Annotated in this window: 62 protein-coding genes and 1 tRNA gene (1 of these 63 only partly in view); 18 read left to right on the plus strand and 45 right to left on the minus strand. The window is 64.6% G+C overall.

The window, feature by feature from the left end; all coding sequences use genetic code 11:
- The 14 genes from DN387_RS19690 to trmJ form a co-directional block, all read right to left on the minus strand.
- A partial coding sequence (locus tag DN387_RS19690; protein WP_254506259.1) for a RodZ family helix-turn-helix domain-containing protein occupies positions 1–648 on the minus strand: 648 nt, incomplete at its 3' end.
- Entirely contained in the window at positions 648–1406 is a 759-nt protein-coding gene (pilW, locus tag DN387_RS19695) for a type IV pilus biogenesis/stability protein PilW (protein ID WP_043864471.1), read from the minus strand. The genes pilW and DN387_RS19690, both read right to left, overlap by 1 nt.
- Before the next feature lie 7 nt (positions 1407–1413).
- Entirely contained in the window at positions 1414–2562 is a 1149-nt protein-coding gene (gene rlmN, locus DN387_RS19700) for a 23S rRNA (adenine(2503)-C(2))-methyltransferase RlmN (RefSeq protein ID WP_054916603.1), read from the minus strand.
- A gap of 28 nt (positions 2563–2590) precedes the next feature.
- Positions 2591–3016, minus strand: coding sequence for a nucleoside-diphosphate kinase (gene ndk, locus DN387_RS19705; RefSeq protein ID WP_043864469.1), 426 nt, complete (start codon positions 3014–3016; stop codon positions 2591–2593).
- Positions 3017–3107: 91 nt separating this feature from the next.
- Positions 3108–3308, minus strand: a complete 201-nt coding sequence (gene iscX, locus DN387_RS19710) for a Fe-S cluster assembly protein IscX (protein ID WP_054916604.1) — start codon at positions 3306–3308, stop codon at positions 3108–3110.
- A 14-nt stretch (positions 3309–3322) separates the two neighbouring features.
- Positions 3323–3664, minus strand: a complete 342-nt coding sequence (fdx, locus tag DN387_RS19715) for an ISC system 2Fe-2S type ferredoxin (RefSeq protein WP_043864467.1) — start codon at positions 3662–3664, stop codon at positions 3323–3325.
- A gap of 3 nt (positions 3665–3667) precedes the next feature.
- Positions 3668–5530: a Fe-S protein assembly chaperone HscA gene (gene hscA, locus DN387_RS19720; protein ID WP_043864466.1), complete on the minus strand. Its 1863-nt coding sequence runs from the start codon at positions 5528–5530 to the stop codon at positions 3668–3670.
- A 41-nt stretch (positions 5531–5571) separates the two neighbouring features.
- On the minus strand, positions 5572–6093 hold the full coding sequence (gene hscB, locus DN387_RS19725; RefSeq protein ID WP_043864465.1) for a co-chaperone HscB: 522 nt from the start codon (positions 6091–6093) through the stop codon (positions 5572–5574).
- An 8-nt stretch (positions 6094–6101) separates the two neighbouring features.
- Positions 6102–6425 carry an iron-sulfur cluster assembly protein IscA gene (gene iscA / locus DN387_RS19730; protein ID WP_043864464.1) on the minus strand — a complete coding sequence of 108 codons (324 nt, stop codon included), beginning with the start codon at positions 6423–6425 and terminating at the stop codon, positions 6102–6104.
- Between the two features lie 28 nt (positions 6426–6453).
- On the minus strand, positions 6454–6840 hold the full coding sequence (gene iscU / locus DN387_RS19735; protein WP_002552476.1) for a Fe-S cluster assembly scaffold IscU: 387 nt from the start codon (positions 6838–6840) through the stop codon (positions 6454–6456).
- Positions 6841–6886: 46 nt separating this feature from the next.
- Positions 6887–8101: an IscS subfamily cysteine desulfurase gene (locus tag DN387_RS19740; protein ID WP_043864463.1), complete on the minus strand. Its 1215-nt coding sequence runs from the start codon at positions 8099–8101 to the stop codon at positions 6887–6889.
- 43 nt (positions 8102–8144) lie between these two features.
- Positions 8145–8636, minus strand: a complete 492-nt coding sequence (iscR, locus tag DN387_RS19745; RefSeq protein WP_043864462.1) for a Fe-S cluster assembly transcriptional regulator IscR — start codon at positions 8634–8636, stop codon at positions 8145–8147.
- Between the two features lie 154 nt (positions 8637–8790).
- Entirely contained in the window at positions 8791–9573 is a 783-nt protein-coding gene (gene cysE / locus DN387_RS19750; RefSeq protein WP_054916605.1) for a serine O-acetyltransferase, read from the minus strand.
- A complete protein-coding gene (gene trmJ, locus DN387_RS19755; protein ID WP_043864460.1) occupies positions 9574–10347 on the minus strand; it encodes a tRNA (cytosine(32)/uridine(32)-2'-O)-methyltransferase TrmJ in 774 nt (257 codons plus the stop codon). It abuts the gene before it with no gap.
- Positions 10348–10492: 145 nt separating this feature from the next.
- Between trmJ and suhB the strand changes: the two genes are divergently transcribed.
- Entirely contained in the window at positions 10493–11311 is an 819-nt protein-coding gene (gene suhB / locus DN387_RS19760) for an inositol-phosphate phosphatase (protein ID WP_043864459.1), read from the plus strand.
- Between the two features lie 136 nt (positions 11312–11447).
- Here suhB and DN387_RS19765 read toward each other — a convergent pair whose 3' ends face one another.
- From DN387_RS19765 to queA, 6 genes are all read right to left on the minus strand, one after another.
- Positions 11448–11996: a glycine zipper 2TM domain-containing protein gene (locus DN387_RS19765; RefSeq protein ID WP_043864458.1), complete on the minus strand. Its 549-nt coding sequence runs from the start codon at positions 11994–11996 to the stop codon at positions 11448–11450.
- Positions 11997–12117: 121 nt separating this feature from the next.
- Positions 12118–13029: a protein translocase subunit SecF gene (gene secF / locus DN387_RS19770; RefSeq protein WP_043864457.1), complete on the minus strand. Its 912-nt coding sequence runs from the start codon at positions 13027–13029 to the stop codon at positions 12118–12120.
- Between the two features lie 9 nt (positions 13030–13038).
- Positions 13039–14907 carry a protein translocase subunit SecD gene (gene secD, locus DN387_RS19775; RefSeq protein ID WP_054916607.1) on the minus strand — a complete coding sequence of 623 codons (1869 nt, stop codon included), beginning with the start codon at positions 14905–14907 and terminating at the stop codon, positions 13039–13041.
- Positions 14908–14970: 63 nt separating this feature from the next.
- Positions 14971–15312 (minus strand): preprotein translocase subunit YajC, encoded by a 342-nt coding sequence (gene yajC, locus DN387_RS19780; RefSeq protein WP_043864455.1) that lies wholly within the window; start codon positions 15310–15312, stop codon positions 14971–14973.
- A 51-nt stretch (positions 15313–15363) separates the two neighbouring features.
- Entirely contained in the window at positions 15364–16479 is a 1116-nt protein-coding gene (gene tgt / locus DN387_RS19785; RefSeq protein ID WP_162484886.1) for a tRNA guanosine(34) transglycosylase Tgt, read from the minus strand.
- A 14-nt stretch (positions 16480–16493) separates the two neighbouring features.
- Positions 16494–17543 carry a tRNA preQ1(34) S-adenosylmethionine ribosyltransferase-isomerase QueA gene (queA, locus tag DN387_RS19790; RefSeq protein WP_043864453.1) on the minus strand — a complete coding sequence of 350 codons (1050 nt, stop codon included), beginning with the start codon at positions 17541–17543 and terminating at the stop codon, positions 16494–16496.
- Between the two features lie 108 nt (positions 17544–17651).
- On the opposite strand from queA, the gene DN387_RS19795 reads away from it, so the two are divergent.
- A tRNA-Leu gene (locus DN387_RS19795) sits at positions 17652–17736 on the plus strand.
- Between the two features lie 578 nt (positions 17737–18314).
- On the opposite strand, the gene DN387_RS19800 is transcribed toward DN387_RS19795, so the two are convergent.
- Positions 18315–18875 carry a hypothetical protein gene (locus DN387_RS19800; RefSeq protein ID WP_156326243.1) on the minus strand — a complete coding sequence of 187 codons (561 nt, stop codon included), beginning with the start codon at positions 18873–18875 and terminating at the stop codon, positions 18315–18317.
- Positions 18876–19330: 455 nt separating this feature from the next.
- On the minus strand, positions 19331–20236 hold the full coding sequence (locus DN387_RS19805; protein ID WP_054916327.1) for a LysR family transcriptional regulator: 906 nt from the start codon (positions 20234–20236) through the stop codon (positions 19331–19333).
- 62 nt (positions 20237–20298) lie between these two features.
- Here DN387_RS19805 and DN387_RS19810 point away from each other — a divergent pair, with 62 nt between their 5' ends.
- The 3 genes from DN387_RS19810 to DN387_RS19820 are packed head-to-tail and all read left to right on the plus strand — an operon-like array spanning position 20299 to position 22894.
- A complete protein-coding gene (locus DN387_RS19810; protein WP_256213636.1) occupies positions 20299–21585 on the plus strand; it encodes a D-amino acid dehydrogenase in 1287 nt (428 codons plus the stop codon).
- A 25-nt stretch (positions 21586–21610) separates the two neighbouring features.
- The gene (locus tag DN387_RS19815; RefSeq protein ID WP_054916325.1) at positions 21611–21961 is read left to right on the plus strand and encodes a RidA family protein; all 351 of its coding nucleotides are present in this window, start codon (positions 21611–21613) and stop codon (positions 21959–21961) included.
- A gap of 30 nt (positions 21962–21991) precedes the next feature.
- Positions 21992–22894, plus strand: coding sequence for a transporter substrate-binding domain-containing protein (locus DN387_RS19820; RefSeq protein WP_054916324.1), 903 nt, complete (start codon positions 21992–21994; stop codon positions 22892–22894).
- Between the two features lie 218 nt (positions 22895–23112).
- Here DN387_RS19820 and DN387_RS19825 read toward each other — a convergent pair whose 3' ends face one another.
- The 3 genes from DN387_RS19825 to DN387_RS19835 all read right to left on the minus strand — a co-directional run bounded on the left by DN387_RS19825 (position 23113) and on the right by DN387_RS19835 (position 24860).
- On the minus strand, positions 23113–23412 hold the full coding sequence (locus DN387_RS19825) for an addiction module antidote protein (RefSeq protein ID WP_054916323.1): 300 nt from the start codon (positions 23410–23412) through the stop codon (positions 23113–23115).
- Between the two features lie 2 nt (positions 23413–23414).
- Entirely contained in the window at positions 23415–23708 is a 294-nt protein-coding gene (locus DN387_RS19830; RefSeq protein ID WP_054916322.1) for a type II toxin-antitoxin system RelE/ParE family toxin, read from the minus strand.
- 243 nt (positions 23709–23951) lie between these two features.
- Positions 23952–24860, minus strand: a complete 909-nt coding sequence (locus DN387_RS19835; protein ID WP_236171870.1) for an EamA family transporter — start codon at positions 24858–24860, stop codon at positions 23952–23954.
- A gap of 93 nt (positions 24861–24953) precedes the next feature.
- Here DN387_RS19835 and DN387_RS19840 point away from each other — a divergent pair, with 93 nt between their 5' ends.
- The 6 genes from DN387_RS19840 (at position 24954) to ssuD (DN387_RS19865) (ending at position 31231) form a co-directional block, all read left to right on the plus strand.
- Positions 24954–25736 (plus strand): helix-turn-helix domain-containing protein, encoded by a 783-nt coding sequence (locus DN387_RS19840; RefSeq protein ID WP_054916320.1) that lies wholly within the window; start codon positions 24954–24956, stop codon positions 25734–25736.
- Between the two features lie 238 nt (positions 25737–25974).
- Positions 25975–26553, plus strand: a complete 579-nt coding sequence (msuE, locus tag DN387_RS19845) for an FMN reductase (RefSeq protein WP_043864443.1) — start codon at positions 25975–25977, stop codon at positions 26551–26553.
- Positions 26550–27695 (plus strand): FMNH2-dependent alkanesulfonate monooxygenase, encoded by a 1146-nt coding sequence (gene ssuD, locus DN387_RS19850; RefSeq protein WP_043864442.1) that lies wholly within the window; start codon positions 26550–26552, stop codon positions 27693–27695. Before msuE ends, ssuD (DN387_RS19850) begins: the two co-directional genes overlap by 4 nt.
- Entirely contained in the window at positions 27692–28882 is a 1191-nt protein-coding gene (locus DN387_RS19855) for an acyl-CoA dehydrogenase family protein (protein WP_054916319.1), read from the plus strand. Before ssuD (DN387_RS19850) ends, DN387_RS19855 begins: the two co-directional genes overlap by 4 nt.
- 9 nt (positions 28883–28891) lie before the next feature.
- Entirely contained in the window at positions 28892–29992 is a 1101-nt protein-coding gene (locus DN387_RS19860) for a sigma-54-dependent Fis family transcriptional regulator (RefSeq protein WP_043864440.1), read from the plus strand.
- A 99-nt stretch (positions 29993–30091) separates the two neighbouring features.
- Positions 30092–31231 (plus strand): FMNH2-dependent alkanesulfonate monooxygenase, encoded by a 1140-nt coding sequence (gene ssuD, locus DN387_RS19865; protein WP_043864439.1) that lies wholly within the window; start codon positions 30092–30094, stop codon positions 31229–31231.
- 38 nt (positions 31232–31269) lie between these two features.
- Here the strand turns inward: ssuD (DN387_RS19865) and DN387_RS19870 are convergent, their stop codons facing one another.
- From DN387_RS19870 to DN387_RS26180, 7 genes are all read right to left on the minus strand, one after another.
- Positions 31270–32322, minus strand: coding sequence for a methionine ABC transporter ATP-binding protein (locus tag DN387_RS19870; RefSeq protein WP_054916318.1), 1053 nt, complete (start codon positions 32320–32322; stop codon positions 31270–31272).
- A 73-nt stretch (positions 32323–32395) separates the two neighbouring features.
- Positions 32396–33166 carry a MetQ/NlpA family ABC transporter substrate-binding protein gene (locus DN387_RS19875; protein ID WP_054916317.1) on the minus strand — a complete coding sequence of 257 codons (771 nt, stop codon included), beginning with the start codon at positions 33164–33166 and terminating at the stop codon, positions 32396–32398.
- A 92-nt stretch (positions 33167–33258) separates the two neighbouring features.
- Positions 33259–33924, minus strand: a complete 666-nt coding sequence (locus DN387_RS19880; RefSeq protein ID WP_054916316.1) for a methionine ABC transporter permease — start codon at positions 33922–33924, stop codon at positions 33259–33261.
- Positions 33921–35294, minus strand: coding sequence for an LLM class flavin-dependent oxidoreductase (locus DN387_RS19885; protein ID WP_054916315.1), 1374 nt, complete (start codon positions 35292–35294; stop codon positions 33921–33923). The genes DN387_RS19880 and DN387_RS19885 overlap by 4 nt, the downstream gene beginning before the upstream one ends.
- Before the next feature lie 9 nt (positions 35295–35303).
- Entirely contained in the window at positions 35304–36527 is a 1224-nt protein-coding gene (locus DN387_RS19890) for an SfnB family sulfur acquisition oxidoreductase (protein WP_054916314.1), read from the minus strand.
- Positions 36528–36789: 262 nt separating this feature from the next.
- On the minus strand, positions 36790–38001 hold the full coding sequence (locus DN387_RS19895; protein ID WP_054916313.1) for a YeeE/YedE family protein: 1212 nt from the start codon (positions 37999–38001) through the stop codon (positions 36790–36792).
- Positions 38002–38063: 62 nt separating this feature from the next.
- Positions 38064–38753 (minus strand): CPBP family intramembrane glutamic endopeptidase, encoded by a 690-nt coding sequence (locus DN387_RS26180; RefSeq protein WP_052504326.1) that lies wholly within the window; start codon positions 38751–38753, stop codon positions 38064–38066.
- 217 nt (positions 38754–38970) lie between these two features.
- On the opposite strand from DN387_RS26180, the gene DN387_RS19905 reads away from it, so the two are divergent.
- From DN387_RS19905 to DN387_RS19915, 3 genes are all read left to right on the plus strand, one after another.
- Positions 38971–39690 carry an SDR family oxidoreductase gene (locus DN387_RS19905; protein WP_054916312.1) on the plus strand — a complete coding sequence of 240 codons (720 nt, stop codon included), beginning with the start codon at positions 38971–38973 and terminating at the stop codon, positions 39688–39690.
- Positions 39691–39791: 101 nt separating this feature from the next.
- The gene (locus tag DN387_RS19910; protein WP_054916311.1) at positions 39792–40319 is read left to right on the plus strand and encodes a UPF0149 family protein; all 528 of its coding nucleotides are present in this window, start codon (positions 39792–39794) and stop codon (positions 40317–40319) included.
- Positions 40320–40442: 123 nt separating this feature from the next.
- Positions 40443–40967 (plus strand): hypothetical protein, encoded by a 525-nt coding sequence (locus tag DN387_RS19915; RefSeq protein WP_054916310.1) that lies wholly within the window; start codon positions 40443–40445, stop codon positions 40965–40967.
- Here the strand turns inward: DN387_RS19915 and DN387_RS19920 are convergent.
- From DN387_RS19920 to DN387_RS19940, 5 genes are all read right to left on the minus strand, one after another.
- On the minus strand, positions 40945–43347 hold the full coding sequence (locus DN387_RS19920) for a TonB-dependent receptor (RefSeq protein WP_054916309.1): 2403 nt from the start codon (positions 43345–43347) through the stop codon (positions 40945–40947). The genes DN387_RS19915 and DN387_RS19920 overlap by 23 nt on opposite strands.
- 89 nt (positions 43348–43436) lie before the next feature.
- Entirely contained in the window at positions 43437–44411 is a 975-nt protein-coding gene (locus tag DN387_RS19925) for a FecR domain-containing protein (protein WP_054916308.1), read from the minus strand.
- On the minus strand, positions 44408–44926 hold the full coding sequence (locus DN387_RS19930; protein ID WP_043864428.1) for a sigma-70 family RNA polymerase sigma factor: 519 nt from the start codon (positions 44924–44926) through the stop codon (positions 44408–44410). Before DN387_RS19930 ends, DN387_RS19925 begins: the two co-directional genes overlap by 4 nt.
- Positions 44927–44993: 67 nt before the next feature.
- Positions 44994–45581 carry a hypothetical protein gene (locus DN387_RS19935; RefSeq protein ID WP_043864427.1) on the minus strand — a complete coding sequence of 196 codons (588 nt, stop codon included), beginning with the start codon at positions 45579–45581 and terminating at the stop codon, positions 44994–44996.
- A 70-nt stretch (positions 45582–45651) separates the two neighbouring features.
- Positions 45652–46461 carry an AraC family transcriptional regulator gene (locus DN387_RS19940; protein WP_054916307.1) on the minus strand — a complete coding sequence of 270 codons (810 nt, stop codon included), beginning with the start codon at positions 46459–46461 and terminating at the stop codon, positions 45652–45654.
- A gap of 82 nt (positions 46462–46543) precedes the next feature.
- On the opposite strand from DN387_RS19940, the gene DN387_RS19945 reads away from it, so the two are divergent.
- Positions 46544–47467, plus strand: a complete 924-nt coding sequence (locus DN387_RS19945) for a DMT family transporter (RefSeq protein WP_054916306.1) — start codon at positions 46544–46546, stop codon at positions 47465–47467.
- On the opposite strand, the gene DN387_RS19950 is transcribed toward DN387_RS19945, so the two are convergent.
- Together DN387_RS19950 and DN387_RS19955 are read right to left on the minus strand one after the other, a co-directional pair.
- On the minus strand, positions 47379–47924 hold the full coding sequence (locus tag DN387_RS19950) for a sterol desaturase family protein (protein ID WP_054916305.1): 546 nt from the start codon (positions 47922–47924) through the stop codon (positions 47379–47381). The two genes, DN387_RS19945 and DN387_RS19950, sit on opposite strands and share 89 nt — an antisense overlap.
- Positions 47925–47953: 29 nt before the next feature.
- Positions 47954–48583, minus strand: coding sequence for a TetR/AcrR family transcriptional regulator (locus DN387_RS19955; protein WP_043864423.1), 630 nt, complete (start codon positions 48581–48583; stop codon positions 47954–47956).
- Positions 48584–48711: 128 nt separating this feature from the next.
- Between DN387_RS19955 and DN387_RS19960 the strand changes: the two genes are divergently transcribed.
- Together DN387_RS19960 and DN387_RS19965 are read left to right on the plus strand one after the other, a co-directional pair.
- Complete coding sequence (locus DN387_RS19960) at positions 48712–49794, plus strand: sugar phosphate isomerase/epimerase (protein WP_054916304.1); 1083 nt, start codon at positions 48712–48714, stop codon at positions 49792–49794.
- Entirely contained in the window at positions 49791–50633 is an 843-nt protein-coding gene (locus DN387_RS19965; RefSeq protein ID WP_054916303.1) for an alpha/beta fold hydrolase, read from the plus strand. Before DN387_RS19960 ends, DN387_RS19965 begins: the two co-directional genes overlap by 4 nt.
- 73 nt (positions 50634–50706) lie before the next feature.
- On the opposite strand, the gene DN387_RS19970 is transcribed toward DN387_RS19965, so the two are convergent.
- Both DN387_RS19970 and DN387_RS19975 read right to left on the minus strand, forming a co-directional pair.
- Positions 50707–51099: a lysozyme inhibitor LprI family protein gene (locus tag DN387_RS19970; protein ID WP_054916302.1), complete on the minus strand. Its 393-nt coding sequence runs from the start codon at positions 51097–51099 to the stop codon at positions 50707–50709.
- Between the two features lie 25 nt (positions 51100–51124).
- On the minus strand, positions 51125–52027 hold the full coding sequence (locus DN387_RS19975; RefSeq protein WP_058541388.1) for a LysR family transcriptional regulator: 903 nt from the start codon (positions 52025–52027) through the stop codon (positions 51125–51127).
- A 94-nt stretch (positions 52028–52121) separates the two neighbouring features.
- Here DN387_RS19975 and DN387_RS19980 point away from each other — a divergent pair, with 94 nt between their 5' ends.
- Entirely contained in the window at positions 52122–52595 is a 474-nt protein-coding gene (locus tag DN387_RS19980; protein WP_054916300.1) for a DMT family transporter, read from the plus strand.
- A gap of 4 nt (positions 52596–52599) precedes the next feature.
- Here the strand turns inward: DN387_RS19980 and DN387_RS19985 are convergent, their stop codons facing one another.
- The 4 genes from DN387_RS19985 to DN387_RS20000 all read right to left on the minus strand — a co-directional run.
- Entirely contained in the window at positions 52600–53121 is a 522-nt protein-coding gene (locus DN387_RS19985) for a hypothetical protein (protein WP_054916299.1), read from the minus strand.
- Positions 53122–53136: 15 nt separating this feature from the next.
- Positions 53137–53664: a hypothetical protein gene (locus tag DN387_RS19990; RefSeq protein WP_054916298.1), complete on the minus strand. Its 528-nt coding sequence runs from the start codon at positions 53662–53664 to the stop codon at positions 53137–53139.
- Positions 53665–54213: a hypothetical protein gene (locus DN387_RS19995; protein WP_054916297.1), complete on the minus strand. Its 549-nt coding sequence runs from the start codon at positions 54211–54213 to the stop codon at positions 53665–53667.
- Positions 54214–54286: 73 nt separating this feature from the next.
- Positions 54287–54594 carry the 3' portion of a GNAT family N-acetyltransferase gene (locus DN387_RS20000; RefSeq protein ID WP_043864414.1) on the minus strand. It continues 250 nt past the right edge of the window, so only the last 308 of its 558 coding nucleotides appear in the window; the start codon falls outside the window, past its right edge; its stop codon occupies positions 54287–54289.

Raw genomic sequence — 54594 nt, forward strand, 5'->3', positions numbered from 1 at the left:
TACGGGTGCGGCAGGCGCAGCTGGCGCCGGGCTGCTGGCGGCCGGGGCCTGTGCGGCAGCCTCGTCGGTGGCAGGCTGGGCCTGCTCGGCCGGTGCACTGGCAGCCGGCGCTTCCTGGCTTTCGGCCACGGCCTGGTCTTCAGGCTCGTCCAGCGGGTGGATCTGGGTGGTACCGTCGGCGCTCTCGACCTCGACGTGTTCCATGGCCAGGCTGGCCAGGTCCTTGCCGCGCAGGCTGGTCTGGTCCTGCCACCAGAAGAAGCCACCGCCGATCACCAGGATCAGCAGCAACAGGCTGACGATGCGCAGGATGTTGTGCGACAGGCGTACCGGCTCTTCGATACGCCCCAGCGCATGCACGTCGCTGCCCTGGGAATTGCTGCCGGTGGCCTGGTCGAAGGCCAGCACCAGTTCGGCCTGGTCCATCTCGAACAGCTTGGCGTAGGCGCGGATATAGCCGCGGGCGAAGGTATGCCCTGGCAGCTTGTCGAACGCGCCGGTTTCAAGGTTGTTCAGGGAACTCACGGTCAGGTTGAGCTTGCGGGCCACTTCGGCCTGCGACAAGCCCTTGCTTTCACGGGCCTGACGCAAGGTCTCACCGGGATTCTGGCGAGTCGCTGCTGCTACTTCGGGATGCGCCGCTTTCATCATTGCTCCGACAGGTATTGCTGATATTCCGGCGTACCGGGATAAAGTCGTTGTAATTGCACGCCCAGTTCGGCGGCCTTGTCAGGTTCTTCGAATACAGTTGCCAGGCGCGAACCCAGCAGCAGGCTGCGGGGGCCGTGATCGCTCAGCTGGCTGAAACGATCGTAGTAGTCGCGCGCCGGCACATAATGCCTGTCTTCGTAAGACAACTCAGCCATTTCGAGCAACGCGCGCGGTTGCTGCTGGTTGAGCCGTAAAGCCTTTTGCAGGTGTTCACGCGCCTGCTCGCGCTGACCCAGCTTGATGGCGGTCAGGCCAAGGTTCTCGAAAACCCGGGAGCGTTCAGGATACAGGGTATCGGCCGCCGCTTGGCGAAACATCTGCTGCGCCTGGGCATAGCGCCCCTGCGCATACAGGAAACTGCCGAAATTGTTGCGAATACGGGGGTCGTCGGGGTTGGCAGCCAGGGCCTTGCGGTAATACCCCTCTGCCAGCGCCGGCTCGTCCTCGCGCTGGAACACCAGGGCCAGCGCGGCATTGGCTGCCGGGTCGCGAGCGTCCAGTTCAAGGGCCTTTTTCAGCGGCACCTTGGCGCGTTCGGTCAAACCTTGTTGCAAATAACCCAGGCCCAGTTGCACATAGGCCTGGCGTGCCTCTTCGCGCCCCTTGCCGCTTTGCAGCGGGTCGGAACTGCCGCTGCCGACGCAGCCGGCAAGCAGCGTCAGCAACAGGGTTGGCAGCGCGGCGCGCAGGCCCATGTCGGCCTCAGTTGCCCGCCGCGCCGGTTTGCGGCATATCGGCGTCGGCATTGAGCTGCCGTACCGCGATATAGCGCTCACTGCGGCGCGTGCGGTCCATCACCTGCCCCACCAGCTGACCACAGGCCGCGTCGATGTCCTCGCCACGGGTGGTGCGCACGGTAACGTTGTAGCCGGCCTGGTGCAGGTGGTCCTGGAAGCGGCGGATCGCGTTGTTGCTCGGACGCTCGTAGCCGGAGTGCGGGAACGGGTTGAACGGAATCAGGTTGATCTTGCACGGGATGTTCTTGAGCAGCTCGACCATCTCGACCGCGTGCTCGAGCTTGTCGTTGACGTCCTTGAGCAGGGTGTACTCGATGGTCAGCACACGCTTCTCGCCGAGTTCGGCCATGTAGCGCATGCACGACTCGAGCAGCATCTTGAGCGGGTACTTCTTGTTGATCGGTACCAGCTCGTTGCGCAGGGCGTCGTTGGGTGCGTGCAGCGACAGCGCCAGGGACACGTCGATGTGCTTGGCCAGCTGGTCGATCATCGGCACCACGCCGGAGGTGGACAGGGTCACACGGCGCTTGGAAATGCCGTAGCCCAGGTCGTCCATCATCAGGTGCATGGCGGCGACCACGTTGTCGAAGTTGAGCAGCGGCTCACCCATGCCCATCATCACCACGTTGGTGATGGCGCGGTCGATGGTGGCGGGAATGCTGCCGAACGACTTGTTGGCAATCCACACCTGGCCGATCACTTCGGCGGCGGTGAGGTTGCTGTTGAATCCTTGCTTGCCGGTGGAGCAGAAACTGCAGTCCAGGGCGCAACCGGCCTGGGACGAGACACACAGGGTGCCACGCTTGCCCTGGGGGATGTACACGGTCTCGACGCAGCTGCCGGACGCCACGCGCACCACCCACTTGCGGGTGCCGTCGCTGGAGATGTCCTCGCTGACCACTTCGGGGCCGCGAATCTCGGCAACGGCCTTGAGCTTCTCGCGCAGGGCCTTGCCGACATTCGTCATGGCGTCGAAATCATCGACGCCAAAGTGGTGAATCCATTTCATTACCTGGCCGGCACGGAAACGCTTCTCCCCGATGGACTCGAAGAATTTTTCCATTTCCGGCTGGGTCAGGCCCAACAGGTTAGTTTTACCAGTCGATGTCGTCATGGATTCACCCTCACTCGTAAGCTGTCGCTTAGCGAGCGGTTACCTCGGTAGCTGCGAAGAAGTACGAGATTTCGCGAGCAGCAGCGGCTTCGGAGTCCGAACCGTGAACGGCGTTGGCGTCGATCGACTCGGCGAAGTCGGCACGGATGGTACCGGCAGCAGCTTCTTTAGGGTTGGTGGCGCCCATCAGCTCACGGTTCAGAGCGATGGCGTTTTCGCCTTCCAGAACCTGTACAACGACCGGGCCGGAGATCATGAAGGCAACCAGGTCACCGAAGAAGCCGCGCTCTTTGTGCTCGGCGTAGAAGCCTTCGGCTTCGGCTTTGGACAGTTGCTTGAGTTTCGAGGCAACGACGCGCAGGCCGGCTTTTTCGAAACGGGTGGTGATCTCGCCGATCACGTTCTTGGCAACGGCGTCAGGCTTGATGATGGAGAAAGTACGTTGAACAGCCATGGTGTAACTCCAGAAACAGTAAGTGAAGCGAAAAATTAAACCCGCGAATTATACGCGGGTTCCGGGGGATTGCCTAACCTGCCGAGTGCGCTCAGTCGGCTTCTTCGATCCAGGCGGCCTGAATGGCTTCAAGCACCTTCTCTCCGCCACGGTTCGGATCGTCGCTGAAGTCGGGCAGGGCCTGCACCCAGCGGCTCAGTTCGACGAAATTCACGTAGCGAGGATCGACTTGCGGCTTGCTTTCGGCAAGCTGAATTGCAATTTCAAGTACATCAACCCATTTCAGGCTCATGATGACTCCAACGGTCAGTGCGGCGCTTCGGCGGCGTGGTTGAGCGAGTATTTCGGGATCTCGACGGTCACGTCCTCGGTGCCGACCTTGGCCTGGCAGGTCAGGCGCGACGTGGGCTCCAGGCCCCAGGCGCGGTCGAGGTAGTCCTCTTCCAGCTCGTCGGCCTCGTTCAGCGAGTTGAAACCCTCGCGGATCACGCAGTGGCACGTGGTGCAGGCGCAGACGCCGCCGCAGGCGCTTTCGATCTCGATGTGGTTGTCATGGGCCACTTCAAGGATGGACTTACCGGTTTCGGCCTCCACCACCATTCCGTCCGGACAGAACTTCTCGTGGGGCAGAAAAATCACCTGCGGCATCAGTTATTCCTCGATCTCATTCAGGTTGCGCCCGGCCAAAGCGGCTTTTACCGTCGAATCAAGGCGACGGGCGGCAAAGGCATCGGTCACTTGCGACAGACGCTTGGTCTGCTGCTCGATGGCGGCGCCATCGGTACCGTTCATCAAATCACGCAAGTCTTGCATCTGTTGTTCGATCGCCAGGCGCTCTTCGGCGTCCAGCAGGCGCTCGCCATCGGCGTCCAGCGCGCCCTGCACCGCTTCGAGCAGACGCTCGGCGTCGACCTGGTGCTCGCGCAGCTGGCGCGCCACCTTGTCGTAGCCGGCATGTTCGAAGGAGTCCTTGAGCATGCGAGTGATCTCGCCGTCGGTCAGGCCGTAGGACGGCTTGACCTGAATGCTCGATTCCACACCCGAGCCCAGCTCGCGCGCCGAAACGCTGAGCAGGCCGTCGGCGTCGACCTGGAAGGTGACGCGAATCTTCGCCGCACCGGCCACCATGGCCGGAATGCCGCGCAGTTCGAAGCGCGCCAGGGAGCGGCAGTCGCTGATCAGCTCACGCTCACCCTGCAGCACGTGGATCATCATGGCCGACTGGCCGTCCTTGTAAGTGGTGAATTCCTGGGCACGGGCAACCGGGATGGTGGTGTTGCGCGGGATCACCTTCTCCATCAACCCGCCCATGGTTTCCAGCCCCAGGGACAGCGGAATCACGTCGAGCAGCAGCAGTTCGCCGCCGTCGCGCTTGTTGCCGGCCAGGGTATCGGCCTGGATCGCGGCGCCGATGGCCACCACCTGATCGGGGTCGATCTCGGTCAGCGGGGTACGCCCGAACAGCGCGCCCACCGCCTCGCGCACACGCGGCACGCGAGTGGAACCACCGACCATGACCACGGCTTCGACTTCATCCAGCTCGATGCCACTGTCGCGCACGGCGCGGCGACAGGCCTTGAGGCTGCGCGCCACCATCGGTTCGATCAACGCGTCGAAGCCGGCACGGGTCAGCTCGCCCTGCCAGGCGCCATGGCTCACGGACACGACATCGCTGTTGGTCAACGCTTCCTTGGCCGCACAGGCAGCTTGCAGCAGTTGACGCTGGGTGCCGGGGTCGAGGTCGGCAGACAGGCCCGCCTGCTCGATGATCCAGCCGGCCACCGCATGGTCGAAGTCATCGCCGCCCAGGGCGCTGTCGCCGCCGGTGGCCATCACCTCGAACACACCGCCGGTCAGGCGCAGGATGGAAATGTCGAAGGTGCCGCCGCCCAGGTCATAGATGGCCACCACGCCTTCGGCGTTCTGGTCCAGGCCATAGGCCACAGCCGCAGCGGTCGGTTCGTTGAGCAGGCGCAGCACGTTCAGCCCGGCCAGGCGCGCAGCGTCCTTGGTGGCCTGGCGCTGAGCATCGTCGAAGTACGCCGGCACGGTGATCACCGCGCCGACCAGCTCGCCACCCAGGGTGGCTTCGGCGCGCTGGCGCAGCACCTTGAGAATGTCGGCCGAGACTTCCACCGGGCTTTTCGGGCCCTGCACCGTGTCGATGAACGGCATGTGCGACTCGCCGCCGACAAAGCGGTAGGGCAGTTGCTCGCCCAGTTGCTTGACGTCGGCCAGGCCGCGCCCCATCAGGCGCTTGACCGACAGCACGGTGTTCAGCGGGTCGCTGGAGGCCGCGTCACGGGCACTGTAGCCCACGTCGACATGGTTGGCGTGATAGCGCACCGCCGACGGCAGGATGACCCGGCCCTCGGCGTCTGGCAGCGGTTCGGAAATGCCGCTGCGCAATGCAGCGACCAGCGAATTGGTGGTGCCAAGGTCAATGCCCACGGCCAGGCGGCGCTGATGGGGCTGTGGCGTCTGACCGGGTTCGGCGATCTGCAGTAGGGCCATGCTTATCTGATACCAGGGGTGTCGCCAACGGCGCCACCGGGTTAATCGTCGAGGCGCTCTTCCAGCTGGCGCACTTCATAGGCGAGCTTGTCGAGGAACTGCATGCGGCGCATCAGGCGCTCGGCCTGTTCACGCTGCGCAGCATCCTCCCAGCAGGCGGCGAAGTCCTCGTTGAGTGCCTCCTGGGCGACCTTCAGGCGGCGCTTGAACGCGGCCACGCCATCGAGGTCGGCACTGTCCTGCAGGTCTTCGAGCTCTTCTCGCCATTGCATCTGCTGGAAGAGGAACTCGGGGTCGTGGACAGTGACTTCCTGCGGCACTTCGTGGCCCCCCATCGCCAACAGGTAGCGCGCCCGCTTGGGCGCACTCCTGAGGGTCTGGTAGGCGTCGTTGAGGCCGGCCGAGCGCTCCAGCGCCAGGCGCTGTTCACGCTCGGGGGCATCGGCGAAGCGGTCCGGGTGAACCTCGCGGGCCAGCTCGCGATAGCGTGCGGCCAGCTTGTCGAGGTCCAGGCGAAAGCCCGGCTGCAGGTCAAACAGGGCGAAATGACAAGGAGTACCCACGCGCAGCCTCAGACGTTGAAGCTTTCGCCGCAGCCACACTCACCGCGCACGTTGGGATTGTTGAACTTGAAGCCTTCGTTCAACCCTTCCTTGACGAAATCCAGTTCGGTTCCGTCCAGGTACACCAGGCTTTTCGGGTCGATGATCACCTTGACGCCGTGACTTTCGAACACCTGGTCCTCGCTGTCCGGCGCGTCGACGAACTCCAGCACATAGGCCAGGCCCGAGCAGCCGGTGGTGCGAACGCCCAGGCGAATGCCGTCACCCTTGCCGCGTCCTTCGAGGGAGCGCCGCACGTGGTTGGCGGCGGCTTCTGTCATGCTGATAGCCATCGAGACTCCTTACCTGCAACAGGCGAACTTAGAGCAAACCTTTCTTCTGCTTGTAATCGCGCACGGCCGCCTTGATGGCGTCCTCGGCGAGTACCGAGCAGTGGATCTTCACCGGCGGCAACGCCAGTTCTTCGGCCAGCTGGGTGTTCTTGATGGTTTCGGCTTCGTCCAGGGTCTTGCCCTTCATCCACTCGGTAGCGAGGGAGCTGGAAGCGATGGCCGAACCACAGCCGTAGGTCTTGAACTTGGCATCTTCGATGACGCCCTGCTCGTTGACCTTGATCTGCAGGCGCATCACGTCGCCGCACGCAGGCGCGCCGACCATGCCGGTACCGACATCCGGGTCCTCGGCATTCATCTTGCCGACGTTGCGTGGGTTTTCGTAGTGGTCGATGACCTTTTCACTGTAAGCCATGGTGCTATTCCTTCCTCATCAGAGAGCCGCTCTTGCTGGCGACTACTTAGTGCGCAGCCCACTCGATCTTGGAGATGTCGACGCCGTCTTTGTACATATCCCACAGCGGCGACAATTCGCGCAGCTTGGTCACGGCCTCGCAGACCTTCTGCGCGGCGTAGTCGATTTCTTCTTCGGTGGTGAAGCGACCGAAGGTGAAGCGGATCGAGCTGTGCGCCAGTTCGTCGTTGCGGCCCAGGGCGCGCAGCACGTAGGACGGCTCGAGCGATGCCGAGGTGCACGCCGAACCCGAAGACACTGCCAGGTCCTTGAGGGCCATGATCAGCGACTCGCCTTCGACGTAGTTGAAGCTCAGGTTCAGGTTGTGCGGAATACGCGCGGTCATGCTGCCGTTGATGTACAGCTCTTCAAGGTTCTCGACCTGCTTGTAGAAGCGGTCGCTCAGGGCCTTGATGCGCAGGTTCTCGCTGGCCATCAGCTCCTTGGCGATGGCGAAGGCTTCGCCCATGCCGACGATCTGGTGGGTAGCCAGGGTGCCCGAACGCATGCCGCGCTCGTGACCGCCGCCGTGCATGGTGGCTTCAAGACGCACGCGCGGCTTGCGGCTGACGTACAGCGCGCCGATGCCTTTGGGGCCGTAGGTCTTGTGCGCCGAGAACGACATCAGGTCGACCTTCAGCTTCTGCAGGTCGATCTCGACCTTGCCGGTGGACTGCGCGGCATCGACGTGGAACATGACGCCACGCGAGCGGGTCAGCTCGCCGATGGCGGCGATGTCGTTGATGGTGCCGATTTCGTTGTTCACGTGCATGATCGACACCAGGATGGTGTCTTCACGCAGGGCTGCCTCGACCATGGCCGGGGTGATCAGGCCATCGGCGCCCGGCTCGATGTAGGTGACTTCGAAGCCTTCACGCTCCAGCTGACGGGTGCTGTCCAGAACGGCCTTGTGCTCGATCTTGGAGGTGATCAGGTGCTTGCCCTTGGTGCCGTAGAAGTGCGCGACGCCCTTGATTGCCAGGTTGTCGGACTCGGTGGCGCCACTGGTCCAGACAATTTCCCGCGGGTCGGCGTTGACCAGGTCGGCGACCTGACGGCGAGCGTTCTCGACCGCTTCTTCGGCTTTCCAGCCAAAGACGTGGGAACGCGAGGCCGGGTTACCGAAGTTCCCGTCGACCAGCAGGCAATCGCTCATCTTCTGGGCGACACGTGGGTCGACCGGGGTGGTCGCGGAGTAATCGAGGTAGATCGGCAACTTCATTGAATATCTCCTATCAGGCGGGCTCATCGCGCAGTCGAAACGGTCATTCGACGGCGGATGTCTCAATCTTGTCCAGATGCGGTGTCCGGCCCGCCATGCGGCGCAGGTCCTGACGCTGGGCGACTTCTTGCACCTCACGGCGAGTAACAAGGTCAGCCAGGCTGATACCGCTCAGAAATTCGTGAATCTGCTGGCTGAGATCACACCACAAGTGGTGGGTCAGGCAGGTATCGCCAGCGTGGCAATCACCCAGGCCCTGGCAGCGTGTAGCGTCGACCGATTCGTTGACCGCATCGATCACCTGGGCTACCTGGATGCTTTCCATCACGCGCGACAGCTGGTAGCCGCCGCCTGGACCGCGCACACTGGAAACCAGACTGCTGCGACGCAGCTTGGCAAACAGCTGCTCCAGATAGGAAAGGGAGATGCCTTGGCGCTCGGAAATGTCGGCCAGGGACACCGGCCCGTTTTGCGCGTGCAACGCCAGGTCAAGCATGGCAGTCACGGCGTATCGGCCTTTTGTAGTCAGTCGCATGGCTATTTGGTACCACGGGAGTTACGGGATGTGTGCGAGTATGCGATTCCCGAGCATTTAAGTCAACTATAAGACCTACTGCTTTAGTCGGGATTGCGCCTGAGAGGCGGCGCAGAGTGTAGCAAAGTCGGGCGCTCCAGCGCACGCCCTTCTGTCAATGCGTCGACGCGTCGCTGCGGGCGTCGGCCTTCACGTCCGCGAAGTCTTCGTCACGCAGGGCCGGCAGTTCCTTGGCGCAGTAGTCGCTGCCCAGGTTCTTGAGCGCACCGCACATGTCCTCCAGGCGCCCGTCCACCGCTTGCAGGTGGTCGAGCAACTGGCCGATGGCGCGGGCCACCGGGTCGGGCATGTCTTCGCTCACGCCGTAGGCGTCGAAGCCGATCTTCTCGGCCATGGCCTTGCGCCGGGCCTCCTGCTCGGCATCGGACTTGACGATGATACGCCCCGGTATACCTACCGCCGTGGCACCGGCCGGCACCGCCTTGGTGACCACCGCATTGGAGCCGATCTTGGCCCCTGCGCCCACGGTGAACGGGCCCAGCACCTTGGCGCCGGCCCCCACCACCACGCCGTCCTCCAGGGTCGGGTGGCGCTTGCCCTTGTTCCAGCTGGTGCCGCCCAGGGTCACGCCCTGGTACAGGGTCACGTCATCGCCGATCTCGGCGGTTTCGCCGATCACGATGCCCATGCCGTGGTCGATGAAGAAGCGCCGGCCTACCTTTGCACCGGGGTGAATCTCGATGCCGGTCATCCAGCGACCGAAGTTGGACACCAGCCGCGCCAGCCACTTCCAGTCCCGTACCCACAGGGCATGCGCCGCGCGGTGCAGCCAGATCGCATGCATGCCCGGGTAGCAGGTCAGCACTTCAAAGGCATTGCGCGCCGCCGGGTCACGGTGGAAAACGCTTTGGATATCTTCACGCAGACGCTCGAACATTTACTGATCCTTCCGCTTGTGCGCATCGCCCCGGGCCGCTTTCTGGGTTTCGGTGAGGATGCCGCGCAAAATGCTTATTTCCGATCGACTCACCGCGCTGCGCCCGTACAGGCGACGCAAACGCGGCATCAGGTGCTTGGGCTTGGTCGGGTCGAGAAAGCCGATGTCCACCAGCGCGGACTCCAGGTGCTGGTAGAACAGCTCCATTTCGTCCATGGTCGCCAGCTCTGCGCTGCGCACCGAGGCCACTTCAACCTTCTCGACTTTCGACGCCTGCCCGTCGGCTGCCAGCCAGGCCATGCGCACTTCATAGGCCAGGACCTGGACCGCAGCCGCCAGATTCAGCGAACTGAAATCCGGGTTGGACGGGATATGCACGTGATAATGACATCGCTGCAGCTCGTCGTTGGTCAGGCCGGCATGTTCACGGCCGAACACCAGCGCCACCTCGGCACCCTCGCCTGCCTGCTCGACGACCTTGGCGCCGCATTCGCGCGGATCGAGCAGGGGCCACGGGATGCGCCGGTCGCGGGCACTGGTGCCCACCACCAGGGTGCAGCCCACCAGCGCATCCTCGAGCGTGGCCACCACCTCGGCACCCGCCAGCACGTCATCGGCGCCGGAGGCACGGGCACTGGCCTCGTGGGAAGGAAAGTCGTTCGGCTCGACCAGCACCAGGCGCGACAGGCCCATGTTTTTCATGGCGCGCGCAGCCCCGCCGATATTGCCGGGGTGACTGGTATTGACCAGGACGACACGAATTCTTGGCAGCACGGGCACGGCTCACAGACACGGAAGGAAGGGAGCAAATCTTACAGAAGCGACCGGCATTACGCTATGAAAGCAAATGTCGCCCTTCTTCGTTCAAAGTTTTCTGCTAGAATGTTCGGCTTTCTTTAACGACCCAGGTGAAACGTCCATGCAGCCCATGCTGAATATCGCGCTGCGCGCCGCCCGCAGCGCCAGTGAATTGATTTTCCGCTCCATCGAGCGCCTGGATACCATCAAGGTAGATGAGAAAGACGCCAAGGATTACGTCTCCGAAGTCGACCGCGCGGCGGAAAAAGTCATCGTCGACGCCCTGCGCAAGGCGTACCCGAACCACTCCATCTACGGTGAAGAAACCGGCCTGCACGCTGGCAACGGCGAAGAAGGCAAGGACTACCTGTGGGTCATCGACCCGCTCGACGGTACCACCAACTTCCTGCGTGGCGTTCCTCACTTTGCCGTGAGCATCGCGTGCAAGTACCGCGGCCGCCTGGAACACGCCGTGGTCCTCGACCCGGTACGCCAGGAAGAATTCACCGCCAGCCGTGGCCGTGGCGCCCAGCTCAATGGTCGCCGCCTGCGCGTCAGCGGTCGCACCAGCCTGGACGGCGCCCTGCTGGGTACCGGCTTCCCGTTCCGTGACAACCAGATGGATGGCCTGGACAACTACCTGGGCATGTTCCGTGCCCTGGTCGGCCAGACCGCCGGCATCCGCCGCGCCGGCGCCGCGAGCCTGGACCTGGCCTACGTGGCCGCCGGCCGCTTCGATGCGTTCTGGGAGTCGGGCCTGAGCGAGTGGGACATGGCTGCAGGCGCACTGCTGATCCAGGAAGCGGGCGGCCTGGTGAGCGACTTCACCGGTGGTCATGACTTCCTCGAGAAGGGCCACATCGTTGCCGGCAACATCAAGTGCTTCAAGGCGGTGTTGACGGCGATCCAGCCGCACCTGCCGGCCTCGCTGAAGCGCTGAGTTTCAGCCGGGCAATAAAAAAGCACCCTTCGGGGTGCTTTTTTGTGGCTGGCTTTCGGGCCTCTTCGCCGGCAAGGCCGGCGCCTACAGGTTGCGCATGGCTTTGTAGGAGCCCGCCTTGCCGGCGAAAGGGCCATCACTGCCCAGGCTGTGCCTGCGTCAGTACCAGCTTGCCATTCTCGTCCAGCGGGATCTGCGAACCCGGGTCGCGCTCCATGCGCACCTGCCCGGCCTTGTCGCCAATCGAATACTTCACGTCGTACCCCACCACCTTCTCGCTCAGGTCATTGACCGTGTTGCAGCGGGTTTGCGTGGTGGTGTAGGTATCGCGGTTCTGCATGCCTTCCTGCACCTTGTTGCCGGCATAGCCACCACCGACGGCACCAGCCACGGTGGCGATCTTCTTGCCATTGCCGCCGCCGATCTGGTTACCCAGCAACCCACCTGCCACGGCGCCCAGCACGGTACCGGCGATCTGGTGCTGATCCTTCACCGGCGCCTGACGAGTCACCGTGACATCCTTGCAGACTTCCCGTGGCGTCTTGACGGTCTGCTTGACCGGCTGCACCGACGTCACCTGCGCGTATTGCGGCCCGCCCTTGACCAAGCTGTAGGTAGCCACGGCACCTCCGGCAGTGACACCGACAGCACCCAGCACCGCACCCACCAGCATTGACTTGTTCACGTGAACCTCCTGATTTACCTGCGGGAACACGCCCGCGCTTCTCCCAGCCTTGGAGCATAAAAAAAGGCGCGAGTTCAATACTCGCGCCTTCTTGTACCGCTCAGGACAGTGGCAAAAAGCCTTATGGACGCTCGTCCACACCCTCGGTTTTCACCGGCGGGATCAGGTCTTCACTGTTCAGGTTCAGCCAGATCAGCACCACGTTGGCGATGTAGATCGACGAGTAGGTACCGGCCATTACACCGATGAACAGTGCCAGCGAGAAGCCCCACAGGTTGTCACCACCGAAGAACAGCAGTGCCGCGATCGCCAGCAAGGTGGACACCGAGGTGGCCACGGTACGCAGCAGGGTCTGGGTGGTCGAGACGTTGATGTTCTCGATCAGCGAAGCCTTGCGCATCACGCGGAAGTTTTCCCGTACCCGGTCGAACACCACGATGGTGTCGTTGAGCGAGTAGCCGATGATCGCCAGCACCGCCGCCAGCACCGTCAGGTCGAAGGTGATCTGGAAGAACGACAGGATGCCCATGGTCACGATCACGTCGTGCACCAGCGACAGGATGGCGCCCACCGCAAACTTCCACTGGAAGCGGAAGGCCAGGTAGACCAGGATGCCGCCCAGCGCCAGCAGCATGCCCAGGCCGCCCTGGTCACGCAGTTCCTCGCCCACCTGCGGGCCGACGAACTCGACACGCTTGACCGTGGCCGGGTTGTCGGTGCTGATCTTCTGCAGCGCCTCGGCCACCTTGTTGCCCAGCATCGGGTCGTCGCCCGGCATGCGCACCAGCAGGTCGGTGGTAGCACCGAAGCTCTGCACCACGGCATCGTGGAAGCCGGACCTGACCAGCTCTTCACGAACCTCGCCAAGGTTGGCCGGGCGCTCGTAGGTCAGCTCGATGAGCGTACCGCCGGTGAAGTCCAGGCCGAAGTTGAGCCCTTTGTAGAACCAGCTGAACAGTGCCAGCACAGTCAGCAGCAGGGTGACGCCGAACGCGACGTTCCGCACACCCATGAAGTTAATGGTACGTAACATGGCAGCCCCTTATACCCACAACTTCTTGATATCCCGCCCACCGCAGGTCAGGTTGACCATTGCGCGGGTGACCATGACGGCCGTGAACATCGAGGTGAAAATCCCGAGGGACATGGTAACCGCGAAGCCCTTGACCGGACCGGTACCCATGGCGAACAGGATGCCGCCCACCAGCAGGGTGGTCAGGTTGGCATCGACGATCGCGGTGTAGGCACGGTTGAAGCCTTCGTGGATGGCGCGCTGCACCGACATGCCATTGGCCAGTTCTTCACGTATGCGCGAGAAGATCAGTACGTTGGCGTCGACCGCCATACCCATGGTCAGCACAATACCGGCAATGCCCGGCAGGGTCAGCGTAGCCCCCAGCAGCGACATCAGCGCCAGCAGCAGCACCATGTTGCCCGCCAGGGCGATGGTGGCGATCAGGCCGAAGGCACGGTAGATGGCCATGATGAACAGCGACACGAACAGCATGCCCCACAGCGATGCATCGATACCCTTGGTGATGTTGTCGGCACCCAGGCTCGGGCCAATGGTACGTTCTTCGGCGAAGTACATCGGCGCCGCCAGACCACCGGCACGCAGCAGCAGGGCCAGTTCAGACGACTCACCCTGGCCGTTCAGGCCGGTGATGCGGAACTGGCTGCCCAGCGGCGACTGGATGGTCGCCAGGCTGATGATGCGCTTCTCTTCCACGAACGACTGCACCGGCACGTCTTTCTCGACACCGTCGACCATCTGCTTGACGTAGCGGGTAACCGGACGCTGTTCGATGAAGATCACCGCCATGCTGCGCCCGACGTTGCTGCGCGTGGCGCGGCTCATCAGTTCGCCGCCGTGGCCATCCAGGCGGATGTTCACCTGCGGGCGACCCTGCTCGTCGAAGCTGGCCTGGGCGTCGGTGACCTGGTCACCGGTGATGATCAGGCCACGCTCGACCGCTGCCGGTGGGCGACCGCCCTCACGGAACTCGAAGGTCTCGGTGGTGGCCTTGGACGCACCCGGCTCGGCACCCAGACGGAACTCCAGGTTCGCGGTCTTGCCCAGGATACGCTTGGCTTCGGCGGTGTCCTGCACGCCTGGCAGCTCGACCACGATGCGGTTGGCACCCTGGCGCTGAACCAGTGGCTCGGCCACACCCAGTTCGTTGACGCGGTTACGTACCGTGGTCAGGTTCTGCTTGATCGAGTATTCACGGATTTCCGCGACCTTGGCCGGGGTAATCGCCAGACGCAGCACCGACAGGCCGTTACGCTCGGTGGTGGTCAGCTCGAAATCGTTGAAATTCTTGCGGATCAGGCTGCGAGCCTGTTCGCGGGACTGGTCATCGGAGAAGCCCAGTTGAATGCCGCCATCTTGCTGCGGCAGGCTGCGGTAGCGCACACGCTCCTTGCGCAGCAGGCTTTTGACTTCGCCCTCGTACACCTTCAGACGTGCCGCCATGGCCTTGTCCATGTCCACTTCAAGCAGGAAGTGCACACCACCGGACAGGTCCAGGCCCAGCTTCATCGGGCTTGCACCCAGGTTGCGCAGCCATTGCGGAGTGGTCGGGGCCAGGTTCAGTGCAACGACGTAGTCGTCACCCAGCGCCTTGCGCACAACGTCCTTGGCCGGCAGTTGGTCGTCCTGTTTGGCCAGACGCACCAGTGCGCCCTTGCCCTTCTCGCCCAGGCTTGCACCCTTGACCGCGATACCGGCGTCGGCCAGTGCCTTGGTGGCACGGTCCAGGTCGGCCTGGCTGACCTGCAGCGCCGTGCTGGCACCACTGACCTGAATAGCCGCGTCGTCAGGGTAGAGGTTGGGAGCGGAATAAATAAAACCGATCGCCAGTACCGCCAGGATCAGTGCGTATTTCCATAGAGGATATTTGTTCAGCATCACGCCGCCCGTTCAAGACGCGGGGCGCCTTGCGCGCCCCGTCGATTGTAGAAAATCTGAAACTTAGATCGCTTTGAGCGTGCCCTTGGGCAGGGTCGCGGCAATAGCACCCTTCTGGAACTTCAGTTCCACGGTGTCGGACACTTCCAGCACCACGAAGTCATCGGCCACTTTGACGATCTTGCCGGCAATACCGCCGTTGGTGACAACTTCGTCACCTTTCTGCAGGTTGCTCAGCAGGTTCTTCTGCTCTTTGGCGCGCTTGGCCTGTGGACGCCAGATCATCAGGTAGAAGATGACCAGGAAGCCGACCAGGAAAATCCACTCGAAGCCGGTACCGGCTGGGCCGGCGGCAGCTGCCGGGGCTGCTGCGTCCGCGTAAGCGGCAGGAATCAGAAAGCTCATTTAGCACTCCAAGTTGCAAGTTGTTGTACGTGTGTCAGGTTCGACAGAACATCAATCCAAGGGCGGCACAGGCAGCCCGCGCTTGGCGTAAAAGGCATCGACAAAGGCGGCCAATGTACCCTGTTGAATAGCCTCGCGCAAACCAGCCATCAGGCGCTGGTAATGACGCAAGTTGTGGATGGTATTCAACATGCTGCCCAACATTTCGCCGCATTTATCCAGGTGATGCAGATAAGCGCGGGAGAAGTTCTGGCAGGTGTAGCAGTCACAGGTCGGATCCAGTGGCGAATCATCATGGCGATGGAACGCGTTACGGATTTTAAGCACGCCGGTATCGACAAACAGATGACCGTTGCGCGCATTGCGCGTAGGCATCACGCAATCGAACATGTCGACGCCGCGGCGCACACCCTCAACGAGATCTTCCGGCTTGCCTACCCCCATAAGGTAACGAGGTTTGTCAGCCGGCATCATGCCCGGCAGGTAGTCCAGCACCTTGATCATCTCGTGCTTGGGCTCGCCCACCGACAGCCCGCCAATGGCCAGGCCGTCGAAGCCGATCTTGTCCAGGCCCTCGAGCGAACGCTCGCGCAGGTTGCGGTGCATGCCGCCCTGCACGATGCCGAACAGCGCCGCAGTGCTGTCGCCGTGGGCGTTCTTGGAGCGCTGGGCCCAGCGCAGCGACAGCTCCATGGAGATGCGCGCCACATCTTCATCGGCCGGGTACGGGGTGCACTCGTCGAAAATCATCACCACGTCCGAGCCCAGGTCGCGCTGCACCTGCATCGACTCTTCCGGGCCCATGAACACCTTGGAGCCGTCCACCGGGGAGGCGAAGGTCACGCCCTCCTCCTTGATCTTGCGCATCGCACCCAGGCTGAACACCTGGAAGCCGCCGGAGTCGGTGAGGATCGGGCCCTGCCACTTCATGAAGTCGTGCAGGTCGCCGTGGGCCTTGATCACCTCGGTGCCCGGGCGCAGCCACAGGTGGAAGGTGTTGCCCAGGATCATCTGCGCGCCGATGGCCTCGATGTCGCGCGGCAGCATGCCCTTGACCGTGCCATAGGTGCCCACCGGCATGAAGGCCGGGGTTTCGACCACGCCCCGGGGGAATGTCAGGCGGCCGCGACGGGCCTTGCCGTCGGTGGCCAGCAACTCGAAGGACATACGACAGGTGCGACTCATGCTTGATCCTCGGGCCCGCGTGGCGCCGGATTGCGGGTGATGAACATGGCATCACCGTAACTGAAGAAGCGGTAGCCGTTTTCCACCGCTGCGGCGTAGGCAGCCATGGTCTCGGGGTAACCGGCGAAGGCCGAAACCAGCATCAGCAGCGTGGATTCGGGCAAATGGAAGTTGGTCACCAGGGCGTCGACCACGTGGAACGGGCGGCCCGGGAAAATAAAGATGTCGGTATCGCCGCTGAACGGCTTGAGCGTACCGTCGCGCGCCGCGCTTTCCAGCGAGCGCACGCTGGTGGTGCCGACCGCGATCACCCGCCCGCCGCGCGCCCGGCATTCGGCCACGGCGTCCACCACGTCCTGGCCCACTTCGAGCCACTCTTTATGCATGTGGTGATCTTCGATGCGCTCCACGCGCACCGGCTGGAAGGTGCCGGCGCCCACGTGCAGGGTGACAAAGGCGGTGCTCACGCCCTTTTCGGCGATCTTGCCCATCAGCTCTTCATCGAAGTGCAGGCCGGCGGTGGGCGCGGCCACGGCGCCGGAGCGCTGCGCATAGACCGTCTGATAGCGCTCGCGGTCGGCGCCTTCGTCGGGGCGGTCTATATAAGGAGGCAACGGCATGTGCCCGACGCGGTCGAGCAGTGGCAGCACCTCTTCGGTGAAGCGCAGCTCGAACAGCGCGTCGTGGCGCGCGACCATCTCGGCTTCGCCGCCGCCGTCGATCAGCAGCTGGGTGCCTGGCTTGGGCGACTTGCTAGAGCGCACGTGGGCGAGCACGCGATGGCTGTCGAGCACGCGCTCGATGAGGATCTCCAGCTTGCCGCCGGAGGCCTTCTGGCCGAACAGTCGGGCCGGGATCACCCGGGTGTTGTTGAACACCATCAGATCGCCCGGGCGCAGGTGCTCGAGCAGGTCGGTGAACTGGCGATGCGCGAGCGCGCCGGTAGGCCCGTCGAGGGTCAACAGCCGGCTGCTGCGCCGTTCAGCCAGTGGATGGCGGGCGATCAGGGAATCTGGAAGCTCAAAGGAGAAATCGGCGACGCGCATGATGGTGATCGGTTTGACAGGGCCGCAAAGTTTAGCGGAAAGCGGCAAAATTGACCATGAAAGCTGATTGACCAACGGTAGGCGCCTCACTATACTTCGCCGCCACAAGCCCTGATGGCGGAATTGGTAGACGCGGCGGATTCAAAATCCGTTTTCGAAAGGAGTGGGAGTTCGAGTCTCCCTCGGGGCACCATACAAATCCTTGTAAATCAAGGACTTAGAGAAGGGGTAGAAAGAAATTTCTACCCCTTTTTCTATCCAGAAAATCTGTTCTTCTCAAACCCATTTCCCTCGGAAAATGCGGCCCCAAAGCGTCACATCACGCGAAGTCAAGATCATACAAACCCACAAAAATCAATAGATTTTATGGGTATTCAAAAACCTTCGCGTCTCCGGCAAGGTCGTTTTTTGTGGTTGAACGTGTTCAAGCATGAAAATTGAGCACACATAAAATCTTACATAGCAGCGCCGATTAAGGTCTACCCCTAACTTTTAATTTTTGACAACTACCATCCAACCCTACATATATTTTCAATCTACCATTCACACAATATTTCGTCGCATTAAGCCATTATTTGACTGTCATTGAAATTAAAAGACCGAACAAATCAAGCATTCAACAATGCTTGGCAACTGTATAGCAGGCATTGAAAAGGCCACCTTGAAAGGCAGCCTGATAGTTATCGACCATTATACGAACGCGGTCTATCTTCTCTTCATCGACCTCAAATCAACAAAAACACTGATGTGCTTTATTGTCGTTTACACATTTCAAAAAACAGTGCCATCATCCAAGGCAGACTTCAACTCGCTCTTGTAATTACTCTTATTAAAACTGTCGACCTTCTTGTAAGTATTCAGCTTTTCAGGAGAGCGATATTGCGTATCACTTGCGAACGATTGAAAGGTGTCATCGTCAACCATTCTTATATGCATTTGAAGCTCCCTTGAATCATAGCCATAAAACTCAACAAAACCGGGAATTTGACTTTGACGTGCAACCATCAACGCTTCTTTGACTGGCTTGTCATAGAGATAGAATGTAGCAGTCACCATAATGGCACCCCCGGATTCAGTATTGTTCTTACCGAATTGGGGATTCACATAAGGGGTGAACACGACCCCACCATCCATAGCCTTGGTTTGTCCTAGCCATTTACGCTCTTTAATAGCACTGATTGTCTTATTGATAGGTCCAGAATACTCAACGCTTCTTCTGTCTTTATCAAGCTGGACGTGTTCAAAGGTTTCTGCTGATGCTGTGCACGCAAAAGCGGCAACCAACGATGCCAACACAAAGCTTTTAATTTTTTCCATTTTTTCCTTATCCATTCAGTTGAATCGCGAGAGCCAAGTCTTGCTGGTAAGGCAAAATGCTATCACCATTTGAGCAATAGTTAAACGCCAGCATTCCAACATCGCGGGGATGCAATATATTTAAGACTGGAACTTGCATGCGAGTTCTTCAAGTGCTTTCCTTCGGAATACCTGTCAACAGTCATCCGCAACAAACCCACTGCTTTATGACCTACCCATGAAATGATGACAAGGTTTTTTACATCTGCACGCTCTAATGTAGCAATTACGGTTTTTCGTATGCGGTGGAAAACACATCGCTTATCACAGCCCAACTTTGTTTTGGATGTGCTTACCGAATGGCTTCCAAACCCATTACTATTTCGATGTACATAGCCGTCAAACGACGACTACGCAACACCCATAAAGCCCACTGACTGCGGGCTTTTTAGTCTCTGGGGTTTCATCCCATTCCCTGGCAAGTCAACGCTTCAGCGCCAACAATCCAATTGCCCCTGCGCACGAGTGCTGAAGATCGTCAGCAGCTCGCCCAGTGTATGCGGTGGCGGTTCGGCAGCGCGGGTCACCGCGTACAGGGTGATCGGCAACGCTGGAGCCAGGGGGCGAATGGCGGTGACCCCAGGCGACGCGCTGAGGGCGGTGAAGGGATCGATCACCGCCAGCCCTGCACCGGATTCGACCATCGCACTGGCCAGTGAATAGGTTTGCACCGCGATGCTCACCCGTGGCGGCGGCTCTACCGCCTCGAGATAGCTGTCGAGGCGGGCCGACAGCGGATCGGCACTGGACAGCCCGATCAGCGGCGCGTCGGCCAGGGCCTGCAGCGGCAGCGGCTGGCCTTCTTCCTCCTGGGGCCAGTAACCGGCCGGCGCCAACGCCACCAACACCCCACAGGCCAGCGCCTGGGCCTTGAGCCCCGGGTGATCGGGTAGTTGCAGGGTCAGGGCGACATCGATTTCGCGCATCAGCAGGTTCTGCACCAGCTCGCGGCTATGGGCACTGGACAGCTCGCAGGCGATCTCCGGATAACGTTGCGTCCATTCATGAATGGCCGGCGGCAACAACGACAGGGCCAGTGCCGGGGTCGCGCCGATCCGCAGGCTGTGGCCCGGCTCGCGGCGCAGGCTCTGGGCCAGGCGTCGCACCCCTTGCAGGCTTTCGGTGACCTTGTCGACCTCACGCTCCAGCTCCAGCGCTTCCGGGGTGGCCTGGAGTTTGCCGCGCACCCGTAGAAACAACGGGAAACCCAGATGCTGCTCAGCGTGTTGCAGCACTTTGGTCACGGCGGGTTGGGAGACGTGCAGTAACTGCGCGGCAGCGCTGACCGACCCGGTCTGACGGATGGCCTGGAAGATCTCGATGTGGCGAAGGCGCATGGCGAGTCCATAACCTTTGTTTATGGGATGACCATCTTTATTCATTGTTCGGCGCCTGTCACCTGGCTCTAACCTCGGTCTCGTCTCAACCACGGCTAAGGAATGACATGGCTCAGCGTGTATGCATCATCGGCGGCGGCGTCATTGGCCTGGCAACGGCTTACGCACTGGTGCGCGATGGCGTTGAAGTGACCCTGGTCGAGGCGCGGGATTCGCTGGGCAGTGAAACCAGCTTTGCCAATGGCGGCCAGTTGTCCTATCGCTACGTGGCGCCCCTGGCCGATGCCGGCGTGCCATTGCAGGCCATCGGCTGGATGCTGCGCGGTGACTCACCGTTGAAGCTGCGCCCCCGCCTGGACCCGGCGCAGTGGCGCTGGATGGCGTCCTTTCTGGGGGCCTGTCGCTCCTCCGTCAACCGTACCAATGCAGCCCACCTGCTGCGCCTGGCGTTGTTCAGCCAGGCCACCCTGCAGGCCTGGCGCGAAGACGATGCCCTGGACGGTTTCCACTGGCGGCGCAATGGCAAGCTGGTGACCTTTCGCAACACCGCGAGCTTCGAGCACGCCCGCCACAGGCTGGCCGCCCCCCAGCAACAGCAGGTGCTGTCGTCTGCCGACTGCGCCCGCCTGGACCCGGCGCTGGCCGATGCCCCCTTTATTGGCGCGATCTACACCCCCGATGAAGAGGTCGGTGACTGCCACGGCTTCTGCCAGCAACTGGCGGCGCGTTTGCGGGCCTCGGGCCGTTGCGAGTTCCGCCTGGGCCAGGCCGTGACCGGTATTCGCCAGGCCAATGGCATGGTGAGCGCAATCGAACTGGGGGATGAAGTGCTGCCAGTGGAGCATCTGGTGATTGCCGCCGGCCATCGCAGCCCACTGCTGACGTTGCCAGGGGTGCACCTGCCCCTGTACCCGCTCAAGGGCTATAGCCTCACCGTGCCGATCGGCGCCCACCACCGGGCCCCGGACCTGAGCATCACTGACTATGACCGCAAGATCGTCTACGCCCGCATCGGCGAGCAACTGCGGGTAGCGGCCATGGTCGACATCGTCGGCTTTGAACAGGCGCTGGACCCCAAGCGGCTGGCCCTGATCAAGCGCCAGGCGCGTGACACCTTCGCCAATGCCGGCGACTACGAGCAGGCCATCGAGTGGGCCGGTATGCGCCCGGCGACCCCTAGCGGCGTGCCGCTGCTGGGCGCAACCGCGTATCGCAACCTGTGGCTCAACCTCGGCCATGGTGCCCTGGGCTTCACCCTGGCCTGCGGCAGTGCGCAGTTGCTCAGCGAGCTGATCGGCCAGCGCCGCCCCTCCATTGATCTGCAGGGCTTTGCGCCCCGTGTGGCCTGAAATTACCCAAGAGAAGGACTATCCGATGACCATCAGCCGCATCCAGACCAATCCACGCTTGTCCGCTGCCGTGACCTTTGGCGACCTGGTGTTTCTCTCCGGCCAAGTACCGGGTGATGCCACCGACGCCGCTGGCCAGACTCGCCAGGTGCTGGCAAAAATCGAAGCGCTGTTGGCCGAGGCGGGCAGCGACAAGGATCACCTGCTCAGCGCGACCATTTACCTGAAGGACATAGGTGAGGATTTCGCGGCGATGAACTACGTATGGTCGGACTGGTTGTCGCCTGGCCAGGCACCGAGTCGCACGACCTTGCAGGCCGAGCTGGCCCGCCCGCAGGTGCGAGTCGAAATCAGCGTTATCGCGGCCCGCCGCTAAGCAATCCATCACCCACAACGGAGAATAACAATGCAAAAAATCACGTTGCTCGGCTGCACCCTGGGCATATTGCTCGGCACTCAAGTGCAGGCTGAAGAAACCTCGCTGGGGCCGACCCTGAGCAAGATTGCCAGTACCAACAGCATTACCCTGGGCTATCGCGATGCGTCGGTACCCTTCTCCTACGTGGGCGATCACTCGGGTCAACCGATGGGTTACTCGGTGGACCTGGCGAACAAGATCGTCGAGCGCGTGCAGCAAAAGCTCGCGGCGCCCCAGCTCAAGGTCAAGTACAACCTGGTGACTTCGCAAACCCGCATTCCGCTGGTGCAGAACGGCACGGTCGACCTGGAATGTGGCTCGACCGGCGTGACCGCTGAGCGGCAAAAACAGGTGGCGTTTTCCTACGGCTTCATCTACGTCAAAGGCCAGTTGTTGACCGCCAACGACAGTGGGATCAAGAGCTTCGCCGACCTGCGCGGCAAGAACGTGGTGACCACCGCCGGCACCACCAACGAGCGCTATCTGAAGAGCTACAACATCGATAACAAGATCGACATGTTCGTGATCAGCGCCAAGGACCACGGCGAAGCCTTCCAGCTGTTGCAGTCCGGTCGGGCAGCGGCGTTCTACATGGACGATGCGTTGCTCTACGGCGAGCGCGCCAAGGCTCGCGATCCGCACAAGTGGGTAGTGGTTGGGGAGGAGCAGTCGCGGGAAATCTACAGCTGCATGGTGCGCAAGGACGATCCGCAATTCCTCGCACTGGTGAATTCGACACTGGGCGAGCTGTACAGCTCGGGGGAGATCAACGGGATCTACCAGCGCTGGTTTGAGCAGCCGATCCCGCCAAAAGGCTTGAACCTCGAGTTCCCGATGACCAGTGAACTCAAGGCGATCATTGCCAAGCCGGTGAGTGATCCGGTGCAGTAGCGATCAGTGCCCTCACCGGTTGGCGCGGGCTACCCGCCACCAGGGCTTGGGGATTGCTATCCCCCAAACGGTAGGTCGAGCAGCAGTGTTCCGCTGAGTTCTTCAGCGTTCACTCTGAGGCGATTCACTGAGGACACGGTGATTTTTCTGGGCTGCCATACAGGCAGCTCAGAAGTTGTTTCCAGACAAAAAAGTCGCTGAAGCATTCCAGAATCAACCTACACCGAAGCCCCTCGATGCGAGCGCGCACAGAGTTCGATTCCCAGCGCATGCATCACCTTCAGCACCGTATCGAAACGAGGCTTGGCGCCTGGCGCGAAGGCCTTGTAAAGGCTCTCTCTTCCCAATCCAGTCTCTTTGGCAACCAGCGACATTCCGCGCGCTTTGGCCACGTACCCTATTGCACGTAAAAGCTCGTCGCTGTCGCCCTCCGCCAGCACCTGAGACAAGTACTCGCTGATGGCTTCATCACTATCAAGCAGTGCCGCCATGTCGAATGGAATCAATATAACGCTCATGGTCAAACCTCTTTGGCCAACCGCTTGGCCATCCGGATATCTGCTGCTTGAGAAGACTTGTCCCCGCCTGTCAGCAACAGGATTGCTACGCCGCTACGCACGGTGAAGTACACCCGATAGCCTGGGCCGGAATCGATGCGCATCTCTGAAACACCATCACCAACCGCCTTCGTATCCCCCAAGTTGCCCGCAAGCGCACGTTCGATGCGTCGACCAATGGCGATCTTCGCTCGTACATCGCGTAGCGCCAGAAGCCAGCCGCTGAATGCCAAAGTCTGTTCTATGGAATAGATCACATCAGGCCCTGAATGTATCCCTATGGATACAGACTGGCAAGCAAGATCACGTTTGGATGCTTACCAGACTGCCGGTGAATCGCTCGCCTTTCGAGCGAGCAACTGGAATACGATGGGCGCTTGCGCATGCCTCTGGAACAAGACAATTCCTGATTTGAAGCGGTACATTTCCCAAGGTTAAAAAACCGCCAGCTATTGCAGCTGCAAGAGCATGTCACCTCCCTTCGCCAGCAACGCTGGCGCCTACACCGTCTCGCGCTCCCCTGTAGGCGCCAGCCTTGCTGGCGAATGCGCCCGCCCAGGCCACTTCACGAACCCCGCCCCCAGCGCCGCCAGAATCAACCCGATCGAAACCGCCTCGTGCGCATCCACCCGGTGCCCCAGCAGCACCATCGACCCTGCCACCCCGAATACCGGGATCAGCAACGACAACGGCGCCACCTTCGACACCGGGTACTCACGCAGCAGCAGGTTCCAACCCCAGTAACAGAAGTGTGTCGCCGCATACACCTGGAACACCAGCGAAAACACCGCCACCCACCCCACCTGCGCAGCCACCCCGGTGAACGGCGCGTTGCCATGCATCAGCCAGGTGAGCAGCACCAGCGGCAGCGGTGCGAACAGGCTCGCCCACACCACAAAGGCAAACATCTCGCGCACCTTCGAGCGCTTGATGATGACGTTGCCCACACTCCAGCTGAACGCACTCACCAGCAACAAGCCATAACCCACCACCGAGCCATCGCCGGGCCTGCCATTGATGATGGACACCAGCCCCAGCACTGCCAGCCCCACCCCGACGCCCTGCCCCACGCCAAGGCGTTCGCGAAACAGCAACACGCCCCAGCCCAGGGTGAAAAACGCACTGAACTGCACCAGCAACGCCGCCGTACCCGGCGGCACGCCCAGCTCGATTCCCAGGTTGATCAACGCCCACATCGCCACGCCAAAGATCAACCCGTATGCCGCCACCCAGCCCAGGCCGACCGCCGGGCGCCGGATGAAGAACACCCACGGCAACGCCGCCAGGGTGAATCGCAACGCCGTCAACAGCAGCGGGTCAATTGCGGCCAGGCCGAGCTTGGTGATGGGAAAGTTGAACCCCCACATCGCCGTCACCAGCACGGCCAGGGCCAGATGTTTCTTTTGCATGGCGTACCTATCCCGAAAGTCAGGGCGCCACTATGCGCAATGAGCACACTGGCTCGCTTGCACTATCAGGTCATAGATCATTAAATTCGGGCCATGCGCGAAATCGACATCGACCCCTATGAACACACCCCCCGCAACGCCGTGGTCACGGCCAACGACTATGGCGACGGGCAGCACTTTGCCTTGCATACCCATCAGCGTGGGCAGTTCGCGTATGCGGCCTGCGGGGTGATCACGGTGTTCACCCGCCAGGGCAACTGGGTGGTACCGCCGCAGCGGGCCATCTGGGTGCCCGCAGGCGTGCCCCACGAGATGAGCATGAACGGCCCGGTGACGATGCTGAACACCTATGTGCGCCAGCCTGCCGCCACCCGCCTCGGCCTGCCCGAACACTGCCAGGTGTTCGGTGTGTCGACGCTGCTGCGCCAACTGCTGCTGGGCGCCCGGGATGTGCCGGCGCTGTATGCCGAAGGCAGCCGCGAGGGCTACCTGATGAACCTGCTGCTGCACGAGATTGCCGACATGCCGGCGCTGTCGCTGAATGCACCGCTGCCCAGCGAGCCCAGGCTCGCCCGGGCCTGCCAGCACTTGCTGGCACAGCCCTCGCTGGATACAGGGATCGATGACATGGCCCGCCAGGTGGGCATGAGCCGGCGCACCTTCACCCGGCTGTTTCGCCAGCACACCGGCATCAGCTTCGTGGCATGGCGACAGCAGGCATGCCTGATGGCGGCGGTGGTGCGCCTGGGCAATGGCGAGGCGATCACGCGGGTGGCGACGGACCTTGGTTACAGCAGCCCCAGTGCGTTCACCAGTGTGTTCCGGCGCGTGCTGGGCGCGGCGCCCAGCCAGTACTTCGCCAACGCGGTAAGTTGATGCAACACGATTCGCTGCAACCCAAGCAGTAGCGCGCCAGGCCTACACCCACAGCCAACTGTCTGCCCAGCAACTGTTGCCCCAGCAACAGCCAGCCAACAAAAACCTCCCGCACCAACACCATTGCCACCTCACTACCGCGCCAGGCCCAGCAAAAACGGGGCCTGCGACTGTGGTACGGCTCTTGCTCAAGCCTGGGTAACGCTCTGAGCGCAGGGCCACACCACAGGACGCACACATGACCGCAGCACTCAAGGTCGTCGCCGTTTCCGGCGGCGCCTATCGCCCCTCACGCACCCTGGCACTGACCGAGGCGATCGTCGCCGAGCTGGGCAAGCACCTGCACATCGACGCCCAGCTCATCGAGCTGAGCGAGATCGCCCGCCCGGTAGGCGGCGCCCTGTCGCGCGCCGAACTGCCGGCCACGGTCGAACAGCAGCTGCAGGCCATCGAGCATGCCGACCTGCTGATCGTTGCCTCGCCGGTTTACCGCGGCTCCTACCCCGGCCTGCTCAAGCACCTGTTCGACCTGGTGGGCCAGGACAGCCTGATCGACACCCCGGTGCTGCTGGCTGCCACCGGTGGCAGCCCGCTGCATGCGCTGGTGATCGACCACCAGCTGCGCCCGCTGTTCAGCTTCTTCCAGGCGCTGACCCTGCCCATCGGCGTGTATGGCAGCGAAGGCGACCTGCAGAACTATCAGGTCAGCAGCCCGGTGCTGCAAGCCCGTGTCAGCCTGGCCGCCGAGCGTGCCGCACCGTTCTTCGCCGCCCACGCCCACAGCCAGCGCAAGCTCGCCAGCGGGGCCGAACGATGAACGTGTTCTGGTTCCTGCCCACCCACGGCGACGGTCATTTCCTCGGCACCAGCGACGGCGCGCGCCCGGTCACCCTCAACTACCTCAAGCAGATCGCCCAGGCCGCCGATGGCCTGGGCTACCACGGCGTGCTGATCCCCACCGGCCGCTCGTGCGAGGACTCCTGGGTGGTCGCCTCGGCCCTGGCGCCGCTGACCGAACGCCTGCGCTACCTGGTGGCAATACGCCCCGGCATCATCTCGCCCACCGTGTCGGCGCGCATGACCGCCACCCTCGACCGCCTCTCCGGCGGGCGCCTGCTGATCAACGTGGTCACCGGCGGCGACCCCGACGAGAACCGCGGCGACGGCATCCACCTCAGCCACAGCGAACGCTACGAGGTCACCGACGAGTTCCTGCGTATCTGGCGCCGCGTACTGCAAGGCGAGTCGGTGGATTTCGAGGGCAAGCACTTCAAGGTCGAGAACGCCAAGGCGCTCTACCCACCGGTACAAAAGCCCTACCCGCCGCTGTACTTCGGTGGCTCGTCCGACGCCGCCCATGACCTGGCCGCCGAACAGCTGGACGTGTACCTCACCTGGGGCGAACCGCCCGCCGCCGTCGCCGAGAAGATCGCCGATGTGCGCGCCCGCGCCGCCAGGCACGGGCGCACGGTGAAGTTCGGCATCCGCCTGCACGTGATCGTGCGCGAAACCGCCGAAGAGGCCTGGCAGGCCGCCGACCGCCTGATCGCGCACATCAGCGACGACACCATCGCCGCGGCGCAACAGTCCTTCGCGCGCTTCGACTCCGAGGGCCAACGGCGCATGGCTGCCCTGCACGGCGGTCGCCGCGACCAGCTGGAGATCGCCCCCAACCTGTGGGCCGGTGTGGGCCTGGTACGGGGCGGCGCCGGCACCGCGCTGGTGGGCGACCCGCAACAGGTGGCCGCGCGCATCAAGGAATACGCCGACCTGGGCATCGAAAGCTTCATCTTCTCCGGCTACCCGCACCTGGAGGAGGCCTACCGCTTCGCCGAGCTGGTCTTCCCGCTGCTGCCAGAACCCTACGCCAGCCTGGCCGGGCGCGGCGTCACCAACCTGACCGGGCCGTTCGGCGAAATGATCGCCAACGATGTGCTGCCCAAGGCGCAGACCGCATGAGTGCCAAGCAACCGGAACCCACCCTGCTCAGCCCGCTGCAGACCGCGCGCGCGCTGGCCGCCGAGTTCGCACTGACCGCCGCCGAACGCGACGAGCGCGGCGGCACACCCAAGGCCGAGCGTGACGCCATTCGCCACAGCGGCCTCTTGGCCCTGAGCATTCCCACGCAGTTCGGCGGCATGGGCGCCAGCTGGGGCGAAACCCTGAACATCGTGCGCGAGTTCGCCCGGGTCGACAGCTCCATCGCCCACGTGTTCGGCTTCCAGCACCTGATGCTGGCCACCGTGCGCCTGTTCTCCAGCCCCGACCAGTGGCAACCCTGGTTCGAGCAGACCGCCCGCAAGAACTGGTTCTGGGGCAATGCCCTGAACCCGCTCGACACCCGCACCGTGGTCAAGAAGTACGACGGCTGGCGCGAATTCTCGGGCAAGAAGAGCTTCTGCTCCGGCGCCAGCGACTCGGAAATGCTGATCGCCTCGGCGGTGGATGAAAGCGCCGGCGGTAAGTTGCTGATCGCCGCCATCCCCACGGCACGTACCGGCATCACCCTGCATGGCGACTGGAACAACATGGGCCAGCGCCAGACCGACAGCGGCAGCGCCACCTTCGAGCGCGTGCGCGTCGAGGAATCCGAACTGCTGCTCGACCCCGGCCCGCTGAGCACCCCGTTCGCCTGCCTGCGCCCGCTGATCGCGCAACTGCACTTTGCGCACATCTTCCTCGGCATCGCCGAAGGTGCGCTGGAAGAGGCACGCCAGTACACGCTCAAGGAAGGGCGACCGTGGTTCAAGTCCAATGCCCGGCACGTCAGCCAAGACCCGTACATCCTGCGCCACTACGGCGACTTCTGGGTGGGCCTGGAAGGCGTTCGGCTGCTGGCCGAACGCGCCTGCAACCAGCTCGACGAAGCCTGGCACAAGGGCCCCACGCTGAGCAGCGACGAGCGCGGGCAGCTGGCGCTGTCCATCGCCGCGGCCAAGGTGGCGGCCACCCGCACCGGCCTGGACCTGTGCAACCGCCTGTTCGAAGTGACCGGCGCGCGCGCCACGCATGCCTCGCTGCGCTTCGATCGCTACTGGCGCAACCTGCGCACCCAGACCCTGCACGACCCGGTGGACTACAAGGTCCACGAGCTGGGTGACTGGGCCCTGAACCGGACGGTGCCCGCCCCGTCCTTCTACTCCTGAGGGCTGCCCATGCACCTGTTGACGCTCCCGCCATCGCCAACCCTGGCCACCTCGATCAGGGCCACCGCACAGGTGTTCGAAGACCCGAGGTCGCAGGCGCTGCTCGCCCACCTGCAGCAGGTCGCGCCGAGTGAGGCCAGCGTGCTGATCATTGGCGAAACCGGTACGGGCAAGGAGCTGGTGGCGCGACATATCCACAACCTCAGCCGGCGCCACCACGGGCCGTTCGTGGCGGTCAACTGCGGGGCGTTCTCCGAGTCGCTGGTCGAGGCCGAACTGTTCGGCCACGAAAAGGGCGCCTTCACCGGCGCCCTGGCGTCCAAGGCCGGCTGGTTCGAGGAAGCCGACGGCGGCACGCTGTTTCTCGACGAGATCGGCGACCTGCCGATGGCCATCCAGGTCAAGCTGCTGCGCGTGCTGCAGGAGCGCGAAGTGGTGCGCCTGGGGTCGCGCAAGAGCATCCCGATCAACGTGCGCGTGCTGGCCGCCACCAACGTGCAGCTGGAAAAGGCGATCAACGCCGGGCACTTTCGCGAAGACCTGTTCTACCGCCTCAACGTGGTCAGCCTGCAGCTGTACCCGCTGCGCGAGCGCCCCGGCGACATCCTGCCGCTGACCCGCCACTTCATGGCCAGCTACAGCGCCCGCCTGGGCTATGGCGATGTGCAGTTGAGCAGCGAGGCCGAACACAAGCTGGCCAGCTACGACTGGCCGGGCAACATCCGCGAGCTGGAAAACGTCATCCACCACACCCTGCTGATCTGCCATGACGGCGTGATCCAGCAGGACGACCTGCGCCTGTCCAACCTGCGCATCGAGCGGCCCGAGGGCACACCCGCCCCGGACACATCCGCCAACGCCCTGTTGCAGCGCGCGTTTCAGAAGCTGTTCGAAGAAGAGCACGGCGCGCTGCATGAAAAGGTCGAGGAGGCGCTGCTGCGCAGTGCCTACCGCTTCTGCCACTACAACCAGGTGCACACCGCGCGCCTGCTCGGCCTGAGCCGCAACGTCACCCGTGCCCTGCTGATCCGCATCGGCGAACTGGTGGTGAACAAGCGCCAGCCGCCACCGGAGCCGAACGCCACACGCGTCATCAACCTGTCGATCTGACCCAGACTTGCCCAAGCAAGCAGCGACTTCACCCACCTTGCGTTGCACGCCGTCCCGGCCGGGGCGGTGGCCCATTCTTCCTGCAACGAGCACCCCACCATGAGCCTCGATATCTTCTGGTTTCTGCCCACCTCCGGCGACACCCGCTACCTCGGCCACTCCGCCAGCGGGCGCCCGGCCACCAACGCCTACATGCGCCAGATTGCCGTGGCCGCCGAGAACCTCGGCTATGACGGCATTCTCATCCCCACCGGCAGCAGCTGCCTCGACCCCTGGGTCACCGCCGCCAGCCTGGTGCCGGTGACCCACCGCCTCAAGCTGCTGGTGGCCCTGCGCACCTCGCTGGGCAACCCCACCGCGTCGGCGCGCCAGGCCGCCACCCTCGACCAGGCCAGCGGCGGACGCCTGCTGCTCAACGTGGTGCCCGGCGGCGATGCCACCGAGCTGGCCGCCGATGGCGTGTTTCTCGCGCACGACCAGCGCTACGACGCCGCCGACGAATTCCTCACCGTGTGGCGCCAACTGCTCAGTGGCGAACGGGTCGACTTTCACGGCGAGCACCTGCGGGTGGAGGGCGCGCAGAACTTCTTCGCGCCGGTGCAGACGCCCTACCCGCCGCTGTACTTCGGTGGCTCGTCAGCCGCCGCGCACGAGCTGGCGGCCAGGCATGTGGACGCCTACCTGACCTGGGGCGAGCCACCCGCCGCGGTGGCCGAAAAGATCGCCGACGTGCGCGCCCGTGCCGCCCGCCACGGGCGCACGGTGCAGTTTGGCGTGCGCCTGCATGTGATCGTGCGTGAAACCAGTGAACAGGCCTGGGCGGCGGCCGAGGAACTGATCAGCCACCTGGACGAGGCCACCATCGCCGCCGCACAGGCCAACTACGCCAGCATGGATTCCGAGGGCCAGCGGCGCATGGCCGCGCTGCACGGCGGGCGCCGCGACCGGCTGGAAGTCTCGCCCAACCTGTGGGCCGGGGTCGGCCTGGTGCGTGGCGGTGCCGGCACCGCACTGGTCGGCGACCCGGCCACGGTGGCGGCACGGCTGCAGGAGTACGTCGCCCTGGGCGTGGACCGCTTCGTGCTGTCGGGCTACCCGCACCTGGAGGAAGCCTACCGCTTCGCCGAACTGGTGTTCCCGCTGCTGCCCGGCAAAAGCAAGGTGACGGTGGATGGCGCCTTCACCGGGGGCGCCTTCGACGTGCGTGCCGGCCAGGCCAGGCCCGCCGCCAGCCAGTAACGGGCAGGGCCCGGGCTACCCGGTGCAGGCCGGCCGGCTCAGGCCCCTGCGGCCACCCGCTCGACGCTGTCGGCCACTGTGCGGGCCTGCTGCAGCACCTGCGCACACACCTGTTCAGGGGCCTCCACGCGCACGCGCAGACGGCCAAGGATACGCCCCTGGATACGCTCGATATTGGCCTGCACCAGGTGGGTCGGGTAACCCAGTGCCGCGCTGATCGCGCTCAGCTCCGGCGCCTGGCCACGGGCCCCGGTGTAATGCAGGTCGAGCAGCCAGTCGCCGGCGCTGGCTGGGGCCAGGTCATGGGCGCCGCCAGGGTGCAGGGTGCGCAGCAGGGTGCGGGTCACCTCGTGGCACGGGCAGCCGAACACTCGCCACACCTCGCCCTGCTCCACCACCTCGCCCGCCTCCAGCACCACCACGCGGTCGCACAGCTCGCGGATCACTTCCATCTCGTGGGTAATCAGCACGATGGTCAGGTTCAGGCGCCGGTTGATATCGCGTAGCAGCGCCAGAATCGACTGGGTGCTTTGCGGGTCCAGCGCCGAGGTCGCCTCGTCGCACAGCAGCAGGTCGGGCTGCAGCACCAGCGCCCGGGCGATGCCGACGCGCTGCTTCTGGCCACCGGACAGCTGTGCGGGGAAGGCATCGCGCTTGTCCTCCAGGCCCACCAGTTGCAGCATCTCGCTCACCCGCCGCTCGCGCTCGGCGCGGCCAATGCCGGCCAGCTTGAGCGGCAGGCCGATGTTCTCGCCGACGGTTTTCACCGACATCAGGTTGAAGTGCTGGAAGATCATGCCGGTGCGCTGGCGCTGGCGGGCCAGTTGCGCGGTGTCGTAGCCGGCGATGTCCTCGCCGTCGATCAGCACCTGGCCGTTGCTGGGTTGCTCCAGGCGGTTGAGCGAACGCAGCAGCGACGACTTGCCCGCGCCGCTGCGCCCGATGATGCCGAACACCTCGCCCCGGCGTATCTCCAGGTTGATGTCGCGCAGCGCATGCACAGTGCGCTCGCGCCCCGGGTACTGCTTGCCGAGCCCCACCAGGCGGATATGCACGGCGCCTGCCAGCGGCTGTTGATTGAAACTGACCATGGATCAAGGCCTGCCCTGCGAAGGATGCGATTCGACCAAGGTCCGCGCTGTCGCCAGCGCGGGCCACCGGGGCTCAGAAGCCGGGCACTATCTGGCCCTTGTAGCGGGTCAGGATGAAGTCGCGCACCTGTGGCGAGTTCAGCGCCTTGGCCAGCTTCTGGATGCGCGGGTCATCGATGTTGTCGGGGCGTGCGACCAGGTACTCCACGTACAGGTCCTTGCCCTTCTCCACGATCAGCGCGCTGCTGGTATCGATGCCCGCCTCCAGCGCGTAGTTGGCGAAGACGAACGCCAGGTCCACCTGGTTCACCGCACGGGCCAGCAGCGCGCCTTCGAGTTCGCGAATCTTCAGGTGCCTTGGGTTGGCCGCGATGTCACGCTGGGTCGCCAGGGTGTTGCTCGGGTCCTTGAGGGTGAGCAGCCCGGTTTCGTGCAGCAGCACCAGGGCACGCCCGGCGTTGACCGGGTCGTTGGGGATGGCGACGCTGGCGCCGTCCTTGAGCTCGGCGATGCTCCTGATGCGGGTGGAGTACGCACCGAAAGGCTCGATGTGCACGCCCACCACCGGCACCAGGTCGGTCTTGCGGGTGGCGTTGAATTCGTCGAGGAACGGCCGGTACTGGTAGTAGTTGGCGTCCAGGTTCTTCTCGGCCAGTTGCAGGTTGGGCTGGATGAAATCGCTGAACACCTTGATGTCCAGGTCCACGCCTTCGGCCGCCAGCGCCGGTTTGACGAACTCGAGGATCTCGGCGTGCGGCACCGGGGTGGCGCCCACCACCAGTTTCTCGTTGGCGTGCGCCGACAGCGACAGCACGGCGGCCAGTACGGCCAGGGTCTTCTTCATGGGCTTGCTCCTGAACAGGTAGAACATTGGCCGCCGTGGGATACGTGGGCCGGCGGCAGCGAAACCCGGCTGCCGCTGACGGGAAACACAATTCAACGCCGGGTGAAGCGCCGCACCAGGCGGTCGCCACTCACCTGCAGCACCTGTACCAGCACGATCAGCAGCAGCACGGTCACCACCATCACGTCGGTCTGAAAGCGCTGGTAGCCGAAGCGGATCGCCAGGTCGCCCAGGCCGCCGCCACCGACCACGCCGGCCATCGCCGTGTAGTCCACCAGCACGATGGCGGTCACCGTCACCGCCGCAATCAGGCCGGTGCGCGCCTCGGGCAGCACGGTGTGCCACACGATCTGCCAGGTGCTGCCACCCATCGACTGGGTGGCCTCCACCAGGCCGCGGTCGACCTCGCGCAGGGCGATTTCCACCAGCCGTGCAAAGAACGGCGTACAGCCGATCACCAGCGGAGGTATGGCGCCGGGCACGCCCAGCGAAGTACCGGCCACCACCTGGGTGAGCGGGATCAGCACAATCAGCAGGATGATGAACGGCATCGAACGCAGCACGTTCACCACCACCGACAGCACGCGGTACACCAGCGGCGAGGCCAGCAACTGGCGCTGGCCGGTGAGGTACAGCAGCACCCCCAGCGGCAGCCCCATCAGCACCGTGAAACCCAGCGCGACGCCGAGCATGCTCAGGGTGTCGAGGCAGGCCTGGCCCACCTCGGGCCAGTTGACATGGGCCAGCAGCTCGCTCATTGCCCAGCGCCCCTGCGCAGCGCGGCGGCCGGGTGCGGTGCGCCCAGCCGGTCACCTGCGTCGAACAGCTTGTTGCGCAGCGTGCCCTGGGCGTAATCGCGCTTGAACAGGCCACGGGCCTGCAACTCGGGCACCAGCAGGTCGACCACCGCCTCGAAGGTTTCCGGGGCCACCACGCTGGCCAGGTTGAAGCCGTCCACGTCGGTCTCTTGCACCCATTCCTGCAACTGGTCGGCCACCGTCTGCGCCGAGCCCACCAGTACCGGGCCGTCACCACCGATGGCGCAATAGTCGGCAATTTCGGCGGTGGTCCAGGTGCGGCTGGGGTCGGCACGGGTGAAGGCTTCCACCGCCGACTGGATCGCATCGCTCTGCACTTCGCGCAGCACCTGGTCGCTCTGGTACTGGGCGAAGTCGATGCCGGTCCAGCCCGACATCAGCGTCAGCGCACCGCTGGCGCTGGCGTACTCGCGGTACTCGCGCAGGCGCGCCAGGGCCTGTTCATCAGTGGGGGCGACAATCACCGTAAGCTGCTCCAGCACCAGGATATCGCCCGGTGCGCGGCCGGCCGCCACCGCCGCAGCGCGCACCTGCGCCACCTGGTTCTTGAGCACCGTCTTGCTCGGCGCAGCAACGAACACGCACTCGGCGTTGGCCGCCGCAAACGCCCTGCCGCGCGTCGAAGCACCGGCCTGGTACAGCACCGGGGTGCGCTGGGGCGAGGGCTCGCACAGGTGAAAGCCCGGCACCTGGAAGAACTCGCCCTGGTGGCCGATGCCGTGCACCTTGGCCGGGTCGGCATACACCCCGCTGGCGCGGTCGGCGCTCACGGCGTCGTCTTCCCAGCTGGCCTCCCACAGCTTGTAGCAGACCTGCAGGTACTCCTCGGCCAGGGCGTAGCGCTGGTCATGCGACAGCTGTTCGCGCTGGCCCAGGTTGCGCGCCCCGCTGGACAGGTACGAGGTGACGATGTTCCAGCCGGCGCGGCCACGGGTCAGGTGGTCGAGCGTGGACATGCGCCGGGCAAACGGGTACGGGTGCTCGAACGACACCGAGGCGGTCACGCCAAACCCCAGGTGCTCGGTGACGGCGGCCATGGCCGGCACCAGCTGCAGCGGGTCGTTCACCGGCACCTGCGCTGCCGTACGCAGCGCCTCGTCGGCGTTGCCGCCGTACACGTCGTAGGCGCCCAGCACATCGGCGATGAACAACCCGTCGATCTTGCCGCGCTCCAGGGTCCTGGCCAGCTCGGTCCAGTAGTGGATGTCGGTGTAGCGCGTGGCCTGGTCACGCGGATGGCGCCACAAGCCCGGCGACAGGTGGCCGACGGTGTTCATGGCAAAGGCATTGAGGCGTATCTGCTTGGGCATGGTGGCGGCCTAGTTCCAGTCGTGACGCTGTGGCTTGGCCCCGTTCAAGGCCCAGTTGCCCACCAGGTGGTACTTCCAGCGCACCGGGTCGTGCAGGGTGTGCACGCGGGCGTTGCGCCAGTGCCGGTCGAGGTTGTGGCGCACCTGGGTGGAGCGCGTGCCGCCCAGCTCGAACAGGCGGTTGCTGGCCTCGATCGCCGCTTCGGTGGTCAGCACCTTGGCCTTGGCCACGGCCACCGAGGCCTGGGCCACCGAGTCCTCGTCGGGGGCCAGGCTGGCCCGGTCGAGCACCTTGCCGGCGCGCTCCAGCAGGGCCTCGGCGGCTTCCTGGCGAATCTCCAGCGCGCCGATCTGCACGATGGTCAGCGGGTCCTGGCTGGCCTGCTCCACGCCCGCATCGATCCACGGGCGGGCCTGCTCGCGGATGAAGGTGATGGCGTCGTCCAGCGCCGCACGGCCGATGCCGGCGTCGATGGCGGCGGTGGTCAGCTGCGCGAAGGGGCCGGCCAGGGTCGGGGTTTCGTACGAGCGGTAGGTGGGAAACAGGTTGAAGGCCGGCACGATCAGTTGCTGCGCCAGCACCGTGCCGCTGGAGGTGGTGCGCTGGCCGATGTTGTCCCAGTCATCGACGATCACCAGGCCCGGGGTATCGCGGCGCACGAAGGCCAGTTGCGAGCGGTCCTGCGCGTCCAGCGCCAGCACCCCCAGCCAGTGCGCGTACAACGAGCCGGTGCAGTAGCCCTTGCGCCCGTCGATGCGGTAGCCATCGGCATGGGGCACGATGCGGGTCTGGATCTCCTTGACGTTCTTGCCGCCGGTTTCCGACAGCGCATTGGCAAAGCGGTGGCCGGCCAGCACCAGGTCGAAGAAGAAGCGCTTCTGCTCTTCGCTGCCCTGCAGGCGGATGTCTTCGAGCAGGCAGTAGTGGTTCTGCGGTATCTGCCCCAGCGAAGGGTCGGCGGCGGAGATGATCGCGATCACCTCGGCCAGGGTGGCGAAGGACACCTGCGCCCCCCCGTACTGTTTCGGTACGGTGATGCCCCACAGGCCGCTGTTGGAGAACGCATCCACCACGTCGGCCGGGACCTGGCGGCTGCGGTCGCGCTCGGACGCGCCTTCGCGCAGCAGCGCGGCAACCCGATGGGCAATGGCGATGGCTTCGGCATCGTCACGGATGACGTGGGCATCCGGCTGGCGGATGTCGTAGTGGGCAGAAACAGGGGTGGCAGTCATGGTCTATCTCGATGAGTACACAGAGTCACCCGTGAGATAGCACAACCCATGCCACTTGAATTTCACCTATAAATCAATGAGTTACGCACAACAGAAAGCGGCATGGCTGGATGCACGGCAACAAAGTGTTGGCCAACTGTTCGCAGTGCAACAGTACGACAGCGGTCAGTTGCTCCCCGTACACCGCGCGCCTATTCGCAGTAACGGGCAGGCATGAAAAAACCGGCTGCTGCGAGCCGGTTCCCATGCAGTACCGCCAGCCTCAGCCGCCGCTGGCTGCCACGCTCTTGCGTTCAGCCACGAAGAACAGCGGGCGAATCCGCACCCCCACCACGTTGCCGGCATACGCCGCCACCAGCCACAGCCAGCCATGCACGCTGCCCGAGGCGATGCCGCTGAAGTACGCGCCGATGTTGCAGCCATACGCCAGCCGCGAGCCGTAGCCCAGCAGCAGGCCGCCGATCACCGCGGCCAGCAGCGAGCGCATCGGAATCCTCAGGCTCGGCGCAAAGCGCCCGGCCAGGCCTGCTGCCAGCAACGCACCCAGCACGATGCCGATGTCCATCACCGTGGTCACGTCCTCCCACAGCGGTGCAGCCAGGGCCTTGGCGTTGCCCGGCATCTGCCAGAACGCCCAGCTGCCCACGTCCACGCCCAGCCCACTCAGGGTCTTGGCGCCCCACAGGGCGAACGCCGAGGTGATGCCCCACGGCCGGCCCGCCAGTGCCAGGGTCGCGTAGTTCAGCAGCGCCAGGCCGATCGCGCCCCACACCAGCGGCCACGGGCCACGCAGGAAGCGACGCAGGCCCTCATGCTGGCTGCCTGCCGGGGCCTCGAGGGCACCGTGGCGACGCTTCTCCAGCACCACCGTGCCCCAGGCGATCAGGCCGAACACCACCAGGTTAAGCACCAGCGCAGGGGCCACGCCAAAGGTCTGCACCACGGAGGTGGCCGGGAACGACGGCAGCGCGAACCACCAGTCGGCGTGGTGGGTTGCAGTTACCGAACCGATGATGAAGAACAGCAGCGTCACCAGCATGCGCGCGTTGCCACCGCCCACCGTGAACAGGGTGCCCGAGGCACAGCCGCCGCCCATCTGCATGCCGATGCCGAAGATGAACGCACCGAACACCACCGACACCCCGGCCGGCGCCACCAGCCCGGTCACCGGCTGGCCGAACAGCGTGCCGGCGCCCAGGGCCGGAAAGAACAGCAGCACGGCGATGGCCAGCATCACCATCTGCGCGCGCAGGCCGGCGCCACGGCGCTCATTAATGAACACCCGCCAGGCGGACGTGAAGCCGAACGCGGCGTGGTACAGCGTGAGGCCCAGGGCGGCGCCGACGATCAGCAGCAGCACCTGTTTGATGCCCACGCTGGCATTCAGAAAGACGGCGCCGACCACCAGCAATGACAGCGCAACCAGTGGCGCGCCGAGACGGCGCTCAGGCGCCGCGGAGAGAGAAAGACCCATGACGATACTCGGATATAGACGGAACAGGCCGCGAGTATACCGTCACCAGCCACCGTGCGGGCTCACGGATAGAACAGCGGGTACATCGCCAGTGCCAGGGTCGAGGCGCAGGCATGCATCGCCATGGGCACCAGCAGGCCGCCGGTTCGGATCCGCGCATAGGCCAGCATCAGGGCGAGGATGAACAACAGCACCACGGTCGACCTGAAGGTGTACTGCAGGTGGATGGCGGCAAACGCCAGGGCGCTGACCACGATCGCCACCACCGCCCACAGCGGCTTGCGGAACGGGAACAGGTTGAGCAGAAAATGCCGGAATGCCAGCTCTTCGCCCAGGGGGGCGAGCACGATGACCATGCTGGTCAGCAGCACGCGATCGGCCAGCGAACCGGCACCGAGCAGGGTCATGAACTGCAGCATGAACGGCTCGGCGGGCTGGTCGACCAGGGCGGCGTAGTTGTAGGCCAGCAGGTAGACCACCACCACGCTGGTCAGGCCGAGCCAGAGGGCCTTGTAGCTGAAGTTGGCCCCCCTGAAGGCATGCCCGGCCAGCGGGTTGCGCCGCAGCAACAGGTACAGCCCGCCGATGGCTGCACACGCCACCAGGTGGGCGCCGAACAAAGCCAGGGTGAAGTCCAGGCCACTGCCGAACAGAAAGGCGCCGGCGAACTGCGCGGTGAAGTACAGCAGCAGACCCAGCAGCGCGAGGCCGATGCGCTTGCCGGCGGTGCTGGCGATGTAAGGGGTGGTCACGGGACTTCCTTGTACGGGGTTGTTCACAGCGTTCTCCTTGGTGGGGGGCGCATTATGGCGAGTTTCGCGGCTGCTGCGCAGCCCATCGCCGGCAGCCGGCTGCTACAGGCTAAGCGCTCAAGTAGATTCACATCTGGATACATCCGGCCATTTGCCATTCCCCTCGCCCTCTGTTTGCATCCGCGCTCTCTCCCCGTGCAGACAAGGAAATCACCCCATGAAAACCCTGGTAGTCGGTGCCAGCAAAGGGCTGGGCAAGGCCCTGATCGAAGGCCTCGGCGAGGCGGGCGACACGCTGGTCGGCGTGTCGCGCACACGCCCCGACGGCATCGCCGCCAAGGCCGGCGTGCAGTTGAACTGGGTCGAAGCCAACCTGGCCGAGCCGGCCAGCGCCGCGCACGCCATCGCCCAGGCTGTGGCAGAGCACGGCCTCGACACGCTGATCTACAACCTCGGCATCTGGGAAGAGCTGGCCTTCGACCCGGCCTACGACTTTCTCGGCGACAGCGACGCGCAGGTACAGGCCATCGTCAGTTGCAACATCACCGCCACCCTGCTGCTGATCAAGCACCTGCTGCCCACCCTGTTGCGCAGCGCCACCCCGCGCATCATCCTCACCGGTTCCACCTCCGGCCTGCCCCAGAGCGGGCGCCCCGAGGTGGCCTTCGGCGCCTCCAAGTTTGCCCTGCGTGGCATCGCCGATGCGCTGCGCGAAGGCTACCGCGAGCAGCGCCTGGCCGTGACCTGTCTGAACCTGGGTTACCTCAACACCGAAGACCCGCTCAGCACGCCCCGCGACGTGGCCGAACAACGCGGCGAAGGCCAGCTGATCCCCGTGCACGACGTGGTGCAGGTGGTGCGCATGGCGCTGAGCCTGTCGTCGGCCAGCTACGTCAAGGAGCTGACCTTGCCGGCCCTGCTCGACGAGCGCTTCTGAGCGCTGATCAGCACGCTGGATAAAAACCGGCGAAAGCGCCATCCTTCTCGCCTTTGACGCGCAGCCTGGCTGCGCCCACCGTTATGTGAAGGACCTTTTTCATGCAGACGCTCAACGACACCGACTTCGAGTTCATCGAAGACATCCTGCTGCAGTATGGCGATGACCATTCGGTGCTCAACGCCTCGGAACTGGACGGCTACCTCACCGCGCTGGTGTCCGGCCCGGCGCCTGTGGCTATCGACGACTGGTTCCCGGGGATCTTCGGTGGTCGCCAGCCGGAATGGGAAAGCGCTGCAGACTGCCAGCGCTTCGTCGAGCTGGTGACCCTGCACGCGAACAACCTGGCCCAGCGTTTCTCGCCGCGCTTCGAGGAGACCGAGCACAACGGCCAGCCGCTGACGCTGGCCGAAGAGTGGTGCTTTGGCTACCTGCGCGGTGCAGGCCTGGCCAACTGGCCGGCCTTGCCGGCGGCGCAGCAGGTGGCACTGGATGTGATCGAGACCTGTGCCGCACAGGACAACTTCGAACTGCCGGCCGACCTGGATGTGGCGCTGCATCGCCAGCGCGTGGCCGCCATCGAGCCGGCGGCGCGGGCGTTGCAGGGGTACTGGGCGACGCAGCGCTGAAGCGGGCGGCGGCGCCGCCCATCGCGGGTCGAGCCCGCTCCCACAGGTTCGGCGCAGTTCCTTGTGGGAGCGGGCTTGACCCGCGATGACGCCAGCACATACCCCAACAATCCGGAGCAGTGCATGCCCACCACCCTCACCGCCGCCTTCCCCCACCACCTGGCCCGCGAAGTCCAGGACCTGGCCCGGCACCTCGACCTGCCCAACGGTGACCAGGGCATCGCCGTCACTCTCGACGGCGAACCCCTGACCCTGCCCTACCGCCTTCACCTGCCGGCTGCCGATACAGCCCGGTCACTGATCCACGCCTGCCTGCTCACCCGCCACCCCGACGGCCACGTGCGCGAGCGTTACCTGCAGCAGATCATTCGGGCACCAGAGACGTGGGTCATCCCGTTCGTGTTCCAGCTCACCGGCGAATACGTGATCGAGCTGCTGGCGCTGTGCGAGGCCAACCTGCCGGCCCTGGACGCCAGCGCCTACGGCCGCTTCTTCAACGACAACCCCGCCTACTTCAGCCTGACCCGCGCACGCATGGTCAGCTACTGGGATTGCTACCACCGCAGCCGCCACCCGCACCTGCGCAGCTACGTGGGCACCCGCCTGTTCCGCGCCTTCAGCGACTTCACAACGACCACTTCACGGTGAACATCACATTGCGCGGCTCGCCGAAGATGTTGGCCCCGGCCGGGTTGCTGATGCTCTGGTAGTAACGCTTGTCCGCCACGTTGTTGAGGTTGGTCTGCAACGTCACCGCCGGCGTCACGCGGTACTGGGCCATCAGGTCGACCACGCTGTACCCGCCCTGCTTCACGCTGTAGCTGGTATAGGTGCGGCTCTGGGTGCGAAAGGCCCCGCCCACGCTCCATTGATCGAGGTCGCCCGGCAACTGGTAGCTGGTCGCCAGCTTGAACAGGTTGTACGGCGAATCACTGTCGAAGCGGTCACCCTTCTGCGCCGAGCCGGTCGCCTTCACATACTCGGCCGCCGCATAGGTATAGCCGGCCGACGCCTGCCAGCCCGGCGCCAGTTCGCCGCCCAGCTCCAGTTCCAGGCCGCGGGTACGAATTTCGCCGGCCGCCTCGTAGCAGGCATCCATGGTCGGGCAATCACCTGCCGGCAACGACTTGGCCAGGTTCTCCTGGTCGAGCTGGAACAGCGCGAAACTGGCGTTCAACGCGCCACCGAAGTACTCGGCCTTGAGCCCGGCCTCGTAGTTGGTGCCGGTTACCGGCGCCAGCAGGCCACCGCTGCTGTTCTGGTATTCCTGCGGCTTGAAGATGCGCGTCCAGCTGGTGTAGACCGAGTAGGTGTCGTTCAGGTCATAGATCAGCCCCGCATACGGGGTGACCTCGCGGGTGGCCTTGTAGTCGGCGCCGAAGGCGTAGGCCCCGACCTCGGTGTGCTGCTGGTACTCATACCAGTCCAGGCGCGAGCCGAGGATCAGCTTCAGGTCATCGCGCAGGTTGAAGCGCACGGCGGTGTAGGCACTGGACTGATCCACCTTGCCCTTGCGCGACCAGTTGTAGTCGATGGCCGGCCGGGGCACGTCCTTGTAGTGGAAGTTGTTGGGGTCCACGACATAGTTGAAGCTCGCATCCGGGCCGCCGCCAGGGCCGTCGTCGGTATCGTCGCGGCGGTAGCTCGCCCCCACCACCAGTTCATGGGTACGCCCGAACAGGCTGAACGGCCCGCTGGCATAACCATCGACACTCTTCTGCGTATGTTCGTAGGAGTAGCGCCCCACGTTCAGTTGCAGCTCGTCGGCGGTCGGGTCCAGCCGGTAGTAGCTGCTGCCCAGCATCTCCAGGTTGGCCTTCAGCCAGCTGGCGCTCAGGCGCAGGCGCCAGTCGTTGTCCAGGCGATGTTCCACCTCGGCGAACACGCTCTTGTTGGTCTTGTCCCAGTAGGTCCAGTCGGGGCTGAAGCGCGACGAGCGGGAAATGTCGAGGAAGCTGCCATCGGCATGGGTCGGGCTGCCGTTCCAGTCCGCGCCGGGGTTGTCCTCGCGGTTGTAGTAGCCGCCCAGGGTCAGCGTGGTGGCGTCCGACAGGTCGAATTCGGTGATCCCGTACAGCAACTGGCGCTGGTTGCTGTAGGCATCGGTAAAGCTGTTCTTGTCCTGGTAGCTGCCCACCACTCGCCCGCGTACGGTACCGGCATCATTGAGGCTGCTGCTGGCGTCGATTTCGGTACGGTAGTTGTCCCAGCTGCCGGCTGCCGCCGTGAGGGTGATCTGCGGCGCCAGCGTGGGGCGCTTGCGCACCAGGTTGAGGGTACCCGACGGGTTGCCCGAGCCCACCATCAGGCCGGAAGCCCCGCGTACCACCTCCACCCGGTCGAACATCGCCAGGGTCGCGGTGCCCAGGGTGTCGCTGTCGTAGGCGATGGGCAGGCCGTCGACCATGATGTTGTCGATGGCCGCACCGCGCGAGTAGAACTGCGGGCGCTCGCCGCCGGTCTTGCGCAGGGTCAGCCCCGGCGTGTAACTGGCGATGTCGTCCAGGGTCTGCATGTTCTGGTCGTCCATGCGCTGGCGGGTGACCACGGTCACCGACTGCGGGGTTTCCCGGGCCGAGGCCTTGAACTTGGTGGCCGTGGCCATGCTGGCGGTGGTGTAGGAGCCAGTGTTTTCCGTGACCTCGCCCAGCGCACTGCCGGTGATGCTGGTGGCACCCAGTTGCAGCGCATCACTGCTGTCGGCCTTCTCCAGGGTCAGGGTGCCGTTGTCGGTCACGCGCAGTTGCAGGCCGCTGCCCGCCACTGCCTGGCGCACCGCTGCCTCGGCGCTCAGTTGCCCGTTCACCGCCGCGCTCTGGCGCCCGCGCAGCAGCGCCGGGTCCACCACCAGGGTGCTGGCGCTTTGCCGGGCGATCTGGCGCAGGGCCTGGTCCAGCGGTTGCGCCGGCAACGCATAGCGCTGCATGGCTGGGTCCGCCCAGGCGCGGTTCAGGTCGAGGGAGCAGGCAGAAACGGCAACCGCGACAGCCAGTGCCAGGCGCGCGGGGCTCAGGAGTTGGGGACGCATGTGAAGGGCTTTCCTCGCAGGAAGTGAATGGGCGTTTCCTGCTATGTCCAGCGAGCCGAAAAAAGCCTTCACCCTGGCGGAATGTTTTTTCAGCGCAGGTCGATCAGGGTGATCGGCCCGAACGCCTCGACACTGATCGGCAGCACCTGCGCCAGCGATTGCAGGGCGCGGTCGCTGTCGTCCAGCGGGAACACCCCGAACACGCGCAGTTGCGCTGCCGCCGGGGAAACCCGCAGCACGCCGTAGCGGTAAGGGCGCAAGGCATCGATCACGCTGCCCAGCGACGCGTCGTCCACCTCCAGGCGACCTTCCATCCAGGCGTCCAGGCGGCCTTGCTCATTGCCCAAGGGTGAGAGTGCATCGTCGGCAAAGCGCAGGGTCTGCCCGCTGTCCACCACGATGCTCTGCCCGGCGCGGTTACGCACCTGCACGCTGTGCTGCTGCACGCTGACGGCACTGCGCTGATCCAGCGTGGCGACACTGAAGCGCGTGCCCAGGGCCCGCACCCGGCCTTGCGCAGTGACCACCTCGAGGGGGCGGTGCGGGTCGCGGGCCACCTGGATGTTCAGCTCGCCGTGGCGCAGATGGATCACCCGGGCTTCGGCACTGAACGCCACCTCCACGGTGGTGCGCGCATTGAGCAACAGCACGCTGCCGTCGGCCAGTTGAATGCGCCTGCGCTCGCCGGTGCCGCTGTAGTGGTCGCTGAACACGGCGTCCAGCGGCATGCGCCGTTGCACCGTCAACAACGCCGGCAGGCCCAGCATCAGCAGCAAGGCGCCGCCGCCGCGCAGCAACCGGCGCCGCTGCAGCGACAACCCGCTGCTGCGCAGGGCGCGGGTGGCCGCACTGGCGCTGCCGGGCACTTCCAGCAAGGGGTTCAAGGGTGTGTGGGTGGCCTGGGTAACCGCCTGCCAGGCCTGGCGATGGCTTGCGTCCAGCGCCTGCCACTGCTCGAAAGCGTCGCGGTCGGCTGCCGTCGCCGCCCCCGAGCCCAGGCGCACGCTCCATTCGATGGCTTCGCGCACCGCCGGGGTCAGCGCTGCCAGGCTGCGGCCGCTCACGTGCCCGCGCCCAGTTGCGCCAGGTAGCAATGGGTCACGGCGCGCCGCACCCAGCGCTCGACGCTGCTCAGCGACACCTGCATCTGGTCGGCGATCTGCTGGTGGGTCAGGCCCTCCAGGCGGTTGAGCAGAAAGGCATGGCGCACCTTGGCCGGCAACCCGGCCAGCAAGGCATCCACCGCCTCCAGCGCCTCGCGCAGCACCGCCAGGGTTTCCTCGCACGGCGCCACCGGCTCGGGCAGGTTGGCCAGCGCTTCAAGGTAGGCGCGCTCCAGTTCGCCGCGACGCCAGAAGGTGTACAGCACCCGCTTGGCGACCATGCACAGGAACGCCCGCGGTTCGTCCAGCTGACCCAGGTGCGGCGAAGTCAGGGTACGCAGGAAGGTGTCGTGGGTGAGGTCCGCGGCATCGGCGTGGGAATTGAGCCGACGGGCCAGCCAGCCGCGCAACCAGTGATGGTGTTCGGCGTACAGCAGGTGCAACGGGTGCTGGGCGGACGGGCGCGGGTTGGACATGCGAGGGGCACACTAATGGTAATTGTTCGCATTCTTATCCCTCGCCCTGGGATTTGCAAGCCGTGCCCTACTCGCGGCAACTGGGCGAGCCGCCCCAGCGCATGTTGCGAATGCAGAAGTAGCGGTCCTTTTTCAGGGTCACGGGGGCGATCGTGCAAGGCAGCACCGCCGGGTCGATCTCGATCGACATCTCATCGGCCGCGTAGCGATCGTCATCGAATTCGATCACGCAGGTGCCGTCCTCCTGCGCCCGCTCGGGAAAGCGCAGGCCCTGTACCACCTGATCGCCCATCTTCACCCGCAGCGGGCTCGGTGCCGATGAGCTGCAGGCCTTGAGGGCCGGATGGTTGACGGTTATCCACAGGGGGTACTCGCCGCCTGTGCGGTCAGGGAACAACGGAATGAACAACAGCGACTGGTAGGTCGACTGACCGTGATTCACCACCTTGAGCCACAACGGGCTGGCGTTGCAGGTGGCGCCCAGCGACGCGCCGTAGCGCAGCTTGGGGTCGGTGTGGTCCTGCCAGCCGCCCAGGCGGTCGGGCTTCCAGTCATGGCCCCATTTGTATTCGGTACAGCCGCCCAGGGTGAGCAGCAAGCACAACAGCGTGGCGATACGGTGCACGGTGAAGTCCTTCCTTGGTGGAGCATCCATCGGGAACACATTGTCGGGGCCAGGCGCCTCGCCGGCAAGGCCGGCTCCTGCACGCCGGCTCCTGCACGAGTCAGCCGCGCTGGAAGCAGCCCGGGGTGATGCCGACCACTTTCTTGAAGGCCCGGGTCATGTGGCTCTGGTCGAAGAACCCGCAACGCAGCGACGCCTCGGCGATGCCCACGCCACTGCGCAGCAACTGCTGCACCCGCGCCACCCGCGTCTGGATCTGATAGCTGTGCGGCGATACGCCCACGCTCTTCTTGAACACCCGTATCAGGTACAGCGGATCGAGCCCCACCCACTGCGCCAGGTCGTTCAGCGCGATGTTCTGCGCGTACTGCTCGTCGAGCATCTGCCGCACCCGTCGCACCACTTCGCGTTCGTCGGCCACCGCCCGGGGCTGCGGCCCGCCGCACCACTCGAACAGCTGGCTGACCAGGTGCAGCAGCACGCTCTCGCGCTCAAGGCTCGAACACGACTGCTCGATCACCTGATGCTGGTGCAGGAAGGCCTGGGCAAAGCCCATGTCGTGGGTCAGCGCCTGCTGGAACAGGTGGATATGCTCGTCGCCGAAACGCCCCTCGAATACCGCACGGTTGAGCCACTGTGGGTCGAGGTAGAGCATGCGGTAGCTCCAACCCTCGGCGCTGCCCGGCACGCCGTCGTGCATCTCGCCCGGGGTCAGGGTGACGATGCTGCCGGCGGTGCCCAGGTGCTGGGTGCCACGGTAGAAGAGCTTCTCCACGCCCGCACCGATCACCCCCACCGCGTAGCGCTCATGGGAATGGCGGCCGAAGGCCCGTGCGCTGTAGCGCGCCGCCAGCAATTCACAGCCTCCTTCGGGGACGCGCCAGAAGCGCGAGAAGTCCTGTTGCTCCATGGCCTGTCCAGTTTTGTGCAATACGCGCGCAGGGCGGGTGGATAAATTTGCCCGACTTCTTCGCAACAGACCAGAGAAAACCATGCAGTCATCCAACGGGGTCACCCTCTCCAGCAACCGGGCCATCGTCGAACTGACACTGGGCGGGCTGATGCTCAGCCTGTCGGCGCTGGCGGTGGCCTTCGCCCATATCGGCGCCGGGGGCGCGGGTTTCTACCGGATGCTGATCGCCTCGGTGCTGTTCTACCTGCTGCTGCGGGTGAGAAGGCAACCTGCTCGCCTGGCCCACCCCAGGGCTCGACGCTACACCGCCCTGGCCGGCGTGTTCCTGGCCATCGACCTGATCCTGTGGCACCACAGCATCTACATCGTCGGGCCGGGCATCGGCTCGATCCTGACCAACTGCCAGGTGTTCTTCATGACCTTGCTCGGGCTGTGCCTGCTCAAAGAGAAACCGTCGCTGTATTTCGTCGCCTCCATCAGCCTGGCCTTCGTCGGCCTGTACCTGTTGCTGCTGCCGGAGATGGGCAGCGCGCTGGGTATCCAGGGCGTGGTCTATGGCGTGCTGTCGGGGCTGGCCTATGCCGTGTGCGTGTACTACCTGAAAGTCACCACTCAACTGCCCCAGGGCGGCGGCGACAAGATCGCGCAGATGCTGCACCTGAGCCTGTGGGCGGCCGGGGTGATGCTGGGGTACGCGCTGTTGCGGGGCGAGAGCCTGGCCATCGCCGACCAGCAGACCTTCTACATGCTGGTGATCTATGGCGTGCTGGTGCAGTTCGTCGGCTGGTTGCTGGTCAACCGCTCGATTGGTGCCATCAGCCTCGGGCTGGCAGGGCTGATCCTGCTGCTGGAGCCGGTGATCACCTACTTCATCGACGTGGCGTTTCTGGACAAGGCCAGTTCGGCCATGCAGATCACCGGGGCGCTGGTGACGGTGCTGGCGGTGTACATTGGCTCGATAAAGCCGCCGAGCAAGGCCCCGGCGCTGAGCGAGCCGGCCTGACACGGCGCTCGCGCAGCTGCTGCCTGAGCACATGCAGGGGCGGTGCGTAGAGGAAGCCGAACGACACGCTGTGCCTGCGTCCCTTCACCGCGTGGTGCATCAGGTGTGCGTGGTACAGCCGACGCAGATAGGGGTGGCGCGGCCTGGGGCGCGCGGGCCAGTGGCGGTGCACGATGCCGTCGTGCACCAACACGTAGATCAGCCCGAACCCCGCCACCCCGGCGCCCACCCACTGCAACGGGTCGTGGCCGGCATTGCCCAGCACGATCAGGGTGATCGCGGCCAGGGCCAGGATCAGCAGGTAGATATCGTTGGTTTCCAGCGTGCCCAGGTGCGGTTCGTGGTGCGAGCGATGCAGAAACCAGCCCCAGCCGTGCATCACGTACCTGTGCGCCAGATAACCGACACCTTCCATGGCGACCAGGGTGCAGAGAAAAATCGCGAAGTGGGCAATCATGGTCGGTACGGGGTTGGGAAATGACGGTGTCAGGGTATTTGATCGGCGGCCGATGGTCCATGCCCACCGGTAGCCAGGGCCAGCATCTGCATGGCCGGCGCGACCGCCTTGAGCAGGCGCTCACGCGCGATCCCGTCGCGCGCCTGCACCGACAACCCATGCAGCAGCGTGGCAAAAAAATCGCCCAGCGATTGCACATCGACCTCGGGTTTCAACTCGCCCGCCTCGGCCGCCTGCTGCAAGCGCTGAATGATCGACAAGGTTTTTTCGCGGCGATGGTCGGCCAGCCATTCACGCACGGCGTCATTGTCGGCCGAGCAGTTGGTGGCTGCCGACACCACCATGCAGCCCAGTGGACCCGCTGGGCGGGTGTACAGGTCGACGGCATCGAGCAACAGCCGCTCGATGGCCTGGTAGGCCGTGGGTTGCTCGCTCAGCGCCTGGGTCGAAAATGCGCCCTCTTCGCGCTCATACAGCTCGATGGCCTCCTTGAACAAGCGCTCCTTGGAGCCGAACGCGGCATAGATGCGCGCCGAAGCGATACCCAGCGCAGCCACCAGGTCGCTCATGGACGTGGCTTCGAAACCGCGTGCCCAGAACACATCCCGGGCGGTGCGCAACGCGGCTTCACGGTCGAACTGGCGTGGTCGGCCTGCCATCTCGATAGTCTCCAACCAGGAATGAAGGCGGCATTATCCGTAATTGTTTGTCGAAAGACAAAGAATACTTGACGGCGTGCAGACTGCATCCTTATTGTTTGTCGATCAACAAACAATAGGAGTTCCACATGATCACGTTGAAAGGCCCCAGCCTGCATCTGGCGCAATTCAGTGCCGACCAGCCACCGTTCGACTCACTGCCCAACATCGCCCGATGGGCCGCGCACATGGGCTTCAAGGCGTTGCAGATACCGGCCTGGGACAAGCGTCTGTTCGATGTCGAGCTCGCCGCAAGCAGCCAGGCCTACTGCGACGACATCACTGCCATGCTGGCCGAACACGGGCTGGTGATCAGTGAGCTGACCACGCATCTCTTCGGCCAGCTGGTGGCGGTACACCCGGCATACGACGCCTTGTGCGACAATTTTGCACCGGCCCACCTGCAGGGCGACGCGGCTGCCCGCAGTGCCTGGGCGGTGCACCAGCTCACCTGCGCGGCCATCGCGTCGCGGCGCCTGGGCCTGAGCGACATGGGGACTTTTTCCGGTGCACTGGCATGGCCGTACGTCTTTCCCTTCCCGCAACGACCCGACGGCCTTGTTGAAACAGCCTTCGCCGAGTTGGCCAGGCGCTGGCTGCCGGTGCTCGATACCTGCGCCGAACAGGGCATCAACCTGTGCTTCGAAATTCACCCCGCCGAAGACCTGCACGACGGTGCAAGCTTCGAGCTGTTTCTCGAACACGTCGGCCACCACCCGCGCTGCAAGATGCTGTTCGATCCCAGCCACCTGATCCTGCAGCAACTCGACTACCTGGCGTTCATCGACCACTACCGGGACTACATCCGCATGTTCCACGTCAAGGACGCCGAGTTCCTGCCCACCGGCAAGCAGGGCCTGTTCGGCGGTTATCAACCCTGGCTCAAGCGCGCCGCACGCTTCCGTTCGCTGGGGGACGGGCAGGTCGACTTCAAGGGCATCTTCAGCAAGCTGGCCGAATACGACTACAGCGGCTGGGCCACGCTGGAGTGGGAGTGCTGCCTGAAAAACCAGCACGATGGGGCACGTGAAGGGGTGGCGTTCATCAACCGACACATCATCCAGGTCACCGACACGGTGTTCGACGACTTCGCCGGTACCCCGGTGGCGCCGGCGGTCATCGCCAGGATGCTCGGCCTTGAAGGCAACCCTGTCGGGGAGCTGCAACGATGAGCACGCACACTCACCATTACGCCCATGTGCACGGCCTGCGCCTGCACTACGTCACCCAGGGCGAAGGGGCACCGGTACTGCTGATCCCCGGCTGGCCACAGACCTGGTACACCTGGCGGCACGTCATGGCGGCCCTGGCCGACAACGGTTACCAGGCGATTGCCGTGGACCTTCCCGGCATGGGGCTTTCCGACAAGCCGCTGGACGGCTACGACACCGGCACCTGCGCCGCCCGCCTGCACGCGCTGATGGGGCACCTGGGGCACGAACGCTATGCCGTGGTGGGCCACGATGTGGGCATGTGGGTGGGGTATGCCCTTGCCAGCGATTTTCCGGGGGTGGTGAACCGGCTGTGCCTGAGCGAAGCGGTGATTCCGGGCCTGGCGCCGGCGCCGTCGATCTTCGCGCCGCCGGAGCAGAACATCTTCCTGTGGCACTTCATGTTCAACCAGTTGCAGGACTTGCCCGAGGCGCTGATTACCGGGCGCGAAGCGCAGTACCTGAGGTTCATGTTCGAGAAATGGGCTGTGCGCCTGGATCGGGTGGCGGTGGATACCTATGTGCAGGCGTATTCGGCGCCGGGGGGCTTGCGTGGCGGGTTTGCCTACTACCGCGCGATACCCGAAACGATTCGCCAGAACCAGCAGCGCGGGCAGGTGCCACTGGGCATGCCGGTGCTGGCGATCGGGGCGCAACTGGCAACCAATGAAGCGCCACGGGTAACCCTGGAGGAGCGCGCCACCACGTTGCAGGGCGCGATCATCGAGGGCTGCGGGCACTTTGTGACCGAAGAGGCGCCCGAGGCGTTTGTCGGGCACCTGCTGCCGTTTCTGCGCTGAGGGTTGCGGCGCGACCTTCGCCAGCAAGGCGCGCGCCTGTCATCGAGCGCGTGCCATTGCCCGCGAAGGGCGTTCAAGGCGCCTGCAATGCCTCCAGCTCATCCGCGCGTTCGGAGGTCATGCGCAGGCGGCAGCCACCGCCATTGAGGATATCCATGGTGCCGCCGGTCTGCGTGAAGTAGAAATCGCAGTTGCTGTCGATGTACTTGATCCACGCCCGCTGCGCATCCCGGAGCTTGCCCTGCTGCACCGGCCCAAACGCGGCCATGGCCTTCTTGTAGACCTGGTTCAGGCGTTTGTCCTGGCGGGCGATCTCGGCGTTGTTGCATTCGTTCATGCTCACCGTGGTGTTCGCGGTGTCCATGCAGGCCTTGTAGGCCGCCGAAGTCTTGTCCTGCGCCTGCGCCAGCGGCGCAACTGCCGCCAGCGACAGCACCGCAACCCCCATCATCCGCTTGATACTCATGGCTTGCCTCTCCTGTTCTGACTGCTTAGGGCGCACAGGCTCGCATGACCTGCTCGCGCAACCAATGGTGCGCCGCTTCCTTTTTGCGTCGCTCGTGCCACACCTGCTGAAAGGCGAACGCGCGAATCGCCAGCGGCGGCTCGAAACAGCGCAACCCACGCTGCGCCTTGAGGTTCTGCACGCTGCGCCGCGCCACGGTCAGCACCAGGTCGGTACCCACCAGCACGTCGCTGGCCGCCGCCCAGTGCGGCAACGCCAGCACCACCCGGCGCTGCTGCCCCAGCGCCGCCAGGGCCTGGTCGATCTCGTTGTCGGCCCCGGGCCGCATCGCCACCAGCACATGGGGGCGCGCCAGCCAGGCGGGCAATGTCAGCCCGCCACGGGCCGGCAGCGTGGCGCGGTCGGCCACACACACGAACCCCTCCTCGAACAGCGTGGCGGCCTGCAACGGCTCGGCCAGGGTGGGGAATACGCCCAGCGCCAGGTCCACCTCGCCATCGAGCAACTGGCCGAGCATCGCCTCGCGGCTGCCCTGGCTGACCACCAGGTCGATGCCCGGTGCGGTCTCGCGCAGGCAGCGCATCAGGCCCGGCAGCACCACCCGCGCGCCATAGTCCGACATCGCCAGGCGAAAGCTGCGCCGCGCCCGCGCCGGCTCGAAACCGGGGCTGCCCAGCAGCGCATCCAGTTGCTGCAGGGCATCCTGCAACGGCGCCGCCAGTTCCAGCGCACGCAACGTGGGCTGCAGGCGGCCCGCACGGCGCACCAGCAGCGGGTCCTGGAAGATCTCGCGCAACTGCGCCAGCGCATGGCTCACCGCCGGCTGGCTGCGGTGCAGTCGCAAGGCCGCGCGCGAGACGTGCTGCTCGGCCAGCAGCGCATGCAGGGTCAGCAGCAGGTTGAGGTCGATACGGCGCAGATCATCCATGTGGCGAATAGCCCCTGTGCACAATTCGAATTTCCATCAGTGAAACAGATAACCAAGACTGTACCAAGCCCTCCATAGCCAGAAGGAAACCACCATGAACCTCAACCTCGCTGTCGCCATACCGCTGCTTGTCGCCCTGCTGGCCGGTGCCGCCGTGCCGTTCCAGGCCGGTGCCAACGCCGCGCTCGGGCGCCTGCTCGGGCACCCGCTGTGGGCCACGTTGATCTCGCTGGCGGTGAGCGTGCTGATGGTGCTGCCAGCCCTGCTGCTGATGCGCGCACCGCTGCCGCAACTGGCCAACCTCGGCCAGGCGCCGTGGTGGGCGTGGTTGGGTGGCGTGGCCGGGGTGGCCTACATCACCGCGGCGCTGATCCTCACCCCGCGCCTGGGCGCGGCCGGCTTCATCGTGTGCGTGATCGCCGGCCAGGTACTCTCGTCGCTGATCATCGACCAGTGGGGGCTGATGGGCCTGCCATCGCGTCCGGTCAACGGCCTGCGCATCGCCGGGGTGGCGCTGATCATCGTCGGCATGCTGGTGGTGCAATGGGGCACCCGCGCCAACCGTTGAGGGCTCACCAGGGGTGGGTGCGCTCGAACACGTAGCCGTGCTGGGGGAACGCATTGAACAGGATCACCCCCAGCACCACCAGCAACAGCAGCCAGTCGACAACGCGCAGACGCGGCACCTGGCGCACCTCGCGCCGGTCACGACAGTGCAGCGCCTGCCCCAGGGTCATCAGTACGAAGGCGCCGATCCACAGGTAGTACCCCACGCCCAGCGCGGTGAGTTGCACGAAATCGTAGGACTGCGGCGTGTTGTCCGGCACCGTGCTCACCACCAGGAACGACAGCCCCAGCAGCAGCGCCAGCACCGACAGGCCCAACCCCACCCGCGGCCACCAGCGGTGGGCCAGCATCGCCAGGCCGAAGACCGGGTTGGCAAACCAGCCATAGATCTGGAACGGGATGCCCCACAGCCCGTACACCAGCAACCATACCGAACTCATGTGGGCACCGTTGTCGGTGTAGTAGGCATTGAAATACAGGCAGGCCACGTACAGCACCAGGCTGAGCGTGAGGTAATGACGTTTCACAGGAGTGTCCGCAGGTCAGATGGAATTGGAGGGTATTGCCGGGGCCGGGGGCGTGACATTGGCGCCGCTGCCCACGCTGAACGAGAACGCCGCCGTGGCATAGATCGCCGCCACCAGCACCCAGGCCAGCCAGCCCTGGCCCGGCCCGCCCGGCGCCTGCCGGCGGTTGAGAAACTGGCCGGCCACGTATGCCGCCAACGCCAGCAACCACAGGTAGTAGGCGCCGAGCAGGTTGGCCTGGCCATTGGCCTTGCGCGGCACCAGCGCGCTGTCGCCCCAGCCGATCACTGGCAGCCACTGCGCCGCCAGCACCAGTGCCGCGACCGCCGCCAACAGCGACAGCAGCGGCCGGTTGCGCCGCAGCATCAGTGCCAGGCACAGCAGCGGGTTGGCCCACCAGGCGCTGCCACCCAGCCAGCCGAGGGTCAGCACATGCATGCCGCGCATGGTCACCTCGCTGACCGGCACGGCATCCAGAAACAGGCTGCCCAGGTACAGCACCAGGCTCAGTACCACGTAATGCCGCTTGAACAGTGCCAGCATCTAGTTGACCCCGAGTTCGCAGTCGTCGCAGGCCGCTGGCGGCTCGCCGAGGTTCATGTAGACCGGTCGCGCCGGCGCGACGGTGGCCTTGACGAACGACAGTGGAATGGTCAGCACGATACCCGCCACCAGCACCCAGTGCAGCCAGCCCAGCGCTGGCTGGGTGAGCCTGGGCTGGCGCCGGTAGCGGTGCTGGCCGATCACGAACGCCAGCATCGAAGCCAGCCACAGGTAGTAGCCGGTGCGCACGTCAGGCCCGCCGTGGGGCGCCGGCGGGATCGGCGACCAGTCGGTCCAGCCCAGCGCCAGGGCCGAGCCCGCCAGCAGCAGTGCGCACCAGCCCAGGCGGTAAGCGGTTTTGGGGTCTTTGCGGTGGGTTGCGAAGGCGCCCAGCAGCAGCGGGTTGGCGAACCACAGGCCGCCGGCCAGCCAGCCCATCGACAGCGCGTGCATGCCGCGCAGCACCGAATCGTGCCCCCAGGCGCAGGCCTCCGGGTACAGGCAGGCGAGGTACAGCAGCAGGCTCAGCAAGCGGAAATCGAAGCGCACCAGTAAGTCCATTCAGCCGGGTGGGAAGCGGGGCGCGACGATAGCCCATCGCCTGCCCCGCTGTCCAAGTCATTCAGGCCGATTCGAGCAGCAGCCCGTACAACGCCGAATCCGACACCTCGCCGGCGATGCACCAGCGCTCGCGCAGCAGCCCTTCACGCTCGAAGCCCATGCGTTCGAGGGTGCGCGCCGAGGCACCGTTGCGCGGGTCGATCTCGGCCTCGAGGCGGCGCATGTTCAGGCCGATGGCAAGGTACTCGACGAACAGCTCCAGCGCCTCGCCCATGTAGCCCTGGCCCTGGGCGCTGCTGGCCAGGCAGTAGCCGATTTCGCCGCGGCGCGACTCGGCGTCGATGTTGAAGAACTGGCACATGCCCAGCA

Source organism: Pseudomonas sp. FBF18, assembly GCF_024261405.1.
Classification (GTDB): domain Bacteria; phylum Pseudomonadota; class Gammaproteobacteria; order Pseudomonadales; family Pseudomonadaceae; genus Aquipseudomonas; species Aquipseudomonas palmensis.

Coding starts and splice junctions, on each gene's coding strand:
- DN387_RS19930 (WP_043864428.1), bottom strand. CDS start 44,926: ATGTCCAACCCGCGCCCGTCCGCCCAGCACCCGTTGCACCTGCTGTAC.
- DN387_RS19860 (WP_043864440.1), top strand. CDS start 28,892: ATGCACCTGTTGACGCTCCCGCCATCGCCAACCCTGGCCACCTCGATC.
- DN387_RS19990 (WP_054916298.1), bottom strand. CDS start 53,664: ATGCTGGCACTGTTCAAGCGGCATTACGTGGTACTGAGCCTGGTGCTG.
- secF (WP_043864457.1), bottom strand. CDS start 13,029: ATGTTACGTACCATTAACTTCATGGGTGTGCGGAACGTCGCGTTCGGC.
- DN387_RS19805 (WP_054916327.1), bottom strand. CDS start 20,236: ATGCGCCTTCGCCACATCGAGATCTTCCAGGCCATCCGTCAGACCGGG.
- DN387_RS19825 (WP_054916323.1), bottom strand. CDS start 23,412: ATGAGCGTTATATTGATTCCATTCGACATGGCGGCACTGCTTGATAGT.
- DN387_RS19740 (WP_043864463.1), bottom strand. CDS start 8,101: ATGAAGTTGCCGATCTACCTCGATTACTCCGCGACCACCCCGGTCGAC.
- iscU (WP_002552476.1), bottom strand. CDS start 6,840: ATGGCTTACAGTGAAAAGGTCATCGACCACTACGAAAACCCACGCAAC.
- ssuD (WP_043864442.1), top strand. CDS start 26,550: ATGAACGTGTTCTGGTTCCTGCCCACCCACGGCGACGGTCATTTCCTC.
- DN387_RS19835 (WP_236171870.1), bottom strand. CDS start 24,860: ATGCAAAAGAAACATCTGGCCCTGGCCGTGCTGGTGACGGCGATGTGG.
- DN387_RS19940 (WP_054916307.1), bottom strand. CDS start 46,461: ATGGAGCAACAGGACTTCTCGCGCTTCTGGCGCGTCCCCGAAGGAGGC.
- iscX (WP_054916604.1), bottom strand. CDS start 3,308: ATGAGCCTGAAATGGGTTGATGTACTTGAAATTGCAATTCAGCTTGCC.
- hscA (WP_043864466.1), bottom strand. CDS start 5,530: ATGGCCCTACTGCAGATCGCCGAACCCGGTCAGACGCCACAGCCCCAT.
- pilW (WP_043864471.1), bottom strand. CDS start 1,406: ATGGGCCTGCGCGCCGCGCTGCCAACCCTGTTGCTGACGCTGCTTGCC.
- DN387_RS19920 (WP_054916309.1), bottom strand. CDS start 43,347: ATGCGTCCCCAACTCCTGAGCCCCGCGCGCCTGGCACTGGCTGTCGCG.
- DN387_RS19815 (WP_054916325.1), top strand. CDS start 21,611: ATGACCATCAGCCGCATCCAGACCAATCCACGCTTGTCCGCTGCCGTG.
- ndk (WP_043864469.1), bottom strand. CDS start 3,016: ATGGCTGTTCAACGTACTTTCTCCATCATCAAGCCTGACGCCGTTGCC.
- DN387_RS19960 (WP_054916304.1), top strand. CDS start 48,712: ATGATCACGTTGAAAGGCCCCAGCCTGCATCTGGCGCAATTCAGTGCC.
- msuE (WP_043864443.1), top strand. CDS start 25,975: ATGACCGCAGCACTCAAGGTCGTCGCCGTTTCCGGCGGCGCCTATCGC.
- DN387_RS19945 (WP_054916306.1), top strand. CDS start 46,544: ATGCAGTCATCCAACGGGGTCACCCTCTCCAGCAACCGGGCCATCGTC.
- DN387_RS19965 (WP_054916303.1), top strand. CDS start 49,791: ATGAGCACGCACACTCACCATTACGCCCATGTGCACGGCCTGCGCCTG.
- DN387_RS19890 (WP_054916314.1), bottom strand. CDS start 36,527: ATGACTGCCACCCCTGTTTCTGCCCACTACGACATCCGCCAGCCGGAT.
- DN387_RS19955 (WP_043864423.1), bottom strand. CDS start 48,583: ATGGCAGGCCGACCACGCCAGTTCGACCGTGAAGCCGCGTTGCGCACC.
- DN387_RS19880 (WP_054916316.1), bottom strand. CDS start 33,924: ATGAGCGAGCTGCTGGCCCATGTCAACTGGCCCGAGGTGGGCCAGGCC.
- fdx (WP_043864467.1), bottom strand. CDS start 3,664: ATGCCGCAGGTGATTTTTCTGCCCCACGAGAAGTTCTGTCCGGACGGA.
- DN387_RS19840 (WP_054916320.1), top strand. CDS start 24,954: ATGCGCGAAATCGACATCGACCCCTATGAACACACCCCCCGCAACGCC.
- secD (WP_054916607.1), bottom strand. CDS start 14,907: ATGCTGAACAAATATCCTCTATGGAAATACGCACTGATCCTGGCGGTA.
- DN387_RS19870 (WP_054916318.1), bottom strand. CDS start 32,322: ATGGTCAGTTTCAATCAACAGCCGCTGGCAGGCGCCGTGCATATCCGC.
- DN387_RS19970 (WP_054916302.1), bottom strand. CDS start 51,099: ATGAGTATCAAGCGGATGATGGGGGTTGCGGTGCTGTCGCTGGCGGCA.
- DN387_RS19915 (WP_054916310.1), top strand. CDS start 40,443: ATGCCCACCACCCTCACCGCCGCCTTCCCCCACCACCTGGCCCGCGAA.
- DN387_RS19905 (WP_054916312.1), top strand. CDS start 38,971: ATGAAAACCCTGGTAGTCGGTGCCAGCAAAGGGCTGGGCAAGGCCCTG.
- DN387_RS19800 (WP_156326243.1), bottom strand. CDS start 18,875: ATGGATAAGGAAAAAATGGAAAAAATTAAAAGCTTTGTGTTGGCATCG.
- tgt (WP_162484886.1), bottom strand. CDS start 16,479: ATGTCCTTCGAGTTGCTGGCCACCGACGGCAAGGCCCGTCGCGGCCGC.
- DN387_RS19855 (WP_054916319.1), top strand. CDS start 27,692: ATGAGTGCCAAGCAACCGGAACCCACCCTGCTCAGCCCGCTGCAGACC.
- cysE (WP_054916605.1), bottom strand. CDS start 9,573: ATGTTCGAGCGTCTGCGTGAAGATATCCAAAGCGTTTTCCACCGTGAC.
- DN387_RS19820 (WP_054916324.1), top strand. CDS start 21,992: ATGCAAAAAATCACGTTGCTCGGCTGCACCCTGGGCATATTGCTCGGC.
- queA (WP_043864453.1), bottom strand. CDS start 17,543: ATGCGCGTCGCCGATTTCTCCTTTGAGCTTCCAGATTCCCTGATCGCC.
- DN387_RS19885 (WP_054916315.1), bottom strand. CDS start 35,294: ATGCCCAAGCAGATACGCCTCAATGCCTTTGCCATGAACACCGTCGGC.
- iscR (WP_043864462.1), bottom strand. CDS start 8,636: ATGCGACTGACTACAAAAGGCCGATACGCCGTGACTGCCATGCTTGAC.
- ssuD (WP_043864439.1), top strand. CDS start 30,092: ATGAGCCTCGATATCTTCTGGTTTCTGCCCACCTCCGGCGACACCCGC.
- DN387_RS19980 (WP_054916300.1), top strand. CDS start 52,122: ATGAACCTCAACCTCGCTGTCGCCATACCGCTGCTTGTCGCCCTGCTG.
- DN387_RS19935 (WP_043864427.1), bottom strand. CDS start 45,581: ATGGATGCTCCACCAAGGAAGGACTTCACCGTGCACCGTATCGCCACG.
- DN387_RS19895 (WP_054916313.1), bottom strand. CDS start 38,001: ATGGGTCTTTCTCTCTCCGCGGCGCCTGAGCGCCGTCTCGGCGCGCCA.
- DN387_RS19950 (WP_054916305.1), bottom strand. CDS start 47,924: ATGATTGCCCACTTCGCGATTTTTCTCTGCACCCTGGTCGCCATGGAA.
- DN387_RS19910 (WP_054916311.1), top strand. CDS start 39,792: ATGCAGACGCTCAACGACACCGACTTCGAGTTCATCGAAGACATCCTG.
- iscA (WP_043864464.1), bottom strand. CDS start 6,425: ATGGCTATCAGCATGACAGAAGCCGCCGCCAACCACGTGCGGCGCTCC.
- rlmN (WP_054916603.1), bottom strand. CDS start 2,562: ATGACGACATCGACTGGTAAAACTAACCTGTTGGGCCTGACCCAGCCG.
- DN387_RS19975 (WP_058541388.1), bottom strand. CDS start 52,027: ATGGATGATCTGCGCCGTATCGACCTCAACCTGCTGCTGACCCTGCAT.
- suhB (WP_043864459.1), top strand. CDS start 10,493: ATGCAGCCCATGCTGAATATCGCGCTGCGCGCCGCCCGCAGCGCCAGT.
- DN387_RS19875 (WP_054916317.1), bottom strand. CDS start 33,166: ATGAAGAAGACCCTGGCCGTACTGGCCGCCGTGCTGTCGCTGTCGGCG.
- yajC (WP_043864455.1), bottom strand. CDS start 15,312: ATGAGCTTTCTGATTCCTGCCGCTTACGCGGACGCAGCAGCCCCGGCA.